Raw genomic sequence first — 56,473 nt, 5'->3', positions numbered from 1 at the left:
AAGTACTGATCGAGCACGCCGGGACGCAAGAGGGCCGCGTTGAGGGAGAGAACGACGCATCGGCCCTCGCAGGGGACAGCGGTTCGTCGCGAACCGATGCGCATGTGCCGCCTCCCGGCTCCGAGGGCGACGCCGGTTCGTCACGAACCGATGGATCGGCAAGCAACCCGACACCGGATGACTCAGACGCAGAAACCGCGAACCCCACCGCCGGTTCGTCACGAACCGGGCAAGAGCCAGCTGACACCGCCCCGGCACTGCCCAACCCCCGCACGACTACGAAGCCGGGCCAAGCCCCGGGTTCGCGGTCCGTTAACCCTGACCGCGCCGACCGCGCGCTCGCCGCCAGGGCCCGAAGCGAAGCATGCCAGCAGCTCCTGTCCGCCTATGACGACGAGCCCTCAAGCTCCGCTGCGCTCCGCACCGCTCGGACGCTCCTCACTCTCGCCAGCCGACCCACCGTCGAACTCGCTCACCGATGGGTGCAGAAGATCGGCGTCCACGAGGCGCAGACCACGGACGCCGCGGCCTACCGTGACCACCTGCTGACCGCCGGCGACCCCGCAGCGGTCACCAGGTTCGCCTACGCCGTCTCCCTCGCCGACGACGAAGTGCGTTCGACGGACAGCCGCCGCAGCCCGGATGCCCGCGTCATCAACTACTGGCGACACCTCACAGACGACGCCGGATACGAACCCAGCTGGGAGCGGGACCACCTCCAGGTGTAGCGCCAGACCCACCACTCTCGACCAACAGCTACTCCCGGAGACCCGAATGCTGCTTCACGCCCATCGCCCGCTCTACGCACCCCACGTCCCACCCGTCTTCGCCGCCACGAACCGAGCCGGATCCGTCGGAAAGACATCGATCGGCTACAACCTCTGCGTCCAGGCCGCCCGCCGTGGCTGGAAGGTCCTCTTCATCGACGCCGACCTTCAATCCGACGCCTCGTTCTGGGCCGGCTGGGACGGCGACCAGCTGCCGAAGCACGTGATGACCGTCCACAACGTCCTCCTCGGCGAGGCCACGCTCAAGGACGCGATGGTTCCGGCCCGAACTCGCATTGCGCCGCCCAACGAGAAAGGCGAGGACCCGGACTCGAACTTCGCGATCATCGACAACCTGTGGCTCATCCGCGGCGACGAGAAGATGAGCCAGGCCGACACCGAGATGGCCCAGGACCCCAGGTCCGTCTGGTGGCTGCAGCGCGCGCTCCGAAGGGGTCTCCAAGAAGGAGACTTCGACTTCATCTGGATCGACTGCCCTGCGTCCCTGAGCCTGCTGTCGATCTCCCTGCTGCTCGCCACCACCAACGTCGTCCTCTTCAGCAAGCCGGGCCGCAAGGAGTTCCGCGGCATCGACGCCATGATCCGCCGGGTAGCTGAGATTCGGGACGGCTACGAAGAGCTGAACCCCTCGTGCGAGGTCACCTGGTACGTCTTGAACGAGACCAAGGCCACCGAGACGCAAGGCAAGTTCTACACGGAGAAGCAGAAGGAAGCGCGCATCAAGTACGGCGACCGCGTGCTTGGCATGGTCCGCGGCGCCACGGTCGTACCCGAGGCCTACGATGCGCAGGAACCGCTGAGCTACTGGGTGGCCAAGCACGACACCACCCTCACCATCGATGCCATGCTGACCCGCATGGGCATCACCGACCGCCTCGCGGCCTAGCCCCGGTTCGTCACGAACCGACCCCGGATGCCCCGGCATCGCACACAGCGAGCCGGGGCATCGCCGTCTCACGGCTCCCCGGAGCGTCGCAGCGACGGACGCGCCCGGAACGGCTCCCCACTGGTCGTCCCTGGGGGGTGGTGAAGCCAGCCCCGACCGAAGCCAACCATGCTTGTCCGACCCGGTGCCGGCACACGATCGCTACTTAGGCCAGCCGAAGCTCAAGTTCCGCGCGAGCCGCTGATACACCTTCCGCTGTGCGAAGACCGCAGCGTCCTGGGCCCGTCCAGGGATGACCGCCTCCAGGGGGTCACCAAGGAAACCCCATCGCCACACCTCCGAGCTGCCGATCAGCTGAATGCCGTGCTGTCCGGCAAAGCTCAGCGCATTCCGGGAAAAGCCGCCGTTGGTCACAAGCATCGCGACGTCCGCACCGTGTACATCCCAGGCCGTGCCCTTGAACCGCTGAAGATCAGGGGTGCCGACGTTGGCATCTACCGCGGTGTGCTTGCACTGCACGACGTACCGACGCCCGTCCGGGCACAGAGCGATAACGTCGGCGCCCTGGTCGCCAGGGCCGCCCTGGTGCTGCTCCACCTCGAACCCGTCCCGGAGGAGCAGCTCCGCGACGAAGCGCTCGAACTGCCGGTGATGGAGACCGCGGACGCCTTCGAGTGAAAGCGCAGCGCCCGACCGGACCCAGTCATGCCGGCGGTTGATCCGCAAGGCAACCCGGTGCTGGTCCGCAACGTGCTGACGCAGTGCTCCTTCGAGTCGAGCCCGGGAAGCGGCGACCTCGCGGGAGAGCATCCCGAGATCGGCGACGAGCGCCATCAGGTCGACTCCGTCACCTGCCTCCGGGGCGCCACCCAGCAGTTCACCGCAGTCGGCCATAGCGTCCCAGAGCTCGGTTGCGCGCTGGACCAGCCGCTCGCCCGAGGCGTGCTCGTCGCGTACTACCTCCGCCCAACGGCGGTCAGGCCGGGCAGCGCTGACGTACTTAGTGTGTGCCAGCTCGCTATCGCCTTCGGACCGGCCCGGGCACCTCTCGCGTCGCTCAAGCTGCCCAAGTTCATGCCCCGCCCTCTCCAGCAGGGCGTGTGCGGCAACGTGGACGCTGCGGAGGAAGTGCTCCTCGGGCGTCAGCGCACCTGAGGCAGCGCGGCTTCGACGGCTGTCTTCCTCCAGAGCGGCGACGTGGATTTCCTCCCGAAGGCTTGCCGTGACCTGGGTGATGTCCCGGCGGCATTCCTCCAGGAAGGCGATCTGGCGGAAGCTGTCCTGAACGGGGGATCGTTCCCGATCGCCCTCACGCAGAAAGGCACCGGTCGGGTTCAGGCCGAAGGACCCCCGCATCCTCCTCCACGCCCGGTTCGCCTCGACCCGGTGACTTTCGGCGGCCTTCAATACCCGATCCAGCTCCGCCTTCGCTCGCTCAAGGGCACCCTGAACCCGCTCCCGGAGAGCGACCGGGGTTCTATCGCCACCTCGGTCCTGCCATGCCGCGTGTATACGGCGCAGCACATCGCTGTGTTCTCTGTGCACGTCGTCGCGCAGAGCATCGGACGCTTCTGCCACCGTGCGGCACAGTCGGGCTTCCGCGGACCAGATCCACGCGGCCAGGAGATCATCCGAGTCGGCCGCCGCGATCTCCGCCCCCATCCTCCTCCGAAGGTCGCGGTCGTCGTAGCGAGTCGGAGTTACGGCAGCATGGCGGTCGATGATCATCGGGGGAGGGTACCCCCTGCCTGCGACAAGCGCCGCATCCTGTCGCAGGTGTGCCGGTCCGACGACCACGACCAACTCCGTTGCGACGCTCCGCAGCGACTGCGACGTTCGGGCGGCCGCCCAGCACGCTTCGCACCGTCGACGAACACTGCGCCTGCGATGGCAGCCGAACCGTCAGCGCGCACTGCGAATGCGATCCGCGAAGTCCGTCCACTCCCCGCCCGTCGTTCCCGCGGTGCCGCTGCCCGTCGCAACCAGTCCACGCCGCCGGGTCAGAGCGTCGCTGGCAGCACAACTGCGACTGCGAACCCCTCGGCACCGATAGCCGACCACCCCCCGCCGCCTGTGATCCACAACGTCCCACGGCCATGCGATTCGCGAAATTAGCAGGTCAGGGAGTGTGCGACCCGCCCCCTGGACTTGCGACGCCGCTCGTGACCCTCAGACACGCGGGTAGCGACGGCCCCGCCGCGACCGTGTGCCATGCAGCAGATGAGCCGGCAACCAGCGACTACGCCACCGACCCCGGGTCGCGGCCGAACGCGTCGGCGCGGAAGCGTTCCGCAGTGTGGCTCCGGATTTGCGACTGCGACAGCGACGTAGCCCCGACGCAGGAGGGCCGACTGCGACTGCCGCGGTCCGGAGGCACTCATGCGAACGGTCACCCCCTGCTTTGCGAACGGTACGCAGGGGTTAGAGCAAGCCAACCCTAGGACGAAGATCACTAAGCGCCTTTGATAGGACAAATAGTGCAGATGACCCTATATCAGGCGCAGCGCCATGCAAGTCCCGTGCGTACCACTGCCCCCCCGTGAAATGGTGGACCGGCTCAGCCAATGGGAGGGACAGCTTGACCAGGCCCACGCTCAACAAAGGCCACAAGGCGCTCATCGGAATCGTCGTCCTCGGCGCCGCCGTAATCTCGGCCATCGGGTTTACCGGCTCCTACAACGCGGTGCGCGCGCTCGCCGTCGACGAAGGCTTCGGCCGGTTCGCTCTGGTCCTGCCGATCGGCGTCGATGCGGGCATCGTCGTCCTGTACGCGCTCGACCTTCTGCTCACCTGGCTGCGCATGCCCTCCTCCTTGCCGCGCCAGACTGCCTGGTTCCTCACAATCGCGACGATCGTGATGAACTCAGCGTCCGCGTGGGGTCGGCCGCTCGCCATGGGCATGCATGCCGTCGTGCCGGTCCTCTTCGTGATCATCGTTGAGGTCGCCCGCCATGCCGTCGGCCGGTGGGCCAACCTGACGGCCGGCAAGCGGGAGATGGAGGGCTTCGACATCCGCCGCTGGCTGCTCAAGCCCTTCGGCACGTTCTCGGACTGGCGCCTCAAGATGATCTGGGGCATCTACTCGGCAGAGGAAGCCATTGAGCTGGCCAAGTGGAAGCGCATCCTGCGGGGGCAGCTCAAGCGCAAGTACGGGCGCCGGTGGCGCAAGCTCGCGTCGCAGGAGGCGCTCCTGCTCCTCTATCTGGCGCAGTACGGTGAGGGCAACAGGGAGCAGTACCTCGACGTCCTCTCCTCGATCGGGGTCCCGGTGGACACTCTCGTCGGGCTGCGATCCGGCGAGCCGCCCCGAGCCCGGCTGTCGGCGATCGAGCCGGGCGGCGACCCGGTCAAGGCAGTGGTGCCCCCGGGGCGGACGGAGATCCAGGCAGCAGCCCGGGAGACCGGGGCGGGTGGTGCGGGAGAGGCAGCGATAGATCTCCACAAGCCCGCTGCCCCCACTCAGCCGACTGCCGAGGCGCACGTCGTCCTAGCAGTCGACGGGGAGTCTCGCCTGGCGGGGCCGGCTCAGATGCCGACCCCCGAGGCCGTTGCGCCTGAGACTCCCTTCGCGCTGCGCGCGGACGCCGGCGAGAGCCGGGCCGCCGAGGTGCCGGAGGAGCCGACGTACGACGAGGAGGACCTTGAGGCCGCAGACCTCGAGGACTCGGAGGAACTCGGCCAGGACAGCGACCAGGCCGCCAGCCGGCGCAAGCGCGAGGACGTCCTGTACGAGTACTACTGCGCCTACGTCCACGAGAACGGCAACCACCCGACCAAGGATGACTACGTCAAGTGGATCCACGTGCGGTTCGGAGAGAAGGGCCAGGACGGCGGCCCGCTCAGCCCCAACAGCGTGAAGCGCTACTGGGCCAGTTGGGGGAAGAACTACCGAGCCGAGTACGAGACGCCCAAGCACCCCGACCTGCTTGAGCTCGCCGGCACCTGATCGGTCACCGATGCGCCCCGCCTTCACGGAGGCGGGGCGCATTGGCGTTTCCGGTAGCGGAGGGCGTCGGCTGGGCCGCGGGGCGGCATCCCCCAGGCCGGAACCACGTCGTGCCACCGCGGTTGACCAACCAATGAGGATCACCGCCGCTTGCTGCCTGGTGGCCGCCGACTCGGCCGGCCCGGAGAGGTAAAACCGTACTCGACCTGACCTGATTCTTGATCAAAATCGCGTGAGGGCACCTCAGGCAGCCTGGTGGGCGCTGGAAGATCCCCACGCACCGGCCACATCGCGAACGGCGCCTGAAGGGGCCATTCTGGGGTCCGATTTTTCGGCATGACCATGCAATTCTGATGGATGAGTGGCTCGAGCGCACCGAAATCCGGGCACCGTACCCAGACCCCGCCCCGAAGCTGCTCCACTTCCCCGTGGCCGGTCACGCTGCGCCGACCGCCCCGTCAGGGGGCGGCGCACCAGCGGTTCGGTCAGAGATCCCGGCCGGTGACGATCAGCTGTCCAAAGTCAGCGCGGGCCTGCTCGATCACAGCGGCGGCCGGACCGCCGGGACCGAACCAGGCCGCCGGATCGGGCGCCTCGACCAGAAACCGATCCTTGTGGACTTCGGTGATCTGCCAGTCGGACAGGTCCGACGCCTGGTCAAGGTGAGCGCTGCTGAGGAGCTGGATCCCGTGGGCATCGGGAACCTTGCGTCCCCAGAGCGGTGTGTTGCCCCGCAGGGCGTGTGCAGGGACGGCGGGCAGAGGAGGCAGATCGCGTCCGCGGTCCTCCCACCCGAAAGCCCACGTCGGCGTCATGGCCACGTAGGCGAGCCGGGTGTGCTCCGCGTCGGCGAGAATCGCCTGCCGAATCCGTTCGATGTGCGAGTGCCACGTGATGGCGGGGGCGTAGGCCTGGTAGGTGGCCATGCCGTCCTGCTCCGCTCGGGCCCGCGCGGCCCGGGGAGCGGTTGGGTCGACCATGGTGAGTGCGGCGTTCCCGTTGACGAGCAAGCCGGCGGCAAGATGGTCGGCGACATCCGGTGAGGTGTCGTGCTGGAGGATCGCGCCGGCGGCCAGGCAGGTGTCACCGCCGTGGGGACGGGCCCAGCCCGTCGCGAGGCGGGCCCACCGCTCTGCTGCGGCCGCCCGCGTGAGCGGTTCTTGCAGGGCGACGAAGGCCGTGGCCCGGGGTTCGTACTGGTGCCGCAGCCAGCGCGGCGGCCTCACAACCGGGGTCGCACGCACGAGCCCGCTATACCCCTGCCGGTGCAAGGCGTCGGTGAACGTCGTGAGCCAGCTCGTGAGCGAGTCCGGCCCCCAGTAGTCCTTGAGGCTGAGCCCGGCGCCGTCGATGGTCAGGAAGGCGCCCTGCCCCCACATGGTCGGGCCTGCGGGTGCCGCGTTGGCGGCTTCGCTCGCCTCGTCGACAGCGGCGACGAGCGCGTGGCCGTCGATGCTGCGCCCGGAGCTTTGCGTCGTGGGCACGAGTTCGACATTGCAGCTGTCGTGGCCGTTCTCCTCCAGCGCCTGCTCGATCGTCGCGAGGTCGACCCGGATTCCCCCTGTGATGGTCATGGGCGGACTGTACTGGTGCACGGCGACAAGGCGTTCTCCTGAACCGGTGCACCAGGCGCGCGGCGGCGGGCGACGCCGTGTCAGCAGGAGGCGGCCGGCTGGCCGGCCAGGGCAGCGCTCGAAGGGCGGCGGCCGACGTTCCGGCCGGGAAGCGGCGGCAGGCCATCGCGGAGGATCCCCACGAAGAGAGAGGGGTCGGACAGAAACCCTCCGCCGTCGTGTTCCCACGAGCCGGGTCGAGTGAACGGGATGCCGAAGCACGCCCTCATCGAGCCCTCCGGCCAGGTCGGGTCCACGGCTTCCCCCGCCTCGTTCGCGCACCAGGCGTGTGCCAGCGGGAACACGTCGGAGATCGCGACGCCTTCCACGTAGAAGAGCGAACCCGCCGACCCCGTCGCCGTGGCAGCGGCGTTGTTGTAGCACAGCCGCTCGGGCAGTTGCCGGATCCCGGCCGGCCTGGACACCGGCTCGAAGAATCGCCCCTCGGCGAGCAGGAGGTGATGCACCGACGGGTACCGCCACCCCTCCTCCCGCGCAGCGGTCTCCGCATCATTCAGGTCGATCACCGCGATCACGGCCTGCAGATACTCCAGCAGCTCCTGCTGCGCGGGGGAGAGCACATCCATGCGGAGACTGTCCCACATGCGCTGGCCCGTGTTAGGAGAATGCGACGGATGCCAGCAGGGTGCCCACCACCAGCGCCGGCCCAAGCGGCACCTTGGCCTTCCGCGTCCGGCCGGGCAGCATCGCCAGGACGACGACCTGCTGGAGCAGGAGAACGGCCCAGGCCGTCAAGGCCCCGAGCGAGGCGGGCCCGACGGCTCGCCACACTGCGACGCCCGCGGCGGCGGACACCGCCGCCATCGCCAGTGCCAGCGCCGGCCACCACCGGCGCCACGGTGCCCGCTGGGCGATCAGACCGGCGCAGGCCAGAAGCGGAGCCAGGAAGATGCTGACCGCCAGGCCTGCGCCCACGGTGCTCCAGCTCGTCCAGGCCAGCAGCCCGCCGAGCGCCGGACTCAGCCGGAAGTCTCCCCAGAACGCCGCCTTGGTGAGGACCGTGAGGAAGAACAGCCCCCAGACAGCGGCGGCTCCGGCGAGGGCCCGTACCGCGACCGACACCGGCTGCCCGGCGATCGTGGCACCAATGAGCAGCACTACGAGCCCAATGCAGGCAGCCCCAGTCAGATCGTGGGGCAGCCGCCGCACCTTGGCATCGGTCAGAACCAGCGCGGAGCCCACGAGGGCGAACCACAACTGCGCGGCGAGGAGCCAGCCACCCGCCTGGCCGGCGACAACACCGGCGACGGCGGCGCCGGTGAGGACCTCGGCGACTCCTGGGGCCGGGCCGAGCCGGTCGGCGCAGCCAGGGCAGCGGGCCCGCAGGAGGTGGACGGCCGTGCGGGGGCTGAACCCGAGTACCACCTGGCCGCACCCTGGGCAGGTCCTGGACGCGGGGTCGGGTCTGGGGCGGGCGTAGGCGACGGCTATCGGGCGGACGACGGCGGCGCCGAGGGCGGCGCCGCCGATGAGGGCGGCGCCGGTGGCGATGGGGTTCATGCGTGCTGTCCCTGGAGGAGTTGCTCGATCAGGCGCTTGGTCTCCGGTGTCAGGTCGCTGTCGAGCGATGCCGCTGCAGTGCGGGCGGCGTCGATGACGGCGAACAGGCCGGGCCGGTTGCCGCTCGCGGCCTCGATCCGCAGCCAGTCCCGGTACAGCATTTCGTCGTCCTGGACCTCCAGGCCGACGGCCACTGCCCGGCGGGCGGCGTCCAGGTCCAGGGCCTCGTCGCGCAGGCGCAGGCATGCGGTGGTGTGCGCGACGTCGATGATGCGGCAGATCATCTGCTGCACGTCCGGGGTGGCCCAGTCGTGGTCGCCGTCGGTGCCGAAAGGCCGGCCGCGGACCATGCCGAGTGCCTGCTCCAGGTCCTCCAGGCCCGCGACACCCTGGGGCAGGCCGCGTTCGGCCAGGTACTCGAACCAGGTCCAGTCGCAGTGGAGCTGCTCGGACAGGCGGTAGGTGCCCGCGGCGGACTTGCGGGGCAGGTACTGCGTTCCGTCGGGGGCGTGCCCGAGCTGGCCGCGCAGCTGGGAGATCCGGGTCTGCAGGGTGTGCGGCTCCCAGGGGGAGACGGGGTCCATCGCGTTGGCGATCGCGCCGTAGTCGCGGTCGGGCCGGAAGTACAGGAACGCGGCGAGCGCGGCCAGCCTCGGGCCGTGGGTGGTCTCGGCGCCGCTGGAGTTCGCGATTTGCACCGGCCCGAGGACCTGGATCTGGGGCTGGTCCGGGCTCGGCGGAACCGGCTTGCGGTCCCGCACGGCGGCGGGCTTGGCCATGTTCACCGGGGCGTTGCGGACCGGCGCGGCCGTCTCCTCGTCCTCCGGCGTGCCGCCGTCGGCGGCCTCGAGCGCGGAGTCGTCGACATCCGTGCCGACCTCGGCGTCGGTCTGCGAAGCCGGTGCGGCCGCCTCGGTGTCGTCGTTGTTCTCCTGCGGTGCTGCACCGCTGACGTCGGCCGGGATCCGGTCGGCGAACAGCGGCGCGGGGATGGAGGCGGGGCCGAAGCGCGGCGGGACGGCGTCAGGATCCGGGACGAACTCCCACGGACCGGCGGCCGGGGTGGCCGGCTTGGCGGTCACCTCCAGCGTGGAGACGATCTGCGCGTGCTCCTCGTCGCTGACCCGGGCCAGCACCACATCGAGGTCGGCCAGGCCGCAGGCCTGCGCGGCCAGGGCGTCGGCGTCGAGGATCTCGGCCTCGGGGAAGAAATCGTGGACCTGTTGAGCGTCGGCAGGAAGGACCACGGCGATGTCCCGGCCACGGGTCTGGCTCAGGATCTCGGCGAGCTCCCAGGTGTGCTCTCCCGGATCGTCGGTACAGACCATCAACCACGGCAGGGGGCCATCCTCGCCGCTTTCCTCGGCCTGGATCGTCTCGGCGCGCAGCCCGGCCAGGTCCACGATCCCGGCATGAGCGGTGGGCACGAAGCGCGCGCGGCCGGTGGGCAGCAGGGGAGCGAGGTCGCGGCCGAAGCCCGCCGTCAGCACGTCCACGTGACTCGCCCACGGGCAAGTCGCCGCGTCCAGGGCGATGCTGCGCGCCACGGCGCGTACGTTCGTCAGCTCGCCCTCCAACAGGAGGACCTGGACGTGGGGCAGGTGGAGCAGCACCTGGTTGCCTGCCTCGTCACGCCCGATGCTGGCCAGGCCCGGGTAGGGCGCCGCCACGCGGCCGGCATGGTCCTCGTCCAGAAGCGTCGCCTTCGGGTCGAGGGTCCACCAGCCGTTCTCCCCGGTCGTGAACGGCGTAGCGGGCTCCAGGCCGTGGTCCTCGGGCAGGATCTCGACGCTTTCGCTCGTGACCCGTGCGGCGCGCAGCTCCGGGAGTACCTCGTCCTCAGGAAGCGCGTCCGCCAGGGTCCGCAGTGCAAGGTCGAGCAGCGCGGCCGAGCCCGGCTGGGCGGTGCGGCCGAGCAGGGCTTCGAGGCGGCTGGTCTCCTCGGGGACGGCGATGGTCTCGCCCGGCCGGCGGCGCCGGTACTGGAGGAGACGTCGGACGGCGATGGCCCCGAGCAGTCCGGCGCCGGTCAGAGTACCGAGACCGGCGACCGACCGCGCGGAGATCAGGGACTGGCTGGAAGCCTCCTCGCCGGCGGGGGAGGAGTGCTGAGCCGGGGCTGGGGCCTGGGTCGGTGCTTCTTGCGCCGGGGCCGGGGCCGGGGTCTGGTCGGCCGGCGCCTGGGTGGCCGGTGCGGCCGGAGCCGGAGTGCTGGAGGCCGGGGCGCTCGGGGCGGTGGTGCTGGGCGCCGGTGTGGCTGGGGTGGTTGGCGCCGCCGGGGCCGGTGTGGCCGGCGCGGGGGCGGCCGGGGGCGTCTGGACGGCCGGGGCCTCGGGCTGCTGGACTGGGGCAGGGGCGGCCGGGGGTGCCGGTGGGACGGCCGTGGTGGTCGCCGGGATGACGATCTTCTGGCCCGGGAACAGCTCGTCCGGGTTGGTCAGGTGCCCGCCGTCCGGCTGGACGAGGTCCTTGGAGGCGTCGAGGAGCTGGGGGTACTTGTCGCCGTCGCCGAGTTCGCGCTCTGCGATTCCCGACAGGGTGTCGCCCTTGACCACGGTCACCATGTGCTGGGCGGCGGTGTCCTGGCCAGCGGTGCTCGCCTGCGGCGCGGGGCCGGAGTCGGACCGGACCACGTCCGTCCCGGACGCGTCGGCGGGCAGGAGCAGCGTCCAACCGGGACGGATCAGGCCGTTTGCGCCGAGCGCACCGCCGTCGGCCTGGGGGCGACCCTCGTTGAGCTTCTGGATCTCGTTCCAGCGGGTGCCGTCGCCGAGCTTGCGCTCCGCGATGCCCCACAGGGTGTCGCGGTGGCCGTCGGCAGAACGCTGCACCTCGTAGGTGGGCAGGTTGTGGTCGGACGAAGCCGTGGCGGATGTTGCAGCGCTGACCGTCGAGGGGGCTGCTGCCTGCTGGGGCAGCGCGGTGGCGGTCGCCGCGACGCGGGGCGCCTGAGCCGGGGTGGCCGCCGTAGCGGCCGAGGCCTGGCCGACGGTCAGCGCGCCGACGCCGATGACGAACACCGAGGCGACGAGCTGACGGGCCAGGGCCTGGCTGACGCCCGCGGCCGGGACGCGGACGGCCAGCCCAGCGCCCTTGATGGCGGCGCGGAACTCGACGAGTACGCACAGGGCGAACTGAGCCCAGGCAGCCCAGACCACAATGGCGATCACGTTGATGATCACGTCGACGCTGACGGTCTGGGTGGTGATGCTGTCCCAGCTCGGGACCGTGCTCGGCAGGGGGTTGCCGATGAACGTGATCAGGCCCCAGGGCACGGCGGCGAGCAGGGCGATTAGCGCGATGCCGGCCAGCACGGCGCGCACCACGTCGCCCAGGCTTCGGGCAGCCGTTGCCGGCTTCGTCTTCACCATCGCGTTCCTTCTGTTCGTCGGTCCGGGGCCCCGGGTTCGGTCAGCCGGTGACCGTGGTCTGGATCTCCTTGACCACGACATTCTGCGGGGTGCTGTCGGTCAGGCCGTTCGGCAGCGGGTTCGCCGGTGCGGCGTGGGGGTCCTTCGACGGGGTCCAGGTCACGCGCCAGGTCACTCGGCCGGTCAGCGGGTACGTGCCGCCGCGGGAGGAACGGGTGTAGGTGATGTTGCAGCTGCTGGAGGATGAGTCGACCTGGTAGCCGCCGCCGGACTGGGTGAAGTCGTAGGTGCACGAGCGCGGTGACGCGTCGTCGGTCCCGGCGTCGACGTTCAGGGCGACCGGCACCGCGAGGGTGGACGCGGCGATGCTGAACCCGGCGTAGTCGAGGGAGGCGGTGACGGAGACCGGCTGGAGAGGCTGGTCGAACGAGATGAAGGTCGGCAGGTTGACGGTCTGCCGGCCGGCGTCCGGGGAGAGCTTCACGGTGGGGGAGGGCAGCTTGGTGGCCCCATAGGCGATCTTGGAGAGCATCTGCGGGGTGACCGCGAGCATCCCGGCCGGCGGGTTCCCAGCGGGGACCCATTGGACGCCGGGGCTCTGCGTGCACGGCGTCGTATTCGGCAGGTCCCAGGACTTCTTGGACTTCACCATGACCCACCACGCGCCGTTCTCACCGCGGTGGAAGTCGTGGTCCTGCTTCAAGGCGTCGTACTGCTTCTGGGCGTCCGCGCCGCCGGAGGCGCCCGAGAGGCTATGCAGGAGGGCCTGGAAGGCAGCGTCGAACTGATCGGGCGAGTACTCCGGTTCGTACCAGCACGCCGGCGGATCCCACGCACCAGAGGAGACAAGGTGCTTGGCGTCAGCGCCCGCCCCGTTGTCGTGCATCGTCAGCGTGACGTGCGACTCGATCGACCACGGAGTGGGCGTGCCGCCGCCCGGGTCGCCACCGAAGTCGGCGAATGCCGGCGTGGGGACCGCGGCAGCGGCCCCCATCGCGAGCAGCACGGCGACGGCCGCAAGGCGCCGCCGGATCAGGTGTTCTGGCACCGCGTGGATCCCTTCTCGCCGAGGGCCTGGGTGACGCGCCACACGCCCTGCGTGCTCAACTCCAGGCCGAGGTTCCACTCGGTGTAGTCGCGCACGGACGGCGTGCTCTGCTGCACCTGCCCGCTCGTCTTGTCCTTGGGGTAGCCCTTCGACTCGTCCTCGCAATAGGTGGCGGCCGCGTGGGTGGTGTCCTTGACCGTGATCACCGGGGCGTAGTACCGGGTCTCGCCAGTGATCGTCTGGTTGCGCTTGGCCAGCTGGCCGATGATGTCGGCCATGTAGGGCCGGGCCATGCCGTCGTAGGCGTACACGAACGCCGCGTCCTGCGGATCGCCCTTCGCGAAGGCGCCGTTGTAGGCCCGAAGCGCGTAGGTAAGCCCCTGCGCGACGGCATCCTGGGTCGCGTCGCCGGTGGCCGGGAACTGCACCGTGACCTTCAGGTCGGCCGGCAGCGTGACCACGGGCGCACCGGCCGGCGCAGTCGGCGTGCTGCTGGGTGCCGTGCTGCTCGCGGCGACGGTCGGGACGGTCGTCTGGGCGCCGCTGATGTCACCGCTCGGGTCGCTCTTCGAGCTGGAGCACCCGGCGGCGGTGGCCATGGCGAGGGCGGCGCAGCCCAGCACGGTGAGGCGGCGGGCGTGGTGGTGGGTGGTGGTGGATCGCATGGGGTATCTCCCGTCCCGGTGGCTCATTGTTCCTGCACGGCCTGCGCTGTCGCGCTTGCACGCACGGTAATCGACGCTTGTCCGAGCAGGCGAAGCAGTATCGGTTCGTAGGTCAGCTGGACCTGGACGGTGACGGTGTTTCCGCCCGCCGAGGTGCAGCTGGCGGTGGCGCCCGAGCGGGAAGCGAAGTCGTTCGCGTAGCCGGTGCACGCCGGGTTGGCCGGCACACTGACGGTGCCGTTGGCGCGCAGCGCGGCGGGGTCGACCTGGTTGGCCGCGTAGCGGGCGGCCTGCTCGGCGATGTCGGCCGCTCTCTCCCGCTGGTGGATGGCCAGGCCTCCGTCCACGACGAAGCCGGCCAGAAGCAGGCAGAGCATGGCACCGAAGATGAGATAGAGCGCGCCTGACCCTTCATCACCGCGGCGGCGCGCGGCGCGCAGACGCCGGAGCAGCCAGGGGCCCGGGCCGGGCCGGACGGCGGGGGTGGTGGTCATCAGGAGGTCCGCCTGTAGGTGTCGAGCGGGGCGGTGGAGGTGGCGCTCACGTGGGTGGTCATGTTGAGGCCGAGAGCGCGCAGCCCGGGTACCTCGCAGCTGACCGTGACGGTGAACAGCCCGCCTGGCCGCCAGTCCCCGGAGGGGTCCACCCGTACGGCGCCGCCCTCGCACACCCCGGCGGCGTCCGCCTTGGCGGCCTGGGTGGCCTGGGAGACGGCGCTGTTGTAGTCGCGCTGGAGCGCCCCGGCGCGGGCGGCGTCGCGGGCTGCGCCGTCCAGGCTGCTGCGGCTCTGGACGATCAGGCCCAGCCCCACCACGAGCAGACCGAACAGGAGCAGAAGCGGCGCGGCGAGGACCATGTCGACGGTGGAGGCGCCCTCGTCGCTGCGGGCCCGGGCGAGCAAGCGACGCAGAAGGTCAGCCGGCATCGGGCACGAACCTTTCGACGGGGCCCTGGCTGACGGAGGTCAGCGTCATGTGCAGGAACGGGATGACGGGGACGACATCGACCTGCACCGTCACCCGAACCTGGTGCTGGCCGATGTCCTCGGTCTTGATGACGGGGTTGTCCGTCAGCGACGGTCCGAGACTGGAGATTCGTGCGGCGGCCACGTCCTGGGCCTTCTGCTGCCAGCCGGACGGGTTGGCGTCGGCGGTGGCGCGGGCCTCGCGCGCGCCGGCCTGCGCGGCCGCGAGGGCGACCTCGTGCGCGAACAGGCCGAGCGCGAACTGGACGGCGAGGAAGAGGAGGCCGATCAGGATCGGGGTGGTGACGACGAACTCGATCGAGCTCATGCCGTCATCCGGCCCTTGGGCGCGCCGCTGCTCCAGCAGGCGGCGAAGGCGCTTCACCTGGTCCCCCTCCTCTTCCCCGTCCGTCCTGACCGGCAGCGTTAGCTGCAACCGCCGTTGTTGGTGCTGGTGGCGCCCTCGATGCACTTGCCGACCGAGGTGGCCTTGGTAGTGATGGCCTGGCTGATGATGACGGCGGCCGCCACGAGGATCGCGACGATGATGGCGATGCCGATCACCATTTCGACAGTGGAGAAGCCGGCGTCGTCGCCGCCCTCCTCCTTGGATTCCTCCACGCGTCCGCGCAGCCAGGTGGTGGCGAGCGTGAGGTCGGGGTGCCAGCCGGTGGCACGGTCAAGGATGGCGTTCATGGTGCAGTCCCCTCGTGATGGGCACCCGGCCTAAGGCCGGGGCGGTGGATCGGTTCTGGGCCGGAAGGCCGGCTGGGGCGGCGCCGCCGGGGCGGGCCGTGGGGTTGGAGAAAGAGGGTCACAGGGCCATCACCCGCATCAGCGCGGGGTAGATCAGGAACACCAGGAATCCGAGGCACAGCACGATCTGCGCGACGAGCATCGTCTGCGACTGCGCACCGGCCTTGCCCTCGGTCTCGGCCAGCTCGCGTTCGGCGAGTGTCTTGGCCGTGGCCATAAGCGACTGGCGGATCCGGGCGCCGTCGTCGGCGGCCAGCGCGATCCGGGTGGCCAGGTCCTGGAGTTCCGGCACGGCGATTTCCTTGCCGAGGTGCTCGAGCGCCTGCCAGTGCGTGCGCCCGGCCAGCCGGGCCCCCGCCAGTGCTTGCCGAAGGCGCAGCATCGGCGGGGTGTCCGTGATCTCGGTGGCGGTCTTCAAGGCCTCGGGGAGACCGCGGCCGCCAGCCAGGTTGTTCGCGACCAGGGAGGTGAAGGAGGACAGGGTGTGCAGGAACTCGGCGCGCCGTTCCTTGGCGTCACCGCGGACCTCGATGTCGGGCAGGAAGAAGAACAGCAGCCCGAAGACGAGGGCCAGCCACAACGGCATCAGCGGGTTGGCCGTGAAGCCCACGATCCACAGCAGCGCGAAGACCACCGGCCCGAAGAGCAAGCCGAACAGCCCGACCATGATCTTGGTGGCCAGGAAGCTCTCGAACGACCGCTCCAGGATGCTGAGGTCGGCGCGTAGCGCCGGCAGCTCCCAGCCCTGGCGGGCGCACAGGTCCGCGGCCCGGAGGCCGATGAGCTCGCGCAGGCGCGCGGCCTTCGCCGCCCGGTCGCTGGCCGGTTCGGGCTCCGGGAGGGCCGAGCCGAGGCCCAGGCGGGCCTGGGCGTCTATCCGCAGCACGATTGACGCGGCGCTGGGCCTGCTGGGGAAGAGCGCCCGTACCAGGAGGAACAGGCCGAAACCCATGCCCGCGCCGGCCAGTAGGGTCCAGGTCAGGTTCATGAGGCCGCTCCCGTCTGCTTGACCAGGAACCGCTTCGGGGCGGGGACCCGGGACAGCCGTTGCAGCCACACCAGGCCGACCGCGAACAGCATGAGCACAAGGGCCAGGACGGCCTGTCCCTGCGGCGTGCCGTAGGGCTCGGTGTAGGAGGGGTTGAAGACCCTCATGCCGACGACGACCGAGACGATCACGCCTACGACGATCTGGACACTGCGGCGTGTGCCGGCCCGGCTGGCGAAGACGCGGCGCCGCATGCCGACCTGGGCGCGGGCCGAGCCGGCGAGGTCGGTGAGGACGTCGCGCAGGCCCTCGCCGCGCAGACCGGCCGACTGCTTGAGAGCAGCGATCACCAGGTCGGCGCCGCCGTCGTCGAGGTCGTCGGCGAGCCGGTCCAGGGCTTCGCTCAGCGGCATGCGCGAGCGGATCCGGTCGTCCAGGGTAAGCAGGTGGGGGCGCAGGGTGTCGCCCGCGGTGCGGGCGGATGCGCCGATGGCCTGCTCGAGGCCGGCAGCACCGGCGATCGTGTCGCGCAGCGCCTCCGTCCAGGTGGCCAGCGCCTCGACCCGGGCCAGGGCCACGCGCTCGGAGCGGGCGCCTCCGAAGAGGGCCGGCCAGAAGAGCACGAGCAGGGCCGCGCCGACTGCGGCCACCGGCCAGCGCAGGGCGACCAGGACGACCAGGCCGACGAGTATGGCAGCGCCCGCGCGTCGGCGCAGAAACGCGGCGATCTGCTTGCTGGCGCTCACCTTGGTGCCGGCAGGGCGAGCCCAGCCGACGAGCGCGGCGACGAACAGGGCGATGCCACCGCCGATGCCGCAGCCGGCCAGCAGCGCGAGCATCAGGGAGGGAGTGAGGTAGTCGCCGCCGTTCATGACCAGCGCCCCGCAGCGGGGTACGCGTCGGCGGAGAAGCCGTGCCGCTCCAGGCGTTCGCGGGTGCGGTCGGTGAGCGCCGAGTCCCACTCGACCACGTCGTTGGCCTTGAGGCTGTACACCTCGGAGGACAGCACCCGGCCGTCGGCGTACCCGCTGACCTCACGCACCGACACCACCCGACGGCGCTGGCGGCCGGTGACCGGGTCGGTGTCGCGGGAGACGAAGATGACCAGCTCGATGGCGTCGGAGATGAGCATCTGCGAGGCCTCGACCGGCAGCCGTTCGGCGGCCTGGATGGCGTAGGTGGAGATCTTGCGGAAGACGTTGAGGCTGGAGTTGGCGTGGATGGTGCTCAAACTGCCGTCGTTGCCCTGGGACATGGCGTTCAACATCGCGACGACCTCATCGCCCAAGACCTCGCCGACGATGACCCTGTTGGCGTTCATGCGCAGCGACCGGCGGACCAACTCGGCCATGCTGACCCGTCCGTGGCCCTCCGAGTTGGGGAGCCGCTCCTCCAGCGCGACCACGTTCGGGTGCAGGTGCTTGAAGTCGTGCAGGTTGAGTTCCAGGGCACGCTCGATGGTGATCAGGCGCTCCTGCGGCGGGATGGCGTTGGCAAGGGCCTGCAGCAGGGTCGTCTTCCCGGCGTTCACCTCGCCGGCGATCATGATGTTCATCCGGGCCCGGACCGCAGCGCGCAGGAACACCTCCAGCTCGGGGGTGATGGTCCCGCTCTCACGCAGGGTCGAGAGGTGTGCCTCTTTCAGGCGCTTGCGCCGGATCGACACCACGACCCGGGGGTGACTGAACGACATCACCGCGGACATGCGGTGCCCTCCCCGCAGCTGGATGTCCAGCTGGGGGTTGGAGTCGTCGAAGGGACGGCTGTTCAGGCCCGAGGTCGCCGCCAGCACCTGGATCTGCTGAATCAGGTCGTCGTCGGACTCGGCGATCGGCCCGACCTGCTCCTGGTGTCCGTCGGCGTAGCTGACGAACACGGTGTCGAAGCCGTTGATGTCGACGTTCTCGACGTCGGGGTCGTCGAGCAGCGGCTGGAGCCGGCCCACGCCGAACAGCGCGGCGAGGACCGCGGCGGTCAGGCTCTCCTCGTCCTCAAGGCTCAGCGGATTGGAGCCCTGGTTCATCCGCTCGCTGGACAGGCCCTGCAGCTGGCTGGCGAGGATGTCCATGGCGATCGCCCGCAGATCGCCCTCGGTCAGGCGCCGGCCGTCGGCCTCCTGGCGGCGCCGGCGCTCTTGCAGGAGCTGCCCGGTGGCCTCGCGCAGCCGCTTGACCAGCGCCTGGTCGACGGGAACGGGCAGAGTCACGGCGGTGGTCATCGTGCCGCTCCTTCCATGCTCGTGGCCGGCGCCGGGACAGCGGAGGCGCTGTTCTGGCCGAGACCGAAGCGGCCGCCGAGGTTGCTCACGATGTGGCGCACCGACGACATCAGCTGCGTCTTGTGGATGCGTCCCGCGCTGCGAAGGCGCGTCAGCCGCTCCGCGGCGTCGGCGTCATGGGCGACGACGCCGGCGACCTGCGCGGGCACGCCGCCCTGGGCGAGCACGGTGGCGGCCATGTCGGACGCCTTTGCCTGCTGTCGCAACGGGGCGACGACCAGGACGCCGACCGGTGCGCCGCCCCGGCCGCCGGAGGACGTCTGGGCGATCACGTTGGCCGCGCGGGAGCGGACGTGCGCGAGGTCCTCGGGCGCGGCCCGGGAGACCAGCAGGACGAGTGAGGCGTGGCGCAGCAGCGCGGCCGTGGGCGCACCGGGGTGGTAGCGGCCGATGTCCGCGATGATGTCGGTGGTGCCGGGTGCGGCCAGGCAGCGGCCCAGCTTGTCCCAGTGCTCGCTCCACCCGGCGCCCTGCTCGGGCTTGGTCAGGCCAACCAGGACCTCGAGGCCGCCCGGAAGACGCTGGGTGTGCTCGCGCACCACGTCGGGTGTCAGGACCCCGCGGGCCGGCAGCGCCAGGGAGAACATCCCTTTGTTGGGGTTCAGGTCCATGCCGCTCTCGTCGACCTGCCGGTAGAGCAGGTCGGAGCCGAGCGGGTCGAGTTCGGCCAGCAGGGACTGGCGGGGCCACTGCGACGCCATGGCCAGAGCGGTGGTGCTCGCGCCAGGGGAACCCTTGGCGGACGCGACGATGATCAGTGACATGTCGGGATCTCCGTAGGACCGCTACTGGGCGGTGCCGGGCAGCAGGACGAGGGCCACGTCGCCGGAGGACGCGGCCTGCGTCACCCCGCCGGAGGCCGTGGCCGGGACCACCACGGACAGGGAGAGCGCCGAACTCGCATCGCCGTTGCCGGGCTTGAAGACCTCGCGCACGATGGCCGAAGGCGCGAGCTCGACAGCGCCGTTGTTTCCCTGCGCGTTCGGCGCGCCGGTGGCGGTACCGGCCGGGGAGGTGCCCTTGGCGGCGGCGTCACGGCCGACCCACATCACCCGCACGCGGTCGCCGGCCTTGAGTCCGGGCGGGAACTGGCCGGCCTTCAGCGAAAGCCCGACAACGGCCTGGTCCGCGGCCAGCCCGGCGGCGTCGGTGAGCATCCGACCGGTCAGCAGGGTGCCGGGCGGGATCTCCACCGCCGCGGTGTACTTGCTGATCAACAGGTCGCGCTGCTCCCACGGGACGAACTTGACGCCGCTGTCCTTGGCCACCTGAACCTGGGTCAGCGCGCCGGCGCTGATCTTCTGGCCCGGGGCGATCTGCTGGGTGACCTCGACCGCCGCGACGCGCTCGCCGGCCTGGCGCACCAGGACGGCCGTGCCCAGCGCGGAGCCGAGCACGATCACCACGGCAAGCGCGGCGAGGCCCGGGCGCCGCTCGCGGGGCTGGGTCGGGATCCTGGGGCCGCCGGCGGGCGCTGGCTGCGTCGTGCCGCCCGCCGCCGGCTTCGGCTTGCGGGTGAAAATCCCCGTGCTACTCATGCCTCATCCTCAAACCGCTGATCTGCTGGCCTCGTTAACCCGGTCGTACACATCCCCCCCTCGCCCGCAAAGTCGGGGCGATTGAGAGGGTGCTCGGCCGGGATTGTTGCCGCCGCTCCGCGCTATTGCGTGCGGCGCATGCTCTTGGTGCCTAACAAGGCGTGATCACCCGGGGTTACCCAGCATGACGGCCCCCCTCGATCAGTGCCATGTCCGGTTTGTAGGTATATGCGACCCGAGAGGTAGTCATCACTCCCGCACCACAGCTACCGAAGAGTCACACTACGAAACTTTCCGCCAGTAGCACAGCCAGTTTTGGTCATGGTCGGCTATGTCACTGGCATAGTCGAAGACAAAATACAAGCAAAGCCTCAAAACGGACACAGTTGGAATCGGTAATCGGCTGACAATTCTGATGAGCATCCGACAATCTGGCCAGTGGGCCATATCCGAGTGGGCCGCAAGATTGTCGACAGATCGCCAACGTAATCGCAATGGAATAAGCTGACTGATCATCAGATTGCGAACTGCGACAGTGCCTCAGGGCGAATCCGTTCGCTCCCCGCCGCCCTGACACCGGCCCACCGGAATGCAGATGTCCTGATGGCCGTCGCCCCACCCGGCGGCCGACGGCGCGTCCACCAGTTCCCCGGCGGCGTGCCCGCACAGCGCGCAGCGGGCCGTACATTCCGACGGGGACCACCAGATCCCCGCCACGACCTCCACGCTGCGCCCAGCTTGGTTCAGTGCCAGCATTTCTGTTCCTCCTCGTCCTGGGCCGGCGCCGGTCAGCGCCGGGTTCGTGGAGGGTGGCCGAGCCTGAGCCCGGCCACCCCGTCCTGCTACGGAGCGACCGGCGTCACCGACCCGCCCTCGTCCCCGGACTGCGCTCCGCCGCCGTCATGGGCCGGCACCTCGAACGGGTCGTCGTCCTCGGGTGGAGCCTCGCCCCACTCCCCAGGATCCGACGCAGCACTGTCAGTGGCAGACGCGTCCGGGACGACAGTCGGCTGCTTGGTCAACTCCACCGGGCCGGTGCTGGTTGCGCCCTCGGCGGCCGGGGCCGGCTTCACAGGCGGCTTGGCCGCACCCGCCGAAGGCGCCGTCATCGCCTCCGCGGCCGCGATGATTCGCTTCAGCTCCTCGCCGGTCGGCATCTTGCCGTGCCGGGCGAAGTAGGCGACGATCCCCTGCCGGTAGCCGGTCTCGCGACCGAGGCGGTCCCGGTGCCCGCTGCCCACCGCGCGGCTGGCGGCCGCGTACAGCGTGTCGATCTCCTCGGGCGTGCGGAGGTCCTTGAACACGACGTCGACCTGCATGCCCTGCAGGAGGATCGGGCCGACGGTGCGCCCGTCCACGGTCATGCTCGCGTAATAGGAGTACTTCGGAAGGGTGGCGATCCTCGACGGGTCCACCTTGTCGTGCCACTCCGCGGCCACCAACCGCACCGCGCTCGTCGATCCCGCGGTGCTGCTCAGAGCCGAGGCGTTCTGGAGGATCGACTGCCGGGTGTTCTGGCTGACCCGCTCCAGGAGCTGCGTCATCATGTGCGCGCGCAGCCCGAACTTGCCGAGCTGCTCGGTGAAGGCCGCCAGGATGCCGCCGGTGGCCTTGTCGAAGGAGATCAGCTCGTCGACGAACAGGTGGAACAGGGCGCGCTCGTGCAGCGGAAGATCCTCGCGCGAGCGGGCCGCGCGGAACAGGTCGTTGACGAGCAGCGAGGTGAGCAGCGCCGCGGTCGGCCCGGCGCCGGCCGGGCAGATCCACAGCAGCTTCGACTCGTCCATCGCGGCGCGCGCGTCATACCCGCTGGTCGGCGACCCGAGGAAGGCCAGCGCCACCGGATCCGAGGCCAGGCGGGTGAGCGGGTTGATGATGACCGCGAACGCCGAGGGGTCGATGGTCTTGAACGTCGTGAGCCACCACTGCCGCTGACCGCCCGGAAGGCACGCCAGCACCCGCGTGCGGAAGGCCTCGTTCTCCAGCAGCGCAGGGATCTGGAACACGGTCGCCTGCGCCTCGGGCACCTGCTGGCGCACCGCATAGCGGTTGAAGGCCACCAGCGCTTCCGCCGCCTTCATCAGGATCGTCAGACCGCGCGGCGCATTCGCGTTGTCCCAGTTCATCGCCACCGCCAGGCCGTCGACCACGGCGGTGACGACCTCGTGCGGCTGCTGCCCGCGCTCCATCCCCAGCGGGTTCCACGTCGGCACCAGGTTGGAGCGTCCCGTCAGGTCGACGCGCCAGACCCGGTCGCGCAGCGATTCGTGCGCCAGGTAGGGAGCCACGTGCCCCCAGGAGTCGCCGTGGGGGTCGATGAAGCCGACCCCGTAGCCGGCCATCGCCAGCGCCAGGGCCTGCACCTCGGCCATCTCGGTCTTGCCGTACCGGGCCTTGCCGACGCGCAGGGAGAAGAAGTAGTCCTTCACCGGCACGCCGACGTCGCGCCGGGTGCCGTCGGGCATGCGGTGGATGCCCTGCGGGACCAGGTCCTTGCCGGGCTCGTAGGTTTCCAGCTCCGAGGCGATCACGGGCAGGGTGCAGTGCATCGTCACCGGCTTGAGCAGGCCGTGCAGCTCCCCGACGTGGACGATCGACTGCTTGCGCGGTGCGACCCGGGCGCTCGCCCACCGTTCGTCGAAGCCGCGCCGCCGGTGCCAGCTGCCGGCCGTCCAGCGCCACTTCATGAACGAGCGGGCGTCCTCGACCCACGTGTTCCCGCCGCCGAAGACGTCCAGGGCCGCCGCCAGGCGCGCCATCCGCTGCTCGGCGCGGCCCTCCTCGTCGGAGGCGCAGCGCACCATGAGCTGCACGCGCAGGAGCGCGCGGTCCCGGGAGGCGAGCCGGCCGAGGACCTTCTCGGTCTCCAGGGGCTTCGTGCGGGGCGGCAGCGCGGGAAGGCGGCGCGGCGCGGCGCCGGGCTCCAGGAGGAGCGCCAGCTGGTGCTGCCAGGAGTCCTCCAGCTCGGCGGCGTCCGCCGCGGCCTGCCGGGCCTCCTTCTTCGCCCGCACCCGCTGCTGCTCGCGGGCCTCCTGCGTCACCTGCCACCGCTTCATCAGCAGTTGCCAACGCGGCAGACGCTGGACGTCCAGGCACAGCTCGGCCAGGTCGCCGGCCGCCGTGCTGATGTCGGCGACCGCGTCGACGATCCCCTGCAGCGGGTCGGGGATCATCGGCACGTTCCGCAGCTGCTTGGTGTCCGACCCGGCCAGGACGAACTCGGCGCGCACGACGTGGGTGCGCTCCTTGTCCTTGACCGGCTCGGCCTTGGTGATGGTCACGCCCGGGTACTGGGAGGTGCGCAGCAGGTGCTTGGCTGCCGAGGAGGCCTCCACCGACATCTGCAGCGGCACCGAGCCGTCCGCGCGGAAGCTGATGCGGGCGGAGCGGCCGGCCCTGGGCGCCCACCACGGCCCGGCGTTCGCGGCGCGCAGGATCACCGCGGCGTAGCGCCACAGGTGTTCCTCGCCGGGCTCGAAGTCGGGGGAGGGTGTGAGGGTGTAGCGGGCCCGGCTGGCCAGCGCCTTTCTGGTCAGGTGCCAGTGCAGGATCCCGGCGGCGATCGTGAATGGCGCGGCGACGGCCAGCAGCAGCGGCAGGTGCGCACCGGTCCAGCCCGCGGCGTCGCCCAGCCAGAGGACGGCCTCGTGCACGGCGTGGATCACGGCGGGAAGGGCGCCGTCGTCGTGGGCGGCGCCGGGAGCGGCCGGGGCGTGGGTGGGAAGGGGAGTGGGGCTGGTCATCGCACGGGCTCCCAGCCGGTGGCGGTGCGGGCGAGGGACAAAATGGCGGGCCGGCGGTCCTGGTAGGCGCCGGAGGGGTCCGCTCCGGCCCACAGCAGTTGCACGATCAGGCGCTCGCCGGAGGTGTGGGCGGAGACGGCCTGGACGCGGACCTGTGTGTAGGCCCGCAGGGGGACCTGGGTCGGGGGGAAGTACGCCGGCCAGCGGTCGCGGCCCTGGCCGGTGGTCTCCGCCGTCCACACCTGGACGGTGAGCTCGCGGACCTGGGTGGCGTCCTGGGGGGACAGGTCGCTGGGGTGATCGGCCTGGAACTGCGCCTCGATCGCCGGGTCGGCCGCCGGACCGTCGCCCGCGGCGAACGCTCCGGACGGCATGACCTGACTCGCTGTCGGCGCGGCGGTGGGCGCCGGGGCGGAAGCCGACGGGGAAGCGGAGGTGGATGTCGTGCTCGCGGAGGGATTCGGGCTCGGCGCCGCCAGCGACGGTGGCGGCTCCGCGGCCGGCGGCGTTGCGTCCGTGGTCGCGGTCGGCTGCGCACCGCCGGTGCGCGTCCGGTGGTCGGGGCGAGGCCCGAGCAGGGCCAAGGCGATGACGATGAGGAGGGCGCAGCCGAGGGCGGGCAGCATCACACGGCGATCTGGCATGGACATGATTAGTAGTCTTTCTTCAGGAGAGGACGCGGGCGCCGCCCGCGTAGTCGTAGGACCAGACGGCCTCTTGCCGGACGACGGAGCCGGGCTTGGGCGCGGCGATCATCTGGCCCCCGCCGATATATAGGCCGACGTGGTAGATCGCGGGGTCGTTGGTCGGCGAAGGCCCGAAGAAGACCATGTCGCCCGGCTGGAGAGCGGCCAGCCCGGCGGAGGCGGGGATGCGTGTGCCGGCCCCGGCCTGGTCGGACGCCAGCCGCGGCAGGTTGATCCCGACCTGCGCGAACGCGTAGACCATCAGCCCCGAGCAGTCGAAGCCGACGACCGTGCGCCCGTCCTGGCCTCCCTTGGAGCAGCACACCCCGGTCGACTTGCCGTTCGCGTCACCGCCGCCCCAGCTGTAGGGGACACCGAACTGGCTCTTCGCGGCGTCGATCACCTTCTGGGCCTTCTGCGACGCCGGCACGTTCGGACCCGAGCTGCCGAGGGCGGAGAACTGGCGGCGCCAGTCCAGGACCTCGTTCACGTACGCGGTGCTCGCGTTGTACTGGTAGATCGCGGCGAACAGCTGGCTCTGGTCGTTCAGGTCCCGCCCGTTGCCGCACAGGTAGAGGGCGGCGGCCATCGCGGCGTCGTCGATGTTGTTCGGGTTCGCCCCGCCCTCGGGCCGCACCTTCGCCGACATGCCCGTGAACGTCGAGGGGAGGAACTGCATGGGGCCGACGGCTGCGTCATAGACGGTGTTGCCGTCCCACTTCCCGCCGTCCGTATCGAGCACCGGTGTCGTGTTGCCGCCCGCGCCGCTGCCGTTGAGGATGGGCCCGATGATCGGCGGCGTGATCAGTCCGTCCCCCGCGATCTGGTGCCCCTGGGCCTGGGTGGACTCCACCTGCGCGATCGCGGCCAGCAGCGCCCAGTCCAGGCCTCGGCAGTTGGGGGAGAGGGTCGACATCGCGGTGACTGCCCGGTTGTAGGCGTCCATCATCCGTTGAGGGATGCCCGCCGAGCCTCCCACCGGCGTGGGGGCCGGCGCCGACGACTGGTCTTCGAAGATCGTCACCACGCCGATCACCGAGACGGCGAACAGCAGGAGTAGCGACAGCCCGCTGCATCCCAGCCGCCGCAGCCGCTTGGGGATCACAGCAGATCCCCCGGACCGAAGCCGTCGCCGTCCCCGGGCTCCACCATGCCGTCCCACAGCATCGGCTCGAGGTGCCGGGCCTGCTCCATTCGCTGACGCAGCGCCTGGGCAGCGAGGTCATGCTCCCCGGCGAAGGGCACCGCGTCGCGCCAGCTGGACGCCACCGCACCCGGGTCGGCCGGGCCGGCGGGTACCTCGCTGGGCACCTCGGGGGCGGCCAGCTCGGTGTCGGCCACCGGTGCGTCGGGGAACGCCCCCGGGCCCAGCGCGGCTGAGATGTCGCCCATGGCGCCGGCCTCGCGGCCCATCGTGCTGGCGGGCATCCCCCAGTCACCCGCATCGCCCGGATCGGCGAACAGGTCCCCGCTCGCCCGGGCCTCGCTCGCCCTCGGCGTGCCCGCAACCGTGGTGCCCAGCACGCCGCTCGGGTCGGCGGGGACCCGGGTGGTCGCGTAGATCGTCGCGGCGGAGGCCGCGTTCGTGGCTGCGGTCTTGCCGTGCTCCATCGCCCACCCCGCCCCGTCCGAGACTGCCTTCAGGGGCCGGTCCATGGCCTCCCAGCCGGCGCGCTGGTCCGCCATGTGCTGCGCGAACTCACCGCTGTAGTGGTCGTACTGCTGGTGGACGGCTTCGGCGGCCGTGCCCGCACCGCGGCGCATCCGTGCCACCGTGGCACCCCAGCCCAGCGGCGAGATGTCGTAGCCGAGCCGGCCGACCTGTCCGGCCCGGATCGCGAGCCGGCCCGCGCGGGTCTCCAGCAGCTTGTTGTGCAGCCGGTGGCCCCACGGAGTCGGCTTCATCGGGTCGTGGAGGATCTCGCCGGTCTGGCCGTCGATCACCATGCGGCCGGACCCGTCGTTGACCGGCTTGCGGCGCTTGGCCAGCTTGTGCTCGGGCAGCGGATTGCCGACGACCGCGTGGTGCGCCATGCGCAGCGGGGTCGCGAGCTGGTGCATGCCGCGGCGCACTTCGCCGAAGGCGCCGGCGACCATGCCGGCCGCGTTCATCGGACCGAGGTCCGGCGAGGCCATGGATGCCAGGCCGGAGTTGATGCGGGCTCGGCGCAGCATCGCGGCGTGCACCGGCGACTGCGCGCCGAGCGCTCCGAGCCCGCCGATACCTCCACCCATGGCGCCGCCGCCCCCGCCGCCCCCGCCGGGGCTGAATCCCATGCCGGCCATGGCCTGGGACATGGCCAGCCCGAGCCGGGAGCTGTCCTCGCCCAGCCCGGCGGATCCGCCGATCCGGGCGTACTTCATACGCTCGGCGAACCGGTCACCGATCTTGCTCGCGCCGGCGAGCAGACGCCGGTGGAAGACGAGCAGGATGACGGCCAGCGCGACCATCAGCAGCATCCGCTGGAGCATGACAGTGTTCTTCTGGTCCGTCATGACCGCGTTCACCGCGATGCCGAACGCCGGCAGCATGACGGAGATGGCGAAGGACACCGCGGCCGACGCCATGAAGGTGCCCAGCACCTTCCACACCGCGGCGCGGTTCGGCCCTGGCAGCTGCGCCCAGATCATGGCGACCGGTGTCATGGTGGCCGCGCCGACGTCGGCGAACTGCGTGCCGAGGTGCACGAAGCACATGCTCAGGATGACGGCGGCGATCAGAAGCGACGTCAGGAGGACCAGCATGGCGCCGAAGGTGCGGTCCCAGTTGGAGTTGACTGCGAAGTTGTACGCCGCGTTGCCTTCGTCGCCGTGCTTCTTCAGCTCCTCCTTGAGCTTGTCCCAGGCGCTCTGCTTGCACAGGTCGCCGTCCCCGCCGGGAAGCCAGCTGATCCCGCCGCAGTCCTTTCGCTCCTTGATCTGGCCGTGGATCCACCTGTTGTGGACGTCCGCGAGCGCCCGGATGTTGGCGTTGTCGCTGTGCGGGTCGGGGATGATGCCGTACTGGAGCAACTGGTAAGGCTGGACGACGAGGGTCTTGGTGAGCATGACCCGCATGGGGCAGCTCGGGTCCTTCTGGTCGTCGGCGCTCGTGCAGCCCTCGTTGTTCCCACCGACGCTGGAGGTCATCTGGCCGGCCTCCGTGGCGGCGGCCGACACCTGGGCGAGCGGGCCGTCGTCGCCGAGGATCGCGCGGGTCGACAGCGTCGGCAGGAACATCAGCCCGCCGATGAGCACGGTGAGCAGGATCTCGCCGGCGCCCTTTGCGACCTTCCCTCGCATGATCCACCACACGCCCAGCGCGAAGGCGCCGGTGACGAAGAGCATGCTCAGCTTCAGGTCGAAGTCGGCCCAGAGGCTGAAATACCAGCCCACACGGTCGGCGGTCGTGATGAGGGCGTGGGTGATAGGGAACTCGTAGATCCACTTGAGCGCCATGCACATCAGGCCGACGATCAGGCGGTTGAGAGCGAAGGCGCTCCCGATCCCAAGGTTGCAGATGTGGGAGCGGATGTCGGTGGTGCCGCCGTTCTCACTCTTGAGGTCATAGTTGTCCAGCGGAACGCCCTCACTGGACAGGACATTCAGCGGGGCGAGGATGCCGCCGCGCTCGGAGCCGTCGTCCGCCTGCGCCAGGCTGGCGCCGGCCATCAGGAACAGCACCACCATGCCGAGCGTCCACTTGACGGTCCGCCGCCCGGGCCAGTAGTCGCTTGCCCAGGCCCGCACCGCCGCGAGCACACGGGCCGCCCGTCGCCGTATGCGGCGCACCGACGCGGTCACTTCGCCACCTCCTCGTTCTTGGTCTTGGTCAGGCTGGTCCGCTTGCCGCCGAGGCCTCGCCCGCCGGAAGCAGGGCGGCGGCCGGGGCCGGCCGGGGCGCGACGGGCAGCCGGGCGCCGACTGGGCTCGTCGGTCGGGGTCGTGCCGATGCCGGACTGGATCCGGGCCACCGGCGTGATGACGACCTGGATGCGGCCGATCTGCCGGGACGAATCGCGCAGGAGCATCTCTCCCTCGCGGCCGACAACGCCCACCGGAGACAGGCCCGAGGTGACGATCCGCACCGCCTGCTCGTCGTCGGTGGACTGCCCGAGGAACGCCAGGCCCTTCTTGGCCAGCACCGGATCCGAGGTCCGCGCGAGGAAGCGGTAGGCCAGCAGACCGCGGACCGTCTCGTCCCCCAGGTCGTCGGCGTCGTGGCCGCCGAGCAGCACGCCCGCGCGGTGCTTGCGGCCGTCGTGGACGACCTCCGACACCAGGGCGTGGCCCTCGTGCGAGGACGTGAGCCAGTAGCACTCGTCCATGACCAGCGCCGCGAACCGCTTCTGGTCGGTGAACGCCACCTGCCTGGCGACGGCGGCGATCAGGTACAAGACCGCGCGCCCGATCTGAGCCTCCAGCGGCTGAGCGCGCAGGATGTCCGGGTTGCCCAGCGCCTCCTTCGGAGGCAGGGTCAAGCCGGCCGTGGTGATGACGACCAGGTCCGCGTCCAGGTCCCCGGACAGGGACAGGGCGGGCAGCGACTCGTCGAAGACCAACCGCGCCAGCTCGGCCTCGGAGACGATCCGCAGCATGTCCAGGACGCCGGTCGCCTCCTGGCCGCGCGGGCCGGGCTCGGCGGCCAGGACCTCCAGCTCCTCCATGACCCTGGCCATGGCCGGGCGCTCCGCCCGCGCGGCGGCCTTGACCGCCCGGTTGAGCACCGAACCGGCCACCGTCATCGGGGCGACGTTCAGCTGCAGGGTCAGGTAGGAGAACGCGGCGTGCTCGCCCATCCCCGCGGGCAGCACCCTGAACGGGTCCAGGCTCAGCTTCGCCTCGGCGGCGTCGATGACCTGGCAGCGTCCCGGCGCCGCGTCCCGGGCGAAGCGTGCCCACTCCCGCAGCGGGGTGCGGTCCACCACGATCGCCCGGTGCCCCCGGTCGACCAGACCGATCGTCAGCAGCTTGAGCAACACGCTCTTGCCGCTGCCCAGATCCCCGATCACCCCCAGCGACGCGGACACGTTCCGCTTCACCGCGTTCGCGAGATCGATCAGCACGGCCCGGAACGTCCCGGTGTCGCGGCTGATGCCCACCATTGGCCCCGTCGCGTCGCCGATGTCACCGCCGGTCAGAGCCCCGCCCATCGCCCAGTCCTCGGTCAACTGGAACTGGGTGTACTCCCGCACCCGGGTCGCCGGCCCCGCACCGGGAAGCCCGAACTCGAACAGCCGAGCCTGGCTGCCGCGCGGCCGCACCACCTTGTAGTTCACGCCGGCCAGCTGCGCCTTGATGTCCCGGGCCCGCCGGTCGCACTCGCGCGGGTCCGCTCCCCACACGCTCAGCACGGTCACCGACTGCACCTCGCGCTCGACGCTGGTCGCAGCGAGCAGCGACTCCTCCTCGCCAAGCTCATCAGCCGACCCGAAAAGCGAGTTCGGAGTGCCGTCCGGGTGCGCGGACCACTGCTCCGCCTGGTCGATGAGCTCCCGCTTTTTTTTGGCGATCTGCTGCCTGGCCTTGGCCCCGTCGATGATGTTGAGGTCGATCACCGCGTCGACCGGGTAGTCGAGCTGTTCCAGCTGAGCGAGCACATCCGCCGACTTCGCGGCGACGCGCTTGGGAATCTCGGTCAGCGCCAGGTGCGCCTGGTAGCCGAAGCCCTCCTCGGTCTCGACCTCCAGCCACAACCGGTTGAACGCCGCGCCGACCACCTTCTGGACCAGCGAGCGCACACCGCGCACCACCGCAGGGCTGGTGCTCTGCCCGCCCTCCTGGAGCCGGACCTGGCCCAGGTCGGCGTACGAGGGGGAGCGCAGCACGTTGTTGAGCATCCGGCCGCCGCGCAGCCCAGAGGTCTCCGCCTCCATCAGCAGCGGCTCGCCCATCCCGCGCCGCACCGAGTGCTCGTGGATCCACACGATCTCCGCCGGCCGGGCCCGACGCATCGTCAGCCCGCCGCCGAAGCTCGCCTCCACCTGTGCGGCCGCGGCCCGGTAGGCGCGCACCTCCTCCAGCGACACCGGCGGAGCTGGCTCACCCACGGACTCCCCGAGCTGCGCCCACGCGGAGTTCGCCATCGCCGCCAGCTGCGCGCCGCGGTCCCCGACTCGAAGCGGCAGGGCCAGCCACAGGGTGCGCCGGTGCATCTCCGCGCCGTCGAGCATCTCCAGCGTGGCGTGCGCGGTCTCGGCGGCGGCCGGAAAGCGGTGGGTGTCCACCCCGTCGGTCATCCGCAGGGCCACCTCGCCCGGGTCCACCGACGCACACAGCGAGTACAGGCGGGCGGTGCCCTCCAGGGACCGCACAAGCGAGGTCACCCGGGCGAGAATCTCCTCCCGCTCCAGTGCGGGCGCGTACCGAGAGCCGATCGGCTGCAAGCGCCAGAACGCCCACACCGCGCCAGACGTAGACCACACCAGGTGGCCGTGGATGTGCCGGATCGGAACCCTCATCGTGACTTCCCCCCTGACCTCTCGTGCGTTGTGCTGCTGTGGCTCGCCGCCTGGGCGAGCAGAAGTTCCAGTGCGGTGGGCGCCGGCCCCATCGGCGGCGTCTCCTCCCGCTCGGCCTTGCGGCCGCCTCGCGGCGCCGGCCTTCGCGCTTTGTCCGGTGCCGGCGGACGGGGCCGCCTCGCCTTGGGCCGGGCAGCCCGGGCTTCCTTCGGCTTCGCGGCCGCGGACCGCTGCGGCGCGGCGACCGGAGCGGGGGCAGGCGCGGCCGCGACGGGGGGCTCGTCCTCGAGCGCCTCCTCGATGCCGAAGCCGCCGCTCAGCCACTCGGCGGGCACCGGGCGCACCGCCCGGCCGCCGATCCGCCCGTGGCGCGGGGCGAGTGCCAGCGCCACGGCGTCCAGAACGGCGGGACCCAGGGAGCGCCCGCCGACCCTCGAATGCCGCGCAGCCCAGATCGCCACCGCCCAGACGACGACCGGGAGCGGGCCCAGGGTCGGCGCCCACCAGGTCGCGGTCTTGATCAGGACGAACGCGCCGACGCTGGCGATGATCAGCTGCGGCGGCGTGTACGGCCCCATAGGCAGCCGCCAGTCGCCGAGCTTGCCCAGCACCCACGGGTGCCTTCTCGCCCGCGTATAACTGCGCCCGATCTTGGGCTGCGCGGCGCCGCTCACAGCCGGGCCTCGAAGACCGGCGGCAGGTCACGCACACCCATGCCCTGAGTGCTGGACTGGGTGGTGCCGGGGTCCTTGAACTCGTCCTCGACGATGCTGCTCAGCGAGTACCGGCCCGAGAACACGGCCCAGCACAGGACCAAACCGATGACCGCGCCGATACCGGCCTTGATCGACATCTTCTTGACGACCTGGATGCAGCAGATCAGAACCAGGGCGATCATGAGGAACTTCGAGACCCAGTCCAGTGCGGTGACGCTCCAGCTGTCGCCGATGTTCTTCAGCGCGCCGGCGAGCATGACCGGGTGGGCGGAGGCCGCGTCGGCCAGCGTCAGGGTGGAAGCCATTACCGCACCTCGGAGGGGGAAGCCGGCGCCGGGGCGGCCGGGGAAGACGGAGCAAGGGAAGAAGAGGGGGAGGGAGAGGAAGAAGGGGAAGTGGAGGGGGCGGCCGGGGCGAGCGCGGCGACCTCCCACCGGCCGGCACGGGCCCTGAGGTGCAGCGGGTAGGCCAGCGGCCACTGCCCAGAGGCGTCGGTCGCGCGCACCTGAGCCAGGACGTCGAGCACCGCGCCGTCGGCCGGCGCGGCGGGCACCGGGGTCCGGGCGGCCAGCGAGACCAGCTCGACCTTCTGGTAGACGGCTCCGGCCGGCGGGATCTTCACCCCGGGCGACAGGTAGCGCGAGGACTCGCCCACCCCGGTCAGATAGGCGGTCAGGTACTCCGACACCGCCTGCTGCAGCGGACCCGCCTGCACCTGGGTGCCGTACGGGCCGGTCGTCCCGTCGCTGCCGGACAGCGCCAGCGGACCCGACACCTGGGCCGGGGCGGCGGTCACCGACAGGGAGTCAGGAGCTCCGCCGCTGCTCGGCCCGCGCACCATCGACACCGGCACCGCGTAGTAGCGCACCACCAGCGCGGTGCTCGACTGCGAACCTCCGGACGTCGCCGCCGGGGTCGGCTGCGACGACTGCGACGGGGCGACCGGGCTCTGCGACGACTGCGACCCGCCGGCTGCACCGGCCGTTGCAGGAGCACTCATCGTGGCCGCGACGGTCACCAGCCAGGTGCGACCGCCCATCGGCTGCGACCGCACCGCGACTACTCTCTGTACCGAAAGAGTGCTCTTGTCGGCCGGCTGCGGAAGATCGATCCCAGGGGCCATCGAGTGCAGGACGTCGCCCCCGGTCGCAGCCTGCGAACTGCTTCGCAGCCACAGATCGACGAACAATTCGGCATACCCGGTCGGCGCCGGGATCACGGTCGGCGCCGGGGGCGCAGCCAGGACCGCCGGCTTAGCGAGGGCCTTAGCCACCGGCACGACCGCGAGCAGTGCGACGGGGCCGCAAGCGATGGATGCCCACAGTGCGTAGCGGGCCGCGTGGGTCAGCCGGCCACGGCGACGCAGCGCCTCGGCCGGGACCACCACGGAATCCGCCTCGTCGTCAGGCGGGTTCCGGCGGAAGGAGAACAAGGACATCGGGGCCCTCTCGAAGATCGACTCAAGCTGTCGACCACAGAGAACCCCACGGCTCTTACCGGTTTTCTGTCCACGGAAGCTGTCTTCCGTAACGGATCCACAACGCCCTCTGGTGAGTTTCGAAAGGCCATCTGACCTGCGGTGGAGAGTTTCGAGAAGCAAACTCACCAGCGGCCCGGACCAAACTCACCAGCGTCCTAGGGCGGCGCGGAGCAAACTCACCAGGCCCGACGGCCAAACTCACCAGCCAGTTGGCCCCGAACTCACCACCGGCACCGCCAAACTCACCAGGCGGCCCGCAGCGGACAGCTCAAACTCACCAGCCCCGCCGGACGCCGAGGCGAAACTCACCAGCCGGACCGTCGGCGGACATCCACGCTGAGCAACCGCCCGGACCAGTCGCACCTCCGGGTCGCACGTCCCGAAGGAGGGCCCGGCACGGTGGCGACGAGCCCGCGAGCAGCTTGCGCCGACCGCTGCCCGTACGACGGCAACGTTCGCCCGGGATCCTCAAGTGCCGCCTTGCCGCAACTTCCCGGATGCCGCTTGTCGCAGCCCTGCGGGACGTGCGGCCCGGAGACGACAGCGTGCACCGGGCCGGTGACGAAGCCCGCGATCATCACACTCCGTGATTGCTATGGGGATCGCAGCCGGACGTCCCGAACGGCCGCAACAGCCGTTTCCGCCCCCTCCTGCGACGTGGGAACTGCAACCCCGATCGCATCCGGCCGTCGCACACCCGGCCGATTGCGACTCCCGGACTGCGACCGCTCGGCGCGCTGCGACCGGCCTCGCGGATCCGACATCGCACGCGCCCGGACGGCTGCCGCGCCCTGGCTTGGGTTGAAGTCGGGCACCGCCGCAACCCACTCCCCGCGACCGGCGCACCGGAACTCACCAGCTGTCGGGCACCGCCGCGCTGGAACTCACCAACCGGCGCTGGCCGTCGCCGGGCGGCACCGGACCGTGCCCGTCGGCCGCCGACCCGGCCAGAACCGCCACCTCCGCGTCCCAAGCTCCAGCGGAACGTTCGTGACAGCGAACATGGACTGCCGCTGGTCGGATCGGAGGTCAGCGGCGGCCGGGGTGGGGAGCGGGCTGGTCGAGCACGCTCGCCAGTCCGGCCAGCAGGCGGCCATCGGCAGCCTCGGCCGCGATCTGCGCGGCGGCAAGGCCGCGGTGCTCGGAGTGCAGCACCTCGTCCTGGGGCTGGGCGCCGATGCTGGGCAGGGTGTTGGGCTTCACCAAGGCGAACATCACCCGGCCCCGGGCGGCCGCCTGCTCCCAGTTGGGCGTGACGTCCGGCGGCGGGAACGCGAGGATGCGCGTGCGGCCAGTATGGAGCTGGGTGAGGTAGCCGTCCTCCACCGTGACCGAGCAGCTGGTGAGCGGGAGCAGCCCGCGGTTCCACTCGCGCTCCCTGGTCCGCTTCAACCCGGCCTGCTTGAGGCGGGTGGCCAGCGCGTCGTACTGGGCGTCGTCGGCGGCCTGCGCGACCACGACCGCCCACCGGTCCCCGTCGGCGAGATCCACCACCGACAGACCCCACGTTGCTTGCGTCATGCCCGGCACCGTATCGGGCACGGCGAACTCGGCGTCATCCCCCGATGGAGTGTCAAGGCCGGAGCGTGGTGAACGGAGGCGGAAACCAGGCGGTGGCGGCCGACTTGGCAAACTCACCAGCCGCCGGACACCGCCGCAACGCAACTCACCACCCGCCGCCGGCCGTCGCCGAGCGGCACCGGACCGTGCCCGCCCGCCGTCGACGCCGACTAGAACCGCCACCTCCGAGTCCCGGGCTCCAGCGGCCCGGGCCATCGAATCGAACACACCAGCGTCAGCGAACTCACCAGCGCCCGTTATCAACCTGTGATCACGGAGGGGTTCCCGTGGACAGAAAACCGGTAAGAGCCGCGGGGTTCTCTACGGGTGACCGATGATCACCCGAGCGGGGAGCCCCAATGACCAGCACCACACCCGACGGCAACGCAGCCCAGCGGCGCCCCGGTCTCCTTCGCCGGCTGCGCACCCGACTGCACAAGAACCCCTTGGCACCCGCGGCCGCGCCGACGGCTCCGCCTCCCCGCCATGCCCCCACACCCCCGACCGCGACGACTGTCGCCCGGCTCCACATCGCCACCGCCGTTCGGACCGGCCGCCTCGCCGACGCTGCCCGCCTGTCGGCCCTGCACGTCGACGACACCGCACGCCGCTTCGGTGCCGACCACCCCTACACCGCCGAGGCGCTCGAAATCCTCGGTCAGGTCAGCGCCCTCACGGGAGACCACCAACGCGCGCTGACCTGCCTCCTGCAGGCCGCCCACCACCGCGCCGTCAGCCCCATGCTCGCCACGCCAGACCCGATTCCGGGTCTCGCACAGAGGGCACTGGCCTCCTCCACCGCCAGCCACGGGCCCCGCCCGCGCCACCTCGCCACGGCGACGGCCCGATGAGCCTCAAGCCCGAGGTCCGGCGCGGCGGCGGCCTTCCGTTCGGCATGGTCGCCAACCTGTGGATGTGCGACCCGCGGTACTCCACAAACGCGCGCACCCTCTACGGCATCCTCGTCAGCTACGCCGACACCCAGGGTCGCGACACCACCCTCGGCCACCCCTACCGGCGGGAGCTCGCCCGCCAGCTCGGCGTCAGCCTCTCCACTCTCGACCGGACCCTGGACGAGATGGAGGTGGCCGGCATGGTCACCGTCGAGGAACGGATGGACCCGCTCAATCCCGGCAACCACGACGCGAGCGTCTACCACCTCCACGACGCCGGGGTGATGTGGCAAGGCACCGTCACCTGGACCGACCCCCTGCCGCCCGGCGTCAAGGCGGCGGACGTCGCCAAGGCCCACCGCGAGCAGCGCCGTGAGGCCAAGCGGAAGGCCGGGATCGTGCCCCGGGGCGGCGTCCCGAAGGGCGTCAGCACCAAGGCGCTCAAGGCCGCCCGAGCCAAGGGGGGTAGCAGCACCGGTGACGCCACCCCTGGCAGCACCGGTGCTGCGACCCTGGCAGCACCGGTGACGCCCAATATCTATAGCCCTGTCCAGACCCCTTCTCCAGACGCCTTCCGGACGGCCGAAGGCCAGGTGACGGGTGGTTTCGCGCGCGCAGGCGCGCACGAGGATCCCGTCCCCGGCGGCTTCGCCGCGACCGGAACCAAGACCAGCCCGCGACCGAAGACGATCCGCACCACCACCGCCAGGCTCCTGCCGGGGGAGAGCGACGCCTACACCGTCCTGGACACCCTGCGCCTGTGGGAGCCCGGCCGAACGCCGAAGATGATCCGCGACCGCGTCCGCGACCTGCTGCGCTGCGGCCGTACCGCCGATCACGTCCAGGCCCGCGTCAACGCCGGCTGGTTCCGCGCCCAAGCCCCGGAGCGGATCCAGCTCCCCGAATGGCACCCGGACGCGATCAAGCGCCCGGTCGGCTACCTGGCGACCGTCCTGGAGATGGGCCACGACTGCGACTTGCCCGACTGCGAACGCGGGCTGCTCCTCACGACCGGTCAGGAGTGCACGGCCTGCGGCCTGCGCGAAGCCGAGCGGCTCGCGGCCCGAGCCGCCGCCACGCTCTCCGCCGACACCGACGCCCTGGACGCGGCCGCACGCACCAGGCCCGTCCGGACCGAGGTCCCGGCCCCCGGCCCGATCATCCCCGACCAGGCGGTCACCTGGCGCTGCGCGATCACCTCGTGCGGGCGACCCGGACGAGGAACACCGCCCGAACTCCCCCTGTGCACCGACTGCCTGGACACGGCGCAGAACGCAGTTCGCCCGTCCGGGCGCACCGGCAGCTCCGCCTGATCCCGGCCTCGTTGTCCACACGCCCAAAGACCCCGCCCACCGAGCACCTGGAGGACACCGTGCTGATCCCGGACCGACTGCCCGCCGTCGTCGTCGCGCTGCTCCTCGTGGCCGCCGCGGTTCTCGGCTGGCGCCTGGCCGCCAAGGCCTCCAGCAGGCCGCCTGTTGCATCGCTGCGCAGCGATCGCGCTGCCCACTGCGCCGTCGCCGCACCGCCGCGCCCGACCGCGCCGCCCGTCCCGCCCGCGTGGTACCGGCTGGCGTGGACGGACACGCAGCAAGACCTCATGGCCGGCCGTACAGCCGCCGCCCGGCAGCGCGCGGGCCGTCTTGTCGTCGCGAGCACGCACGTCTTCGGCGCCGATCACATCTACACGCGGTGGTCCTGGGACCAGTACACCGCGACGGCCGCGGCCCCCGCCGCCGAGCCCCCGGCGCAGTGGGTCGGCGAACCGCTGGACGAGTTCGAGACCGTTCTGATCCCCGAGGCCTTCCGGGACGGCCACCGTCGGCAGGCTCTGCCCGCAGGCCGGGCGTGAACCCGCTCCACACGGCGTCCCGATCACCGGGTCACGGGCCAACGGCGTTCCGCTTCCCCTCGCCCCACGGTGCGATCCTTTCTTCCTCGCGACCTGGACCGTCGCGGCCTGACAGGCCAGCAACGCGCGCTCCAGCAGGGGGACGCACTCCCGTGCGCCCTCCAAGGCCGCGCCCCACGCGGCTACCATCCGTGCATGACTGATCACGAGACGGTGTTCTCTTCGCTCGACGGGATCCAGCTGTGCGGAACCGTGAGGGAGCCTCAGGGCGAGCAGCGCGGCTTGGCGGTGCTGGTCCACGGGGCCGGCGTGACTCGCCACGAAGGGGGCTTCTTCGACCGCCTGGCCGCCGGAATCGCCGCCGCCGGAATCAGGAGCCTGCGCTTCGACCTGCGCGCCCATGGGACCTCCGACGGCCGGCAGGAAGACATCACCATCGCCGGCGTCGCCAACGACATCCGGGCCGCCACCGACCACCTCCGCGCCGAGGCGAGCACCCGGATTCCGGTGCACGTCATCGCGGCCTCGTTCTCCGGCGGCGCGGCAGCGATGCATGCCGCGGCCCGGCCCGACGAGGTGGCCAACCTGGTCCTGCTCAACCCCAGGCTGGACTACAAGGAGCGCTACATCACCTCCCGCCCATACGTCAGCGGCGACTACCTCCAAGCCCAGGCCGCCCTCGACCTGGAGCGCCAAGGCTTCACCGAGCGCTCGCCCTTCGCCCTCGGCCGGGCCCTGCTGAACGAGGTCCAGCTCATCGACCCCGACGCCTACCTGGCCAGGGTGGTCGCCCCCACGTTGATCGTGCACGGCACCAAGGACACCTTCGTCCCGATCGAGTCCTCCCGCCGCTACCGCACCGCCTTCGGCGGACCCACCACGCTCTACGAGCTGGACGGTTCGGAGCATGGATTCGCCGTCCATAACGACCCCGGCTACGCCCACCCCCAGACCAAGGCTTGGCAGGTGGAGGTCATCGACCGGGTAGCGCACTTCCTCGGCTGCTGGCCTGGGGCAGATCCGTCCGCGGCCTGACTTATAGGAGTTGCCGGTCTGCTGGCGGGGACATCAGTCGACCGCGAGCCTGGCGTTCCAGGCCATCGTGAGGACAACCGCTCCCCACTGCACGCCGAGCCGCGGCTCCTTCGCTTCCACCGGCGCCGTGCGCGCCCTGCGGACGGCGCCGGCCGTCGCTTGCTCCAGCGTTACGCCGATGCGGCCGGCGGCTGCGCGGGGCGGGGCGCCGGAATTCGGGCCTCACGGACGGCCTGGCGTAGCTGACGCACCGCCGGACGGCGGGCGTGGCCGGCCAGCCGGGCGGAGGTGCGCTGTAGCTCGGCGAGCGCCCTGCCGAAGCCCGCCCCGGCGGCGATCGCCAGCGCGTCCATCCCAGCGCGCGCGGCCTCGTCGGGCTCGTTAGCGTCGGCGAGGGCACCGGAAAGTGCCGCGGTGAAAAACGCCTGGTCCCGGGCTCCGAACGTCGCCGTGTCCAGGCAGGAGCGGAACTCCTCGACCGAGCGGGCCGCCTGGTCGGACTCGCGGTGGCAGAGCGCGCTCTGTGCCATCAGCCGCTCCAGGGTGTAGGCGTCGCCCAGTGGGCCGCTGCAGGTGGCCGGACCGGTCGGCGGGGGAGCGGCGACGATCGCTTCGCGGGCCTGGTCGAGCAACCGGTCGACCGGATCGCCCCGAACGCCGGTCAGGGCCAGGGCGCGGGCCTCCTGCTGCAGGGCTTCGGCGCGGGGACGCAGCGGCAGCGACCAGGGCCCGGAGTGCGCGGCGTGGGCGAGGTCGCGCATGCGGGCGGGGTCGTCGTCGGCGGCCTGCGCCTTGCGTAGCAGCACGTATGCGTGGAGTGCTCCGTCGCCGCCCATGGTGGCGAACTCGACGGCGCGGTCGTGCCAGTAGGTGGTGTGCTCGGCCGGCGCGCCGGAGTCCCGGTAGAGCCAGGCCGCGAACTCTGCTGCCCGGGCCCCGAGGAGCAGCAGCTCTCGGCGTAGGGGCGCGTGAGCTTGCCGGGCCGCGTCAGCGACGTCGGTAAGGATTGCGAGCGTCCGGGGGAGCGATTCCCGCGGGCCGAGAAGCGAGTCGGTACGGGCCGCATCGTCCAGCGCGGTCCGGAGAAGGGTGAGCTGCGAGTCGGCTGGTTCCCCGTCGGCTGCGGGTTGCGGCCGCCGGCCTGGCGGTCGCGGGGGCCGTGCGAAGCCGAGGCCCTCCAGCGAGGTGTCGAGCAGGTCCACCAGCACCCTGCGCGCGGCCCGGTTTGGCCAGCCCGGGCGGATGGACTCCCACCGGCGGACCTGGCGCACCGAGATGCCCAGCGGCGTCCCGAGCGCCCGGGCCCGGATCTCGAAGGCCTCGGCGAACTCCTCCTGGGTGTGGAAGCCCACCCGGACCCGGGCTGCGACGAACAGCGGGTTGCCGACAGCAGCGGCTTCGTCCATCCGCCCTCCCCTCCAATCCCCGCCTGGCGCCTGCGGGGCAGCGCGCCCCAGTATCCCGGGGCGAGCCCTGATCTGTCCGGTGATCTGACCTGGACTCACCCGCTGGACGGGCGCTGGACTGGGAGCAGACAGTCAGGCGAGAGGACCGGCCGTGGAGCACCAGCGCGCGAGAACGCCTTCGCGCGGGAGTGCCGGCCGAATCGGCCTCCGCGTACACGGCCGTGGGCGCCCGCCTGCCTTCGGGGACGACCGCACATCGGCCGCGGGGGGAAGGCTGAGGGGGCGGGGAGCAGTGGCGCGATGCCGTCGTCCCCGCCCCCTCAGTGGTGCTGGGGCACTGTTACACCTCGAACGTTCGGGCGAACGATACGAACGCTGTCCACATCGGCGTCGAGACGCTCAGCGTCGGGCCGGCAGGGTCCTTCGAGTCGCCGATCTCGATGTGGTCCGCCGCGGTGCGGTCGCGGCGCCAGCGTACGCAGCTGCCCTGCTGGCCGCTGTAGGAGCTGGTGGTCCACTCGTCCGGCGCGAGACGAGGGGGGTGGTGCGGCATGAGGGTCCTTCCGGGATGGATCTCGGGTCACAGGGCGCGGGCGCGCTCTTCGAGGTAGGCCCGCGATGCGCTCGGGTCGAGCGCAAGCTCGGTGAGCTGCTCGGCGGCGCGGCCGTACAGCGACAGGGACTCGGGGTCGTCGAAGTAGGAGGTAGTGACCAGGCTCTCGACGCAGGCGAGCTCGCCGCCGTCGGGGAAGGTCAGCCTGGTGAAGGCGCCGTCCAGGCCGACGTGGGGCCGCCCGGTCGGCAGGATCCGCAGGTCGACCTCGGGGCGGGTGAGCAGATGGGCGATCTGCTCGCGCATCACATCCGGGCCGCCTACGACGGTGTCGAGCGCGGCCGAGTTGAGGACGACCGTCAGAGCGCTGGTGACGACCTCCTGACGGTGCATGCGGACGGCGACCATGTTCTCCACGCGCCCCCGGCCGCCGGGAATCACGCCCTCGCCCGAGGCCAGGAGGGCCTCGGCGTAGCGCCTGGTTTGCAAGCGGCCGTGCACCAGCAGCGGCTCCCAGGCCCAGGCGGCCGACGCGTCCTTCTCCAGGCCGAGGTAGTCCTGCAAGGCCAGGTGCAGCGAGTAGTTGGCCCACCAATCCGGCTTGGCGAGGTTGACGACCATGTCCTCCATCGCGTCGCGGCGCACCTGGTCCTGCACGCCGTAGAGGTCGAGGAGCCCACGGAGCAGGCTGACTTCGAGCTTCACCCGGCCCGACTCGACGCGATTGATCCTGTCCACGCCGACGCCAACCTGCGCGGCCACGGCGGATTGAGTCAGTCCGCGCTGCTCGCGGAGCCGGCGCAGGACGCTGCCGAAACGCGCGCGGCGGTAGGTCTGGGCGCTGGTTGCCACGGTTGGGTCCCTCCTGCGGGTGTGGGTCACAGTCTGCCCGGTTGGGCCGGTGGGGTGGCGCGTGCCGGTAGGTACCGGCCATCCGCGAGGTGCTGGAGCGGCAGAGTCTGCCGGAGGGATGTCGCGATTTCGCGAGCATAGCGGTTGACTACTCGCGATTTCGCGAGGACAGTAAGTTCCGCTTGCTTTGAGTGATCACATGATCGCTATCCGCGATCTGTGGTGCCGGTCGGCCTGCCCAGGCCCGCGACGCGGCTGGAGCCCTGATGAACCCCACTACGCGACCGCAGTACACAACGGTCCCGCCCACGCCCCATGCCGAACCGATACCGGTCCGCCGAGCCGGCCACCCCCTCAACTCGGGCGCGCGATGGCTCCTCCACGGCCAGGACCTCCAGGCCTGCACTACGGCATGGCAGACCCCCCATGGCCAGGCCCCGATCGAGCCCGGCGCCCCGCGCTACTGGGACGCGATCCGCGTTCACGCCCGACTCGGCGACCTGGCGCTGCATCACCTCGCCGTGGACCACCAGCCGGGACCCGTCCTCGACACCGGCGCCGACCTGGTCTTCCTCGTCCCGGCGCTCTTCCACGACTGGAACACCCTGCTCACCGGCATCACCGTGGTGCAGAACAAGTGCTGGAACTGGGGCCGAAGCCTGACCGCCCACCTGGGTCCCAACAGCGCCCCTCTGCCGTGCCCGCAGCCCGGTATCCCCCACCGCAAGGGCGCACGCTGGTTGGTCGAACCGGACGGCAGCGGGACCCTCACCTTCACCGGGCAGCTCGCCGTCGCCCTGCACACCGCCTATCCGGCTGCCATCGCGCCGACCCATCGGCCCCCCGCGCAGACCACCCCCGAGCCGCAGGCCGCGCAGCGGCAGAACAACCTCGCCGCCTTCTTCAAGCGGCCGCACCCGCAGGAGGCGTCATGACCGCTACCACTGCCCTCCAGCCCCCGAACACCGCTCCCGCTACGGCCTGGCGCCTGACCAACGCGACCGAACAGAAGGTCAGCGCTCTCCGCGCGACCGCCCTCACCTACCTGCGCACCGCCCTGGCGGCCCAAGGACGCGCTCACGACCCCGACGCGCTGTTCGGCCCCGAACTCGTTCTAGCCGAACTGGTCACCAACGCGATGCGACACGGCGACGCAGGGCAGATCGACATCCTCATGGCCGTGGAAGTCCCCCACATCTGGATCGCCGTCAGCGACACCAACGGCGCCGCCAAGCCCGAGATCAACCCGGCCGCACCCGGAACCCTCCCCCGTGGCCAGGGAATGCGCCTCGTCGACGCCCTGACCTGCGCCTGGGACACCATCCCCCTCGGCGACGGCAAACTTGTCACCGCCGTGTGCCCGGTCCCGGACCTCGACCGGAGCCGCCCGGAACCGGCGATCGCGCACCAGCGACCCGCGCCCTCGTTGACGCCGAGCCATGACGGGATGGCCTGGCTCACCCGCGCCTGCCCGGTCGACGCGCGGGCGTCCCTCGCCGCCCGATGGAACCGCGGTGAGAACTCCCCGCTCCCCATCGGCGCGCTGTTCGACGCCGTCGCGATGAACGCCAAGCACGCCGTTGCCGCGCTCGACCACCTGAGTACGCACGGCCTGACGCCCGGACCGGTCCTCGCCCACTACCCGCCGACCGGGCCGGAAACCGCCTACTTCCTCATCCCGCCCGGCTCCCGCTGGCCCGACATCGAGGGAACCCACATCGTCGCCGAGGGCCGAACGCTGCTCTGCCCGCGCCCCGGCAGTACCAGCAACGAGCGAAAGTGGCTGGTCCCGCCCGACGGCAGCGGCCACCTCACGGACCCCGCACACCTCGCCGACGCCCTCACCACAGCCATCGCTCCCGCCAACCCCGCCGTCCTGCCCGCGCCCGCTGCCGGCCGCCGACCCTGACCAGGAGAAACCGTGCGCGTCCCACCCCCCACGAGGCAACCCGCCACCCGTCCCGGCCGACCCCGGCCGGCCGCGCCCACCCGGCGCCCCGCCACCGAGGACCGCCAGTGGAACGGCGCCGAGCCGCTCGGCACCAACCGCTTCCGCCTCGCCGACGGCACCACGCTCAGCGACCCGACCGACCGCACCGTCGCCGAGCTCACCATCGGTGACTGGGTGCTCCTCGACGGCACACCGTGGTACGTCCGGGACCTGCGCGCCCGACCGGACAGGGGAAAGATCATCCACCTCGAAGGGCGGGAGCCCGACAGTCGCAGCGCCAGCGACCCCATCAAGGTCTTCACTCGCACCGCCCGGCCCGCCTGAGCCACGACGACCATGACCACCACCCAGCCGCCGGCCAGCCCCCTGCCGACCACGCGCCGACGCACCCGGCCGACACTGCACCCGGCCCTCTACCTCGCCCGCACCCTCGACCGCCACGACCGCGATCGTGCCATCGTGGCCTGGTCCGAACCCGGCACCCTCCTGGCTATCCCCACCGGACAGGACTGGGACACCGCCCGCATGCCCGTCGCCACCGGCCTCGCTGCCCTCGCCCGCCTCCAAGCCGAGCACCGCCCGGACTACCTCGGGCCCGTTCTTCTCGACGCCGCCACTGAGGTCACCTACTGGCTGATCACCCGCGGCACCGCCCCCGAGCACTGGAGCGCGCTCGGCCCCGGCATCTGCCTACTTCCGCCCGGCACCACGGTGGACATGCCCGACCCGAGCCCCGACCGACTGCCTCCGCTCACGACCCAGCCCGAGCCGGTGCGCTGGCTCCACTGGCCCGTCGCCACCTCCACCCTGACCCCGGCCGTCTGGCTCGCCTCCACCCTCACCGACCTGGCCGCCGCACCGCTGGCAGGGACCGCATGAGGATCTACACCTCGACCATCAAGAGCACCCACACCACCGGAGGACACACCAGGACCGTCCTGCGCGTCACCTACCACGCCACCCCCGGCCCGGCGCTGCGCCACCTCCGCCGCACCCTGCGCGCCACACTCCAGCGAGCCGATGCCGTGGCGGAGATGGCACTCCCCGACTGGTTCGGGGGCAGGGACGGTTACGACACCGCGATCCGTTCGCTCCGGCGGGGTGGGCAGGTCCGGCTCACCCGCCACCAGGGAACTCGCCGCCTGACCATGACCGCCACCACCCGACGCCCGTTCAGCGCCCGGCAGGGGGATTACCGTGCCCTCAGCTGACCCCCGGACCCTTCCGCCACTGCGCCCGGCCGGCATACCCCACCACCGCGGTGGCCCCCAGGTCCTGGTCGCCGTCTACGCCACCTCGCCCCGGGCCCGGGCAGCCCCTTCCACCCATGCCGTCGGGCGCCTCGAAGCGCACAGCCGGTCGTGGACCGTCGGCACCCTCTTCCACGACACCGCGGGTCAGCGGCCCCTCCGCTGGCAGCGCATGATCAAGGAACTGCGGGCACGGCGCTTCGACGGCATCATCATCCAGGAGCTCGTTCTCCCATACGACCAGGACTACTGGGCCCTCCAACACGCCGTTCAGTCCAGCGGGTTTGCCCTGGTCCTCGCCGACACCCGCCGAGGCCCGCACACCATCGGCATGACCCCCGAGACGTCGACGGCCTGACCGCACGTCGCCGAAACAGCTGTGGCCGGGACCGCACCCACGGTCCCGGCCACAGCCGTCTTTCTGCTTCTACTCAGCGGGCCCCCGCCGGTACCACCGACCGAACGGCCGCAAGAACCCGGCGCCACTGCTCCCCCTGATCGGCCGGCGCAGCATCGAGACGCCACCGCTCCAGAAGCCCCACGTAGGACTGCTGCGCCTTCACCGCGTCCTGGACGCGATCGGTCGTAAGTCCCGCCACGTTCGCCCCAGCCTGCACGCCGGAGAAGACGACTGGGCCGTACAGCCAGTACGAGTCGAACCCCAAGTCGGCTCCCCGCCACGCGCTCGCCAGCGCCGTCGCCAGCACGTTCGGCCGGCACAGCACATCCCGCCACCGCGGATCGTCGTCCAGCCCGGCCTCGAACTGACCAACCCAGGTCACCGCCTGCCGGTGGTAGAACGACGGCGCGGCCAACCTGCCGGCCTCGCGGCCTGCGCACGCGAGCAGCCGCAACGCCTCACGCTGCTCGGCACCACCGTCGGGGACCTGCTCCTCCCGAATGGACAGGTCGGTGCCGATCACCAGAACTGAGACTTCCATCGTCCTCGCCTTCGTCGTCGGAGCGACCGGTCGGTCGTCCAGGGGTGTCACAGCTCAGCCCAACCGCACCGCGGCCGCTGCGGATCCGCCAGCGACGCCCACACCGGCGCCGACGGGCCCTGCTCCTCGATCTCCTCCAGACTGGCGACCCCGGCGCGCACCGTCTGAAGCGTCCGCTCGACCAGCGGGCTCGTCTGGGCGAGGGCCTGCAGGTCACGCACCCGGTTCTGCCGCGCCGTCGGGCCGGCGCCGGTCAGGACGAACAGGATCCGGGGGAAGTTCGCCGGGTAGTAGTGCTGCCAGGCCGGGATCGCGGACTGGGCCTGGACACTGCGCTGATGCCTGACCGGAACCGGGAGCAGCTGGTGGAACCGGGCGTAGGCCAGGAGTTTGCTCGCCAGCGCCTCCGACGACATCGTGGCGCGGTCGACCTCGATGAACGCCCGGTGCAGCGCCCGGGACGGCTTCACCACCGTGTACCTCATCAGTGCGTCGGCGATCAGTGCGTCGGCGCCCTGCTCGACCACCCGGTGGTAGATCTCCGGGGACCAGTCCAGGTAGCCGTACTCGTCGCCCCGCCGGCGCGCGTCCTTCAAGAACGCCAGGTGGGTGTTGAGTACTGCGAGGCTGTGCTCGCTGCGCATCTTCGCCTCGAATGGGTCCTCCGGTGCCGGCGGGCTCGTGCGGCCGGCCAGTTCGTCCATGGTCTCGCCGATCGAACGTCCCCGGTCGGTGAGGTACCAAATGCCCTGCCGGCCCTCCTTCAGGGCGCGGTCGACGACCCCCTGCTTGCGGAGGCCGTTCAGTCGGCGCCGCGTCAGGTCGAGGGAGACGTCCGGGCTCACCAGCTGGTGGAGTTGCTCGGCGGTCGCGAGCCGGTGCAGGTACAGCGCGCACAGGAACGGCCGGTCGTAGATGCTGCTCATGAGTGCCTCGGGGAGTCCTTGGTGATCGTGTTCAACTGAGACAACCCCGCGGTTCTTACCGGAATCCTCCCCACGGCCCGCAGCCCGCGTAACGGATCCGCATCACCTGCTGGTGAGTTTGCCGGTGAGTCCGATGTGCCTCACCGCTGGTGCCGCGGCGTGCTGGTGAGTTTGACGATCGCGGTGGTGAGTTCGCGGTCTGCAGCACCGGTCGGCCTGGTGAGCTTCTGCTGTTTCAGCACGTCAGGAAGCTGATGGCTCGACGGTCGCCCTGGTGAGTTTGCTCGGGCGGCGCGGCCGCGGTCAGACGTCCGTGCTGGCTTCAGTTCTCCGGCTGCCGGCCGCCGGCGTGCTCCTCCTCGAGGAACGCGAGGATGCGCTCGACGGTCCGCTCGGACTTGCCTCCGAGTGCCTGGGCGAGCTCGGCCTTGGTGAGGCCGGGGTTGTCGGAGAGCAGCTGGCGGGTCTTGTCGACCCGCTCGATGAAGTCGCGCCGCGGCTGGCGGGTCCCGGGCTCCTCTCGGCCGACGGGCCGGCCGTGGCCGTGGCCCGTCGCGTGCTGGGGAGTCCGGTTGTTGTTCCAATCCATGAGGGTGCGATACCGCCAGAGCCGGGCGCCGGCGATGTCGAACTCGTCGTCGGGCTCGGGTCCCACCGTCTTGGCGCCGCCGCTGGGCGGGGCGATCAGCCGCAGCCAGGTCGACCAGGCCGGCCGGTCCTTCTCGGGGATGGCCGCGTAGGCCTCGTACCGGTCGAGTAGGTCATCGCCCTGGAGCCTCACGCCGGGCTTCAGCTGGGGCACCTCGCCGGCCTTCTGCGGAAGCAGGATGTCGGGGTCCCGCGACAGCAGGGGGATCTCCTGCTTCGCGCCCTCCTCCAGCTTCATGTTGCTGATCTGGACCTTGAGCTGCTCGAGGTCGTGGATGCGGACTTTGGCGGCGGGGCTCTGCAGGTACTTGACGCTCGGGGGGAACTTCTTCCAGGGCTGGACGGTGCGGTACCGGCTCAGGCTCAAGCCGTACAGCTCGGCAGCCTTCTTGTCGTCCGCGGGGATGGTGCCGGCGGGGATCATCGCTAACTCCTTGGAGGGGTGGGTCCCCAGGACTCCCGGAGACAGAAAGAAGGTACCACAATTTAAAGCCGACGCGGGGCTGTGGGGCGGCGGCTTCTTCGGCCGGCGGCCGGCGACTGGACATCCGGCCGGCCGCGGCTGATGAGCTCCCTCAGTCGCAGCATGCCGCAGGGTACGTGGCCGGACCCCCGGCCGCATGACCGGAGCGGGGGCCGACTGCGGGTGACGCCCCTCAGTGGGAGGTGTGCCCGCGGGGGAGTCTCGCGGCCTTGCCGAAGCCAGGGCGCCGTGGCCTCCTAGGCGTTCGCGCCCTGCTGGTCTAACCGGGTGCACTGGTGAACGAGGGCGGGGCGTCGCCCGGTCTAGGCTCACGGGTTCGGGGCATCACCCGCGGGATCCGGCGGTCGGCCGGATCCCGCCGGCGACGTGGTCGCGGACGTCGACGGCTCGGGGCGAGCGACATGCGCCAGGCCCGGGCCGCGGCCGGACGGACGGCCAGGGGCTGCTGGCCGGGCCGCCCGGCGGACGGCTGGGTTTTCAGTCGAGAAGCGGGCCGAATCCGTCGGCGTGGAACAGGGTTGCCGAACGGGGGATGCCGTCGTCACCCCGGTAGTGACGGACCACCAGGCGGCCGCGTACTGCCACGCGGTCGCCCCGGCGCAGGCCCTGCTGGAGCGCCCGGGTGCCGAGCTCGCCTTCGAGCCGGCAGACGAGCAGATCGGGTACAGCGGAGAGGTGCTGGCGGAACTCCTCGTCCGGCAGGAGCTGGAGGCGGGTGGCGAGGCCTCCGTCGTTCTCGCGCTTCTGGTCTGCCGCCTGGTGCAGAGTCCCGGTGACGATCAGCGGAGCGGCGCGGGGCATCAGGATGCTCTCGCGGTTCTCGGCCTCGACGGCGGTGCCACGGATCGCCGTGCGGGCGCGGCTGCCGTGGTCGCGGTTGGCGTCGGCTCGCAGTGCGAGCCACACCGATTCCACGTCGTCGGCCAGGGCAGTGGCGGACTCGATCGCCTTGAGCAGCTCGGAGGAGTTGAACCTGCGGTTCACTGCGCGCAGCCGATCGCGCTCGCCGGTGATCTCGTCCAGCGCGCCCTTCACGACGTCGCGGCAGCCGCGCCAGATCCGCTCGTGGCGGAATCCGCCGCAGCCGTCTTCTCCCTCGAGCACCGATAGCGAGCAGCCCCGCCAGGCGGCGGGCTTCGTGTCCAGTACGAAATCCAGCAGGCACGTGACCTGCGCGTCGTGACGCGCGCTCTTTTCGTAGGTCCACAGGTAGGTCGGTTCGGGCGCGCGGCTGAGGAGGTAGTCGCGCAGGGCGGCGGCACTCGCCTCGACCTCGCCCTGGCGCAGTCGCCCGAGGTACAGCGCGAGCGCGGCGCACTGCCACGGGGGACTGCCCTGTGGCGCGGCCGGCATCGCCAGGGACAGGTCTTGCGTTCCGAACGGCAGCACGAACCTGGCGTTGAGCACCAGCAGGGTGGGGGAGTGCGGGTGAATCTGGACGTGGGTGCGCTCGCCGACGGCGGGCTGCGCTTCGGTCGTCACGTGGGCGGACATCGTGGGCCTCCTGGTGGTCGTGGGTCCGGGATCGAGAGCCGGGCGGCGGAGCCACCGCCGACCGGGTGTCGAACCGCACGGTTCGACAGAAACAACCATACCACAATTACATGTTGCCCATGGTGGGAGTTGGGCGCCCTTGCCGTCGCATCGTGCGGCCGGCCGTCGTGGATCGCCGGGCCGGCCCCGGCCCGGCAGGGCCGGACTGGAAGTCGCCGAGGCGTTCCCAGCGTCGTAGCGCCGGGCGTTGCCGGGAGCTCAAGTGGCGGTGGGCTGGGCGGCGGCGTCGTGGCGGGCGGCTTCGTCGCGAAGCCGGAGCTCGGTGAGGGTGATCCGGTGGATGACGCCCTTGCGCTGCTCGCGCAGGATCGTCACGTCCTTGCCCAGGTGCTCCCGGATCTCCTGCTCGCGCCGCTCGGCGTAGGCGAAGGCCTCCGGGTCGGTCCGCAGAGTGCGCACGAACGCGCCCTTGCCACCCCGTACGCACATACCGCGGCAGTTGTTGTGTCCATGGCCATCGCGATACAGCTGCGGGATCTCGATCCCGAGGGCTCGGGCCTCCTGGAACAGCTCCTCCTTGTCGGCCGGTCGCTCGTCCCATTCGGCGAGGGGGAAGACCACTGGCCAGGGCGACCAGCCGCGCACGATGGGCGGCATTCGGGCCCGGTCGTGCTTGGTGCCCTCGATCCCGACGTAGAGCACGGTGTCGCCTGGGTCGCAGTTCGCCTCGACCCAGTCCCGGCATGGCTTCTGCTTGAGCCAGTAGCTGCACGGCGCGAGCCGGTTGTTGCCCAGGTACCTGACGTCCAGGAAGACGTCCCACGGGTCGCGTCCCTGGGGGTCGGCGACCACAGTCAGCGGGATCTTGAAGTGATCGGCGACGTCGTCGGCGAACCTCCACAGGTCGGGGTGCTCGGCGTGCGCGTCGGCGATCAGCAGCACCAGATCGCTGGTGCCGTATCGCGCGGCGACACGCAGGGCAGCGGCGAATGAGCCGATGCCCGCGCTGAACTGCACCACGTGCTTCATCTTGTTCCCCTTCGGCAATCGAGGGGCCCGCGATCCGGGGACTCCTCGGTGATCGGCTGTCGGTGTTCCGTGATTCGGTCCGGCCGGCTCCGCCCGCGGGGCGGTGGGGGCCGGCTGGCGGCCGCGTCGAGCCGGTCGTCGGCGGTGGAGACTGCCGCGACCGGTCGCGGGAAGGCCCCCGTTGGGGCCGTCGGTGGCCCGGAGGTGCGCCCGACCAGCCATGCGGAGCACCGCAGGACCGGTCGGGCGGTCGGTATCAGGAGCTGAGAGCGCGTCGTTCGGCGGCCGACATGGCGTGCACGGCGGTCGCGGCGGGCCAGCGTCGTCCGTCCGACCCGCTCACCAGGAACGTTGACCCGCCCGTCTCCACGACTTCGGCCACGGAGACCACCTGCTTCGCCTCGCCGTCGTCGTTCGTCACGAGAACCCTGTCGCCAGGGCGGAAGAACGGCTCGTCGAGGTGCCCGCCGAAGTGGCTCAGCAGGGTGCGCACCCAGTCGGGCACCCGGTCGACGGTGAGGTCGGAGCGCGACCCGCCGACGCCCGGGCCGTGCTCGTCGCGCAGCTGCCAGAGCGTGCCGTACTCGTCGGTGCTGACTTCGAGGTGCAAGGAGACCCCGCCGAGGCGGACCGGGATCTCGACCGAATACTCGCCGCTGCCGGTGTGCACGACGCGGGCGGGGATCTGCGAGGTGTCGAGGTGGAACCAGAGGAGATCGGCGTACTGGGCGGAGCTGGGCATGATGCCTCCGTTGGGGATCGCGGATCGAGCGGCCGGAGGGGCGCCAACCCCTGCCGACGGATAGAAGTATACCGCATTTCGGTGCCATTTGAGGGTGTGTCGACTCGCGAGCAGATCAGCTGCGCCAGGGTGCGGGATCCGGGTGCTTCGGGTAAGCCGCCAGCACGGGCACGCCGAGACGGATCGCCTCCCGTTCGCGTCTGGTGGCTCCCAGCCTGAACACGTACCGATGGGCACCTCGGTGTCGGACCGTCCGCGCCCCCACCTCGTCCAGGGCACGGCGCAGCCAGGCGCGCGGATCGGCCTCCGCCCGGAAGGGCGAGGCGCCGAGCCGAGCGAGCTTCTCCTGGACGTACTCGCAACCCTGCTCCTGGCGGCGCACCTTCTGTGCCGAGCGGTCGTTCAGCACGGTGCCGTCCGGCAGCAGCTTGATCGACCGCGCAACTGCGCGGCCCGTGTAGACCGCATTCGTCGCCTGGTAGATCGTGCCGACATGCCCCACGGCCACCAGCCGGCCGGCCGCGTCGCGACGGGGAACCGGATCCGCGAACGAGACCACCCCGCGCACGCCGACCGCCAGCAGGCCCTCGAAACACCTGGCCAGGAACCAGCTCTCCGAATTGGCCGGACATTTCGTGCGCAGTACGAACCTAGAGCACTCCAGCGCTTCGGAGTGGGGCCGAAGTTCGGGCAGTGCGTGCGTCAGCACCCGGGGGCCAGCTGGCACCCCGAACACGGCCACCCCGCACAGGCTGCGCCCGCCCTCCGAGACGTCGAAGAGGCCAAGCCGGCGGACTGCCGCCGGATAGGTACCCGAGTAGTGGTGCCTGACCACGAACTCCTTCGCCTCCCGCTCCTCCACGGGGGCGACCTCGAAATTCCGGGCGTCAAACCCGCCCTCGCTCAGGTGCCGCCACGAGTGCCGCCGCCCCTCCCACCGCTGGCACCACGGCGACGCGGTCGGAATCTCGGGCAGGTCCTCGAACGGCAGCTGCTCCTGGACGGACCGCGTCACCGCAGCCGCCCCCGGATGGCGGCGCTCATGCTGCGGAAGGCGCGGACCGGGGTTGCGTTGGCAGCTGTGGATGCCGTACGGCAGATCCGGCGATACAGCAGCTTCCACCAGGGCGCTGCCTTGGCCGTACCCGGGACGAATGAGGGGATCCACACCGTGTCCTGCGCCCTGCGGAACTGGATCAGGCCGCCAAGCCCGTCCGCGGCCGCGAGCGCGAGGTGCTCCTGGCCGTCCGTGAACAGCAGATGGTCGCCGTCGGGCGCGATGACACGCCAGGCGCGGTCGCCGGAGCGTTCGGACGGCGCGTAGAACACCGTCGTCCCCTGCACGGTGATGTGTAGCGGGATCGTAGAGCGGGTGTTGGGTCGCTCGACGATCCCGCGGTGCGGGGTGTCCAGGTCCACGCTGACGCGCAGCGTGTTCCCGTCGACGTAGACGAAGACGAGGGCGCCGGCCACCTCGAGGGCCGGCCAGCACAGCTTCCCCTCCTCGTCACGGTGAGCGGGCCAGAAGCGGGCGGTGCGGTGGTACTTCTCGCGAAGGGCGTTCGAAACTGGCATGGCGAACTCCAGAGTTGACGGGGCGCCGACGGTCGGTCGGCGGGGGAAAGGGCCGTCGGGCCCGCAGGCCCGACGGCGGGGCAAAGAGGGTCAGGCGGTCGGTGGGCTCGCGTGGAAGGAGCGGTTCACCAGCCCCGCTCCCCCGCTGGCCGCGAGGTGTCCCGGACGGTGTCGTGACGGTGGTGCCCGCCGGATTCGGGGTCCGGAACCGGCGGGCACCTGGGCTACTGCGGGTAGCCGGGAATCAGTTCGCGGATCTTGTCCGGGCTGACGCATCCGCCGGGGTGGCGGGTGATGCTCGGGGGATTCCCGTTGCGTCCGCGCAGGTGGCTGAAGTAGCGGGAGCCGACCCAGCCGCACAGCATGCATTCGGCATCCACCGGGTTGTCTGAGCCGGGAAAGCCGGAGCGCCGCCGCCAGAAGTACTTGGCCATCGTGGTGTCAGCCGCCTCGGCGGCCTTGATGTTGCGGGGAGTCTGGGGGACTCGCGGGTGCAGGAGAGGCACCTCGCCCACCGGCAGGACCGGCTTCGGCTCGGCGGCGAATGGCGGCAGCGCGGTGATGTTCCCGTCGGCGAACTCGTTCGCGACACGGGCGGCCGCCTTCTGGACGCCGGGGACGCCCTTCTCCGGACGGCCCACATTCAGCTCCCCCCGGCTGGTGATGATGATCCAGTCGCGGCCCCAACGGAGGGCGAGGGCGGCGAAGATGCCGAACTCGGGGCCGACGTAGATGGGGTAGCAGTGATCGCCGATCAGCTCCCCGATCCGGTATGCCGGGGTGGTCGTGCTGGTTGTGGTTGCCCCCTGTCGGATGTACTCAGGGTCGGTGTCGCCAGAGAGGGGCGGTTCACATGCCGGGTCGTCGCCGGTCGGGACCCGCGGCGGGTGGGTTGAGGACATGGAGTCTCCGTAGATGAGGTGAGATCGAGTGGTCAGGAGGGCGCCAACCCATCCAGACAATAAGAAGCATACCACAATGGCATGCCGACTGTGAGTGTGGATTCACGGCCCGGCTGCTCGAAGGCGGGCTTGCGGGCCCGGTGATGGGGCGGGGTGGTTCAGGCTGCCGGGGGGCTCGCGTAGAAGGAGTGGTCCAGTGCCGGTCGCGTGCTCCATCCGGCCTCGTGCAGTGCGGCCTGGGCGGCCTGGGCCTGCCTGGATGCTTCGGCGGAGGCGAGACCATCCGGCCCGTGCAGTCCGACGTACGGGGGGCTGGTCACGTCGTCGAAGAGGTGGCTGGCGACGTAGCCCCAGAAGGCCTCGGCCGGGCCGAACCGGTGAGGCGTGAAGCCTGCGCGCCACAGGACCTGGTGAAGGTGGCCGAGCGTGCCGCGGCCTCGGGGGAGGCGTCGCGGCCGCAGGTCGATGCGTGCGACCGGGCGGCCCTGGTCGTCCAGGCGGTCGGGCGCCGCGGTCCAGTCGCTGCCGCGCAGTGCGGCCAGGATCAGTCGCATGCGCTCGGGGTCGGTGTCGCCCGGGAGGATCAGCTCGTAGACCAGGTCTCCAAGCACTGCCGCGATGCCGCAGTGCCCGATGCCCGCGTCGCTCAGAACGCGGTGGATCAGCGTGCCGTGCAGGTCGCTGCCGGTCGGGAGCTGCGGCGGTTGGGTCGAGGACATGGGGTCTCCGTAGGTGGGGTGAGATCGAGTAGCCAGGAGGGCGCCAGCCCGCCTTGACAAAAACAAGCCTACCACAAGTCAATGCCGCCTGGGGGTGTGGGCTCCGCGGGCCCGACTGCACGGAGGCGGGCCCGCGGAGCCGCGCTGGGAGCCGACGGAAGCTCAGGCGACTGGCGCGGTGGCGTAGAACGAGTGGCCCAGGCTGGTGCTGATGGCCCATCCGGCCCGCCGCAGCGCGGCCTTGGCCGCCTCGACCTGCCGGGCGGACTCCTCCCTGCCGTCCCGCAGGTCAAGGCCGACGGGGCCATGCATGCTGACATGGGGAGACCCTTCCGGTTCCCCGGCGGGCAGGGCTGCCCGGTAGCCCCAGAATCCCTCGTCCATGTGGAAGCCGTACGGCGTGAACCCGGCGAGCCACAGATCCCGGTCCAGGCGGCCGAGTGCGCCCTCACGCTCCCTGCCTCGTGGTGCCGAGAGGTCGATCCGCACGACCGTGAGGCCGGGCTCGTTCCGGTCCGGCCGGCACCACCAGTCGCTGCGCCGGAGCCCGGACAGGGCCTGGCGCAGGACCGCGCTGCCGCCGAGGGCGGGAAGGAAGAGGCTGAAGCCGGCACGGTTCCTGCTCGCCCGAAGGCCGTGGTGCACAACGCCTGCGGCCTCCAGGGCCTGGGCGATCCGGGGCGCGTACCGGGGGTCTGCGTCGCAGCAGGGCTCGGCGGGATAGCGCAGCGGGCTGCGGAAGTCGACCGGCAGCGGCGAGCAGACGGGCTCGTTGCAGCAGGCCGAGTAGCCGTCGAACTCGGCGTCGAACTCGCAGTCGTCGGGCGCGGTCGAGCCGCAAGCGGTGCAGTGCTCGGGGATCGTGGGCTCGTCGTCGGGCATCGCTGGTCCTCCTGAGGGGGTCGAGTGGCCGGGCCGGGCGCCAACCCGCCCCGACAGAAATTGGTGACCACATTTCCATCTTGCCGCGGGGTGTGGTCGTCCCCAGGCGGCGGTCAGGACCCGTCCGGGCGCCGGAAGCCTTCCGGCAGGTACTCGGAGTGGTACTCGACCACCGCCGGGCCGCCGGGCCGCGGCGGCACGTACCGGCTGGACTTCACCAGGCGCGGCACGGATCGCTCCCGGCGGGTGACCCGAAGCGCGACCGCGGCCCCCTCCATTGAGAAGAACGGCTGCATGTCCAGGTCCGGGCGCTGCTCAAGCAGCTGTCCGCCGACCGCGCGCAGCTCGCGGGAGAAGCGGCGGCCCAGCGGATCGTCCGCCGTCGGGCTGTGCCGGGGGAGGATGACCGCCGCGTCAGGGTGCCACTGGTCGGTCAGCACCCGGTTCCACGGCGACGGCAGGAGGGCCGAGACCTCCGTGGCGAGCTCACCGGCGTGGGTGAACTCCCGCAGCGCCTGATCGGTCACCGCGCCGATCGTCACGGCGTCCCACGGGCCGGTGAAGGTGATGCTCCCGCCGCTGCCGGCACTGCCCAGGGTGATGCCGAGGCGGTTGTCATGAAGCCACGCGTGTGCGTGGCCGAAGGTGACGAACAGCCCGGGGTCGTCGGTCCGCTGCTCGTGGAGCCCCACATCGAGGTGCCGCGCGACGTCCGCCGGGTCCACCCGGGTGCCGCGGGCATCGGGGAGAGCCGGGCTGTTGCGGACCAAGAAGGCCAGCACGCGCGTCGCGACCGGCAGTGCGATGCCGGGGGAGAACCGCGCGGTGCAGATCCGGGCCGCATTCGTGGGGGACGGGGCGAACGGGGCGGCCTGGAGCGCGCCGACCGTGCTGTCTCGCGTGAGCAGCGCCAGCTCGTATCCCCCGGGGAGGGCGGTCCTGGAGCGGTGCCGCGCCGTGGTGATGTGCCCGGCCAGGCAATCGGACAGGGCGGTGAAGAAGGCATCGGGTGCCGTGGGCATGGAAGTCTCCGAAGAGTGGCGGTGCGGGCGAGGGAAGGCGCTGAGGGGATGAGCAGGCTGCAGGGCTCGTCACCCCCGGCAGCCCGGAGCCGATAGGGCGGGCCGGCGCGGATCCTGGGCCGGACCAGCACGGGCGCCGGGGCGCGGCGAAGGCTCGGCAGGGTCGGGTCGGTCTCGACTGTGGTGGCGTCCGGCTCGCGGATTCTCCGTCGGCGGGGTGGGGGGGGGGCGCCCGCCGCGGGGGGAGGCGGCGGCGGCCGCCGCGCCGCAACCCCAGGGCAATCAGCACCAGGCGCAAAACGACGGCCAGGGGGGGGGGCGCCCGCGGGC

At 71.2% G+C, this 56,473-nt stretch carries 53 protein-coding genes (1 of these 53 cut by a window edge); 13 read left to right on the top strand and 40 right to left on the bottom strand.

What is annotated here, in order from left to right; genetic code table 11:
- Nucleotides 1-728: the final stretch of a ParB/RepB/Spo0J family partition protein gene (locus ACFWXO_RS13725; protein ID WP_380523949.1), read on the top strand. It extends 832 nt beyond the left edge of the window; 728 of the gene's 1,560 nt are visible here — the last part of the coding sequence; the start codon falls outside the window, past its left edge; its stop codon occupies nt 726-728.
- A 46-nt stretch (nt 729-774) separates the two neighbouring features.
- On the top strand, nt 775-1,674 hold the full coding sequence (locus ACFWXO_RS13720; RefSeq protein ID WP_363576339.1) for an AAA family ATPase: 900 nt from the start codon (nt 775-777) through the stop codon (nt 1,672-1,674).
- A 201-nt stretch (nt 1,675-1,875) separates the two neighbouring features.
- Here ACFWXO_RS13720 and ACFWXO_RS13715 read toward each other — a convergent pair whose 3' ends face one another.
- On the bottom strand, nt 1,876-3,402 hold the full coding sequence (locus ACFWXO_RS13715; protein WP_380523947.1) for a restriction endonuclease: 1,527 nt from the start codon (nt 3,400-3,402) through the stop codon (nt 1,876-1,878).
- Nucleotides 3,403-4,252: 850 nt separating this feature from the next.
- Here ACFWXO_RS13715 and ACFWXO_RS13710 point away from each other — a divergent pair.
- Entirely contained in the window at nt 4,253-5,620 is a 1,368-nt protein-coding gene (locus ACFWXO_RS13710) for a DUF2637 domain-containing protein (RefSeq protein ID WP_380523945.1), read from the top strand.
- A 485-nt stretch (nt 5,621-6,105) separates the two neighbouring features.
- Here ACFWXO_RS13710 and ACFWXO_RS13705 read toward each other — a convergent pair whose 3' ends face one another.
- From ACFWXO_RS13705 to ACFWXO_RS13590, 24 genes are all read right to left on the bottom strand, one after another.
- Nucleotides 6,106-7,194 carry a hypothetical protein gene (locus ACFWXO_RS13705; protein ID WP_380523944.1) on the bottom strand — a complete coding sequence of 363 codons (1,089 nt, stop codon included), beginning with the start codon at nt 7,192-7,194 and terminating at the stop codon, nt 6,106-6,108.
- 80 nt (nt 7,195-7,274) lie between these two features.
- Complete coding sequence (locus ACFWXO_RS13700) at nt 7,275-7,820, bottom strand: hypothetical protein (RefSeq protein ID WP_380523941.1); 546 nt, start codon at nt 7,818-7,820, stop codon at nt 7,275-7,277.
- A 31-nt stretch (nt 7,821-7,851) separates the two neighbouring features.
- A complete protein-coding gene (locus ACFWXO_RS13695; RefSeq protein ID WP_380523939.1) occupies nt 7,852-8,754 on the bottom strand; it encodes a hypothetical protein in 903 nt (300 codons plus the stop codon).
- Nucleotides 8,751-12,125, bottom strand: coding sequence for a LysM peptidoglycan-binding domain-containing protein (locus ACFWXO_RS13690; protein ID WP_380523937.1), 3,375 nt, complete (start codon nt 12,123-12,125; stop codon nt 8,751-8,753). The genes ACFWXO_RS13695 and ACFWXO_RS13690 overlap by 4 nt, the downstream gene beginning before the upstream one ends.
- Nucleotides 12,126-12,165: 40 nt before the next feature.
- Nucleotides 12,166-13,173: a hypothetical protein gene (locus tag ACFWXO_RS13685; protein WP_380523935.1), complete on the bottom strand. Its 1,008-nt coding sequence runs from the start codon at nt 13,171-13,173 to the stop codon at nt 12,166-12,168.
- The gene (locus ACFWXO_RS13680) at nt 13,158-13,838 is read right to left on the bottom strand and encodes a hypothetical protein (protein ID WP_380523933.1); all 681 of its coding nucleotides are present in this window, start codon (nt 13,836-13,838) and stop codon (nt 13,158-13,160) included. The genes ACFWXO_RS13685 and ACFWXO_RS13680 overlap by 16 nt, the downstream gene beginning before the upstream one ends.
- A gap of 23 nt (nt 13,839-13,861) precedes the next feature.
- A complete protein-coding gene (locus ACFWXO_RS13675; RefSeq protein ID WP_380523930.1) occupies nt 13,862-14,332 on the bottom strand; it encodes a pilus assembly protein TadG-related protein in 471 nt (156 codons plus the stop codon).
- Nucleotides 14,332-14,763: a TadE/TadG family type IV pilus assembly protein gene (locus ACFWXO_RS13670; RefSeq protein ID WP_380523928.1), complete on the bottom strand. Its 432-nt coding sequence runs from the start codon at nt 14,761-14,763 to the stop codon at nt 14,332-14,334. The genes ACFWXO_RS13675 and ACFWXO_RS13670 overlap by 1 nt, the downstream gene beginning before the upstream one ends.
- Nucleotides 14,753-15,187, bottom strand: coding sequence for a TadE family protein (locus ACFWXO_RS13665; RefSeq protein ID WP_380523926.1), 435 nt, complete (start codon nt 15,185-15,187; stop codon nt 14,753-14,755). The genes ACFWXO_RS13670 and ACFWXO_RS13665 overlap by 11 nt, the downstream gene beginning before the upstream one ends.
- Before the next feature lie 41 nt (nt 15,188-15,228).
- Nucleotides 15,229-15,498, bottom strand: coding sequence for a hypothetical protein (locus ACFWXO_RS13660; protein WP_380523924.1), 270 nt, complete (start codon nt 15,496-15,498; stop codon nt 15,229-15,231).
- Between the two features lie 118 nt (nt 15,499-15,616).
- Nucleotides 15,617-16,546 carry a type II secretion system F family protein gene (locus ACFWXO_RS13655; RefSeq protein WP_380523921.1) on the bottom strand — a complete coding sequence of 310 codons (930 nt, stop codon included), beginning with the start codon at nt 16,544-16,546 and terminating at the stop codon, nt 15,617-15,619.
- Nucleotides 16,543-17,418 (bottom strand): type II secretion system F family protein, encoded by an 876-nt coding sequence (locus ACFWXO_RS13650; RefSeq protein ID WP_380523920.1) that lies wholly within the window; start codon nt 17,416-17,418, stop codon nt 16,543-16,545. Before ACFWXO_RS13650 ends, ACFWXO_RS13655 begins: the two co-directional genes overlap by 4 nt.
- On the bottom strand, nt 17,415-18,764 hold the full coding sequence (locus ACFWXO_RS13645; protein WP_380523918.1) for a CpaF family protein: 1,350 nt from the start codon (nt 18,762-18,764) through the stop codon (nt 17,415-17,417). Before ACFWXO_RS13645 ends, ACFWXO_RS13650 begins: the two co-directional genes overlap by 4 nt.
- Nucleotides 18,761-19,588 (bottom strand): hypothetical protein, encoded by an 828-nt coding sequence (locus ACFWXO_RS13640; protein WP_380523916.1) that lies wholly within the window; start codon nt 19,586-19,588, stop codon nt 18,761-18,763. Before ACFWXO_RS13640 ends, ACFWXO_RS13645 begins: the two co-directional genes overlap by 4 nt.
- A gap of 21 nt (nt 19,589-19,609) precedes the next feature.
- Nucleotides 19,610-20,362: a hypothetical protein gene (locus ACFWXO_RS13635; protein ID WP_380523914.1), complete on the bottom strand. Its 753-nt coding sequence runs from the start codon at nt 20,360-20,362 to the stop codon at nt 19,610-19,612.
- 842 nt (nt 20,363-21,204) lie between these two features.
- Entirely contained in the window at nt 21,205-24,105 is a 2,901-nt protein-coding gene (locus tag ACFWXO_RS13630; RefSeq protein ID WP_380523912.1) for an ATP/GTP-binding protein, read from the bottom strand.
- Nucleotides 24,102-24,479, bottom strand: coding sequence for a hypothetical protein (locus tag ACFWXO_RS13625; protein ID WP_380523910.1), 378 nt, complete (start codon nt 24,477-24,479; stop codon nt 24,102-24,104). The genes ACFWXO_RS13630 and ACFWXO_RS13625 overlap by 4 nt, the downstream gene beginning before the upstream one ends.
- A gap of 292 nt (nt 24,480-24,771) precedes the next feature.
- Nucleotides 24,772-25,896, bottom strand: coding sequence for an NlpC/P60 family protein (locus tag ACFWXO_RS13620; protein ID WP_380523908.1), 1,125 nt, complete (start codon nt 25,894-25,896; stop codon nt 24,772-24,774).
- Complete coding sequence (locus ACFWXO_RS13615) at nt 25,893-28,574, bottom strand: hypothetical protein (RefSeq protein WP_380523907.1); 2,682 nt, start codon at nt 28,572-28,574, stop codon at nt 25,893-25,895. Before ACFWXO_RS13615 ends, ACFWXO_RS13620 begins: the two co-directional genes overlap by 4 nt.
- Nucleotides 28,571-31,231, bottom strand: coding sequence for an ATP-binding protein (locus ACFWXO_RS13610; protein WP_380523905.1), 2,661 nt, complete (start codon nt 31,229-31,231; stop codon nt 28,571-28,573). The genes ACFWXO_RS13615 and ACFWXO_RS13610 overlap by 4 nt, the downstream gene beginning before the upstream one ends.
- On the bottom strand, nt 31,228-31,842 hold the full coding sequence (locus ACFWXO_RS13605; protein WP_380523904.1) for a hypothetical protein: 615 nt from the start codon (nt 31,840-31,842) through the stop codon (nt 31,228-31,230). The genes ACFWXO_RS13610 and ACFWXO_RS13605 overlap by 4 nt, the downstream gene beginning before the upstream one ends.
- Before the next feature lie 59 nt (nt 31,843-31,901).
- Nucleotides 31,902-32,252 (bottom strand): hypothetical protein, encoded by a 351-nt coding sequence (locus ACFWXO_RS13600; protein WP_363576315.1) that lies wholly within the window; start codon nt 32,250-32,252, stop codon nt 31,902-31,904.
- A complete protein-coding gene (locus ACFWXO_RS13595) occupies nt 32,252-33,385 on the bottom strand; it encodes a conjugal transfer protein (RefSeq protein WP_380523902.1) in 1,134 nt (377 codons plus the stop codon). Before ACFWXO_RS13595 ends, ACFWXO_RS13600 begins: the two co-directional genes overlap by 1 nt.
- A gap of 1,071 nt (nt 33,386-34,456) precedes the next feature.
- Entirely contained in the window at nt 34,457-34,948 is a 492-nt protein-coding gene (locus tag ACFWXO_RS13590; protein ID WP_380523900.1) for a hypothetical protein, read from the bottom strand.
- A gap of 398 nt (nt 34,949-35,346) precedes the next feature.
- Between ACFWXO_RS13590 and ACFWXO_RS13585 the strand changes: the two genes are divergently transcribed.
- The 4 genes from ACFWXO_RS13585 to ACFWXO_RS13570 all read left to right on the top strand — a co-directional run bounded on the left by ACFWXO_RS13585 (nt 35,347) and on the right by ACFWXO_RS13570 (nt 38,767).
- Complete coding sequence (locus tag ACFWXO_RS13585; RefSeq protein ID WP_380523899.1) at nt 35,347-35,838, top strand: tetratricopeptide repeat protein; 492 nt, start codon at nt 35,347-35,349, stop codon at nt 35,836-35,838.
- Nucleotides 35,835-37,193 carry a hypothetical protein gene (locus ACFWXO_RS13580; protein ID WP_380523897.1) on the top strand — a complete coding sequence of 453 codons (1,359 nt, stop codon included), beginning with the start codon at nt 35,835-35,837 and terminating at the stop codon, nt 37,191-37,193. Before ACFWXO_RS13585 ends, ACFWXO_RS13580 begins: the two co-directional genes overlap by 4 nt.
- A gap of 11 nt (nt 37,194-37,204) precedes the next feature.
- Nucleotides 37,205-37,732, top strand: coding sequence for a hypothetical protein (locus ACFWXO_RS13575; RefSeq protein ID WP_380523896.1), 528 nt, complete (start codon nt 37,205-37,207; stop codon nt 37,730-37,732).
- A gap of 195 nt (nt 37,733-37,927) precedes the next feature.
- A complete protein-coding gene (locus ACFWXO_RS13570; RefSeq protein WP_380523894.1) occupies nt 37,928-38,767 on the top strand; it encodes an alpha/beta hydrolase in 840 nt (279 codons plus the stop codon).
- Between the two features lie 170 nt (nt 38,768-38,937).
- Here the strand turns inward: ACFWXO_RS13570 and ACFWXO_RS13565 are convergent, their stop codons facing one another.
- The 3 genes from ACFWXO_RS13565 to ACFWXO_RS13555 form a co-directional block, all read right to left on the bottom strand.
- Nucleotides 38,938-40,173, bottom strand: coding sequence for an XRE family transcriptional regulator (locus tag ACFWXO_RS13565; RefSeq protein ID WP_380523893.1), 1,236 nt, complete (start codon nt 40,171-40,173; stop codon nt 38,938-38,940).
- A gap of 340 nt (nt 40,174-40,513) precedes the next feature.
- On the bottom strand, nt 40,514-40,726 hold the full coding sequence (locus ACFWXO_RS13560) for a DUF397 domain-containing protein (protein ID WP_380523891.1): 213 nt from the start codon (nt 40,724-40,726) through the stop codon (nt 40,514-40,516).
- 27 nt (nt 40,727-40,753) lie between these two features.
- Complete coding sequence (locus ACFWXO_RS13555; protein ID WP_380523889.1) at nt 40,754-41,578, bottom strand: helix-turn-helix domain-containing protein; 825 nt, start codon at nt 41,576-41,578, stop codon at nt 40,754-40,756.
- A 266-nt stretch (nt 41,579-41,844) separates the two neighbouring features.
- Here ACFWXO_RS13555 and ACFWXO_RS13550 point away from each other — a divergent pair, with 266 nt between their 5' ends.
- From ACFWXO_RS13550 to ACFWXO_RS13525, 6 genes are read left to right on the top strand one after another with little or no spacing between them, the layout of a single operon-like run.
- On the top strand, nt 41,845-42,513 hold the full coding sequence (locus ACFWXO_RS13550; RefSeq protein WP_380523887.1) for a hypothetical protein: 669 nt from the start codon (nt 41,845-41,847) through the stop codon (nt 42,511-42,513).
- Nucleotides 42,510-43,487 (top strand): ATP-binding protein, encoded by a 978-nt coding sequence (locus tag ACFWXO_RS13545; protein ID WP_380523885.1) that lies wholly within the window; start codon nt 42,510-42,512, stop codon nt 43,485-43,487. The genes ACFWXO_RS13550 and ACFWXO_RS13545 overlap by 4 nt, the downstream gene beginning before the upstream one ends.
- A 12-nt stretch (nt 43,488-43,499) precedes the next feature.
- Nucleotides 43,500-43,853 (top strand): hypothetical protein, encoded by a 354-nt coding sequence (locus ACFWXO_RS13540; protein ID WP_380523884.1) that lies wholly within the window; start codon nt 43,500-43,502, stop codon nt 43,851-43,853.
- A gap of 12 nt (nt 43,854-43,865) precedes the next feature.
- Nucleotides 43,866-44,408: a hypothetical protein gene (locus ACFWXO_RS13535; RefSeq protein ID WP_380523882.1), complete on the top strand. Its 543-nt coding sequence runs from the start codon at nt 43,866-43,868 to the stop codon at nt 44,406-44,408.
- Complete coding sequence (locus tag ACFWXO_RS13530) at nt 44,405-44,740, top strand: hypothetical protein (RefSeq protein ID WP_380523880.1); 336 nt, start codon at nt 44,405-44,407, stop codon at nt 44,738-44,740. The genes ACFWXO_RS13535 and ACFWXO_RS13530 overlap by 4 nt, the downstream gene beginning before the upstream one ends.
- Complete coding sequence (locus ACFWXO_RS13525) at nt 44,727-45,137, top strand: hypothetical protein (RefSeq protein ID WP_380523878.1); 411 nt, start codon at nt 44,727-44,729, stop codon at nt 45,135-45,137. Before ACFWXO_RS13530 ends, ACFWXO_RS13525 begins: the two co-directional genes overlap by 14 nt.
- A gap of 73 nt (nt 45,138-45,210) precedes the next feature.
- Here the strand turns inward: ACFWXO_RS13525 and ACFWXO_RS13520 are convergent, their stop codons facing one another.
- From ACFWXO_RS13520 to ACFWXO_RS13465, 12 genes are all read right to left on the bottom strand, one after another.
- Nucleotides 45,211-45,720, bottom strand: a complete 510-nt coding sequence (locus tag ACFWXO_RS13520; protein WP_380523876.1) for a hypothetical protein — start codon at nt 45,718-45,720, stop codon at nt 45,211-45,213.
- A gap of 47 nt (nt 45,721-45,767) precedes the next feature.
- Nucleotides 45,768-46,646 carry a replication-relaxation family protein gene (locus ACFWXO_RS13515; protein WP_380523875.1) on the bottom strand — a complete coding sequence of 293 codons (879 nt, stop codon included), beginning with the start codon at nt 46,644-46,646 and terminating at the stop codon, nt 45,768-45,770.
- Nucleotides 46,647-46,968: 322 nt separating this feature from the next.
- A complete protein-coding gene (locus ACFWXO_RS13510) occupies nt 46,969-47,718 on the bottom strand; it encodes a winged helix-turn-helix domain-containing protein (RefSeq protein ID WP_380523873.1) in 750 nt (249 codons plus the stop codon).
- A gap of 537 nt (nt 47,719-48,255) precedes the next feature.
- Nucleotides 48,256-49,272, bottom strand: a complete 1,017-nt coding sequence (locus tag ACFWXO_RS13505; RefSeq protein ID WP_380523871.1) for a single-stranded DNA-binding protein — start codon at nt 49,270-49,272, stop codon at nt 48,256-48,258.
- A gap of 258 nt (nt 49,273-49,530) precedes the next feature.
- Entirely contained in the window at nt 49,531-50,301 is a 771-nt protein-coding gene (locus ACFWXO_RS13500) for a hypothetical protein (protein ID WP_380523870.1), read from the bottom strand.
- Between the two features lie 256 nt (nt 50,302-50,557).
- On the bottom strand, nt 50,558-51,043 hold the full coding sequence (locus ACFWXO_RS13495) for a hypothetical protein (protein WP_380523869.1): 486 nt from the start codon (nt 51,041-51,043) through the stop codon (nt 50,558-50,560).
- Nucleotides 51,044-51,158: 115 nt separating this feature from the next.
- Nucleotides 51,159-52,058 (bottom strand): hypothetical protein, encoded by a 900-nt coding sequence (locus ACFWXO_RS13490; protein WP_380523868.1) that lies wholly within the window; start codon nt 52,056-52,058, stop codon nt 51,159-51,161.
- Nucleotides 52,055-52,618 (bottom strand): hypothetical protein, encoded by a 564-nt coding sequence (locus tag ACFWXO_RS13485; RefSeq protein ID WP_380523866.1) that lies wholly within the window; start codon nt 52,616-52,618, stop codon nt 52,055-52,057. The genes ACFWXO_RS13490 and ACFWXO_RS13485 overlap by 4 nt, the downstream gene beginning before the upstream one ends.
- Nucleotides 52,619-52,842: 224 nt before the next feature.
- Entirely contained in the window at nt 52,843-53,520 is a 678-nt protein-coding gene (locus ACFWXO_RS13480; protein ID WP_380523864.1) for a hypothetical protein, read from the bottom strand.
- A 158-nt stretch (nt 53,521-53,678) separates the two neighbouring features.
- A complete protein-coding gene (locus ACFWXO_RS13475; protein ID WP_380523862.1) occupies nt 53,679-54,239 on the bottom strand; it encodes a hypothetical protein in 561 nt (186 codons plus the stop codon).
- 162 nt (nt 54,240-54,401) lie between these two features.
- Nucleotides 54,402-55,121: a hypothetical protein gene (locus tag ACFWXO_RS13470; RefSeq protein WP_380523860.1), complete on the bottom strand. Its 720-nt coding sequence runs from the start codon at nt 55,119-55,121 to the stop codon at nt 54,402-54,404.
- 113 nt (nt 55,122-55,234) lie between these two features.
- The gene (locus ACFWXO_RS13465) at nt 55,235-56,143 is read right to left on the bottom strand and encodes a hypothetical protein (RefSeq protein WP_380523859.1); all 909 of its coding nucleotides are present in this window, start codon (nt 56,141-56,143) and stop codon (nt 55,235-55,237) included.
- Nucleotides 56,144-56,473: the final 330 nt, after the last annotated feature.

The organism is Kitasatospora sp. NPDC059088, from assembly GCF_042738155.1.
Classification (GTDB): Bacteria; Actinomycetota; Actinomycetes; order Streptomycetales; family Streptomycetaceae; genus Kitasatospora.
The sequence above is the reverse complement of the archived record's forward strand: the minus strand, read 5'-3'. Positions and strand labels throughout refer to the sequence as shown.

Coding starts and splice junctions, on each gene's coding strand:
- ACFWXO_RS13720 (WP_363576339.1), top strand. CDS start 775: ATGCTGCTTCACGCCCATCGCCCGCTCTACGCACCCCACGTCCCACCC.
- ACFWXO_RS13715 (WP_380523947.1), bottom strand. CDS start 3,402: ATGATCATCGACCGCCATGCTGCCGTAACTCCGACTCGCTACGACGAC.
- ACFWXO_RS13705 (WP_380523944.1), bottom strand. CDS start 7,194: ATGACCATCACAGGGGGAATCCGGGTCGACCTCGCGACGATCGAGCAG.
- ACFWXO_RS13700 (WP_380523941.1), bottom strand. CDS start 7,820: ATGGATGTGCTCTCCCCCGCGCAGCAGGAGCTGCTGGAGTATCTGCAG.
- ACFWXO_RS13695 (WP_380523939.1), bottom strand. CDS start 8,754: ATGAACCCCATCGCCACCGGCGCCGCCCTCATCGGCGGCGCCGCCCTC.
- ACFWXO_RS13690 (WP_380523937.1), bottom strand. CDS start 12,125: ATGGTGAAGACGAAGCCGGCAACGGCTGCCCGAAGCCTGGGCGACGTG.
- ACFWXO_RS13680 (WP_380523933.1), bottom strand. CDS start 13,838: ATGCGATCCACCACCACCCACCACCACGCCCGCCGCCTCACCGTGCTG.
- ACFWXO_RS13675 (WP_380523930.1), bottom strand. CDS start 14,332: ATGACCACCACCCCCGCCGTCCGGCCCGGCCCGGGCCCCTGGCTGCTC.
- ACFWXO_RS13670 (WP_380523928.1), bottom strand. CDS start 14,763: ATGCCGGCTGACCTTCTGCGTCGCTTGCTCGCCCGGGCCCGCAGCGAC.
- ACFWXO_RS13660 (WP_380523924.1), bottom strand. CDS start 15,498: ATGAACGCCATCCTTGACCGTGCCACCGGCTGGCACCCCGACCTCACG.
- ACFWXO_RS13655 (WP_380523921.1), bottom strand. CDS start 16,546: ATGAACCTGACCTGGACCCTACTGGCCGGCGCGGGCATGGGTTTCGGC.
- ACFWXO_RS13650 (WP_380523920.1), bottom strand. CDS start 17,418: ATGAACGGCGGCGACTACCTCACTCCCTCCCTGATGCTCGCGCTGCTG.
- ACFWXO_RS13645 (WP_380523918.1), bottom strand. CDS start 18,764: ATGACCACCGCCGTGACTCTGCCCGTTCCCGTCGACCAGGCGCTGGTC.
- ACFWXO_RS13640 (WP_380523916.1), bottom strand. CDS start 19,588: ATGTCACTGATCATCGTCGCGTCCGCCAAGGGTTCCCCTGGCGCGAGC.
- ACFWXO_RS13635 (WP_380523914.1), bottom strand. CDS start 20,362: ATGAGTAGCACGGGGATTTTCACCCGCAAGCCGAAGCCGGCGGCGGGC.
- ACFWXO_RS13630 (WP_380523912.1), bottom strand. CDS start 24,105: ATGACCAGCCCCACTCCCCTTCCCACCCACGCCCCGGCCGCTCCCGGC.
- ACFWXO_RS13625 (WP_380523910.1), bottom strand. CDS start 24,479: ATGCCGTCCGGAGCGTTCGCCGCGGGCGACGGTCCGGCGGCCGACCCG.
- ACFWXO_RS13610 (WP_380523905.1), bottom strand. CDS start 31,231: ATGAGGGTTCCGATCCGGCACATCCACGGCCACCTGGTGTGGTCTACG.
- ACFWXO_RS13600 (WP_363576315.1), bottom strand. CDS start 32,252: ATGGCTTCCACCCTGACGCTGGCCGACGCGGCCTCCGCCCACCCGGTC.
- ACFWXO_RS13595 (WP_380523902.1), bottom strand. CDS start 33,385: ATGTCCTTGTTCTCCTTCCGCCGGAACCCGCCTGACGACGAGGCGGAT.
- ACFWXO_RS13590 (WP_380523900.1), bottom strand. CDS start 34,948: ATGACGCAAGCAACGTGGGGTCTGTCGGTGGTGGATCTCGCCGACGGG.
- ACFWXO_RS13585 (WP_380523899.1), top strand. CDS start 35,347: ATGACCAGCACCACACCCGACGGCAACGCAGCCCAGCGGCGCCCCGGT.
- ACFWXO_RS13580 (WP_380523897.1), top strand. CDS start 35,835: ATGAGCCTCAAGCCCGAGGTCCGGCGCGGCGGCGGCCTTCCGTTCGGC.
- ACFWXO_RS13570 (WP_380523894.1), top strand. CDS start 37,928: ATGACTGATCACGAGACGGTGTTCTCTTCGCTCGACGGGATCCAGCTG.
- ACFWXO_RS13565 (WP_380523893.1), bottom strand. CDS start 40,173: ATGGACGAAGCCGCTGCTGTCGGCAACCCGCTGTTCGTCGCAGCCCGG.
- ACFWXO_RS13560 (WP_380523891.1), bottom strand. CDS start 40,726: ATGCCGCACCACCCCCCTCGTCTCGCGCCGGACGAGTGGACCACCAGC.
- ACFWXO_RS13550 (WP_380523887.1), top strand. CDS start 41,845: ATGAACCCCACTACGCGACCGCAGTACACAACGGTCCCGCCCACGCCC.
- ACFWXO_RS13545 (WP_380523885.1), top strand. CDS start 42,510: ATGACCGCTACCACTGCCCTCCAGCCCCCGAACACCGCTCCCGCTACG.
- ACFWXO_RS13535 (WP_380523882.1), top strand. CDS start 43,866: ATGACCACCACCCAGCCGCCGGCCAGCCCCCTGCCGACCACGCGCCGA.
- ACFWXO_RS13530 (WP_380523880.1), top strand. CDS start 44,405: ATGAGGATCTACACCTCGACCATCAAGAGCACCCACACCACCGGAGGA.
- ACFWXO_RS13520 (WP_380523876.1), bottom strand. CDS start 45,720: ATGGAAGTCTCAGTTCTGGTGATCGGCACCGACCTGTCCATTCGGGAG.
- ACFWXO_RS13515 (WP_380523875.1), bottom strand. CDS start 46,646: ATGAGCAGCATCTACGACCGGCCGTTCCTGTGCGCGCTGTACCTGCAC.
- ACFWXO_RS13510 (WP_380523873.1), bottom strand. CDS start 47,718: ATGATCCCCGCCGGCACCATCCCCGCGGACGACAAGAAGGCTGCCGAG.
- ACFWXO_RS13505 (WP_380523871.1), bottom strand. CDS start 49,272: ATGTCCGCCCACGTGACGACCGAAGCGCAGCCCGCCGTCGGCGAGCGC.
- ACFWXO_RS13500 (WP_380523870.1), bottom strand. CDS start 50,301: ATGAAGCACGTGGTGCAGTTCAGCGCGGGCATCGGCTCATTCGCCGCT.
- ACFWXO_RS13495 (WP_380523869.1), bottom strand. CDS start 51,043: ATGCCCAGCTCCGCCCAGTACGCCGATCTCCTCTGGTTCCACCTCGAC.
- ACFWXO_RS13485 (WP_380523866.1), bottom strand. CDS start 52,618: ATGCCAGTTTCGAACGCCCTTCGCGAGAAGTACCACCGCACCGCCCGC.
- ACFWXO_RS13480 (WP_380523864.1), bottom strand. CDS start 53,520: ATGTCCTCAACCCACCCGCCGCGGGTCCCGACCGGCGACGACCCGGCA.
- ACFWXO_RS13475 (WP_380523862.1), bottom strand. CDS start 54,239: ATGTCCTCGACCCAACCGCCGCAGCTCCCGACCGGCAGCGACCTGCAC.
- ACFWXO_RS13470 (WP_380523860.1), bottom strand. CDS start 55,121: ATGCCCGACGACGAGCCCACGATCCCCGAGCACTGCACCGCTTGCGGC.
- ACFWXO_RS13465 (WP_380523859.1), bottom strand. CDS start 56,143: ATGCCCACGGCACCCGATGCCTTCTTCACCGCCCTGTCCGATTGCCTG.